This is a genomic window from Limnohabitans sp. Bal53 (assembly GCF_003063355.1).
Lineage (GTDB): Bacteria > Pseudomonadota > Gammaproteobacteria > Burkholderiales > Burkholderiaceae_C > Limnohabitans_A.
In genome coordinates this window covers 167,939-225,157 of the sequence record NZ_NESH01000004.1, presented here as the reverse complement: position 1 = coordinate 225,157, position 57,219 = coordinate 167,939, and the positions used below count along the sequence as shown (strand labels likewise).

The following is a 57,219-nucleotide window of genomic DNA, read 5'->3' as shown; positions in this document are numbered from 1 at the left end:
CTGTGGTGCTGATCGTGGCCCCCTTGTCCGGCCACTACGCCACCTTGCTGCGCGACACCGTCAAGACCATGTTGCAAGGCCACAAGGTCTACATCACCGACTGGAAGAACGCCCGTTTGGTGCCTTTGTCGGACGGCGAGTTCCACCTGGACGACTACATCAACTACGTGCAGGAATTCATCCGCCACCTGCAGTCCATCTATGGCCACTGCCATGTGGTGAGCGTTTGCCAGCCCACCGTGCCTGTGCTTGCCGCCGTGTCCTTGATGGCCAGCCGTGGCGAGAAGACGCCGCTGACCATGACCATGATGGGCGGCCCCATCGATGCGCGCAAGTCGCCCACCTCGGTGAACAACCTGGCCACCAACAAGAGCTTTGAGTGGTTCGAGAACAACGTGATCTACCGCGTGCCGCCCAGCTTCCCAGGCGCAGGCCGCCGCGTGTACCCGGGCTTTTTGCAGTACACCGGCTTTGTGGCCATGAACCCCGACCGCCACGCGACCAGCCACTACGACTACTTCAAAGACCTGATCAAGGGTGACGACGCCAGCGCCGAAGCTCACCGCAAGTTTTATGACGAGTACAACGCGGTGCTCGACATGGACGCCGATTACTACCTGGAGACCATCGCCACCGTCTTCCAGGACTTCAAGCTGGTCAACGGCACCTGGGACGTCAAGGGTGTGGACGGCAAGATCGAGCGCGTGCGCCCGCAAGACATCAAGGGCACGGCCCTGATGACCGTGGAAGGTGAGCTGGACGACATCTCTGGCGCCGGCCAGACCCGTGCGGCGCAAGACCTGTGCAGCGGCGTGCCCGCCAGCGAGCGTCAGCATCTGGAAGTGCCAGGCGCGGGCCACTACGGCATCTTCAGCGGCCGCCGCTGGCGCGACATCGTCTACCCGCAACTGGTCAAGTTCATTTTGAACCACGCCCCCCAAGCCAAGGCCCCAGCGGCAGTGGCAGTGGCCAAGCCCAGCGTTTCGGCGGCAACTCAGCCAGTGGCTCAGGCCCCAAGCAGCTCCGTGCCAGTTCCAGCCGCTGCGCCTGTTGCAGTGAAGCCAGCCCCCAAAGCCACTGTGAAAACCGCGGCGAAGGTCATTGCGAAGACTGAAGTGAAGGCCAGCGCCCAACCTGCGGCAAAAGCCTCGGCAGCCAAAACCACCGCCCAAACGGCAGCCACCGCCACTGACAAAGGGGCCAGCAAACCAGCTGTTCCATCGGCGGCCAAAGCCAGCGTCAAAACCAGCTCACCCACCCCCGCCAAAGCGGTCACCAAGAGCGCGGCCAAGGCCTTGCCCAAAACGGCCGTTAAAACCACTTGGGTGGATTCCAACAAAAAAGCCTGAGGTTCATGACCGCCTTGAGCCACCAAGCGCCTGAGACCCAGGCGCTTTTTCTTGCCCTCAACAACGCCCTGCCCCAAACGCAGTGCACGCGTTGCGGCTACCCGGACTGCGCCAGCTACGCCCAGGCCATGGCCGAGGGGCAAGCCCCAATCAACCAATGTCCACCGGGTGGGCAAGCGGGCATTGAACGCCTGGCCGCCATCTCCGGCCAGCCCGTTCTGCCCCTCAACCCGGAACACGGCACAGAAGGCCCACGCCATGTGGCCATCATCGACGAGGCTTGGTGCATCGGCTGCACGCTGTGCATCAAGGCTTGCCCGACCGATGCGATTTTGGGGGCCAACAAATTGATGCACACCGTGATCGAACCTTGGTGCACGGGCTGCGAGCTGTGCATTCCGGTGTGCCCGGTCGATTGCATTGCGCTGGAAAACGTGACCGACACGCGCACAGGCTGGGCCGCTTGGTCCGCGCAAGAGGCTCAGACGGCCCTTGCACGTTACGCGTCACGTCACAAACGCTTGGCGCAAGAAAAGGCCGCCCACCAAGCCAGGCTGATCAATGAGGCAGAGCACACCTTGGCCGACTTGCCTGCCCACACCAAGGGCACAGACAAGGCCCCCGAAATGGACCGCAAACGCGCGATCATCGAAGCGGCCCTGACCAAAGCCCGAGCCAAACAAAATCAAGGCTGACTACATCAGCCTTGATCGCGGTCAGAGACCGCTCCTACAGGGGGCACGACTCTGCGCAGTGGGCAGAATTTTTGTGGAAGCACTCTACGACCGCGATGAACCATGAGGCGAATTTCGCGGTCGGAGACCGCTCCTACTGGGGGGCACGACTCTGGGCAGTGGGCAGAATTTTTGTGGGAGCGGTCTCTGACCGCGATACACCCTGAGGCCCAATATCGCGGTCGGAGACCGCTCCTACAGGGGGGCACGACTCTGGGCAGTGGGCAGAATTTTTGTGGGAGCGGTCTCTGACCGCGATGCACCATGAGGCCCAATATCGCGGTCGGAGACCGCTCCTACAGGGGGACACGGCTGTGCGCAGTGGTCGGAATTTTTGTGGGAGCGGTCTCCGACCGCGATGAACCATGAGGCGAATTTCGCGGTCGGAGACCGCTCCTACTGGGGGGCACGACTCTGGGCAGTGGGCAGAATTTTTGTGGGAGCGGTCTCTGACCGCGATACACCCTGAGGCCCAATATCGCGGTCGGAGACCGCTCCTACAGGGGGCAGGACTCTGCGCAGTGGTCGGAATTTATGTGGGAGCTGCTTTAGACGGCTGAGGCCAGTTTTTCAAACGCACTGACCACTTCGGGCGGCGCCTGCACCAACTCAATCAACACGCCCTCCCCGCCAATCGGGAACTCCTCGCTCGCCTTGGGGTGCAAAAACGTGATGTCAAAACCGGCCGCGCCCTTGCGGATGCCGCCGGGTGCAAAGCGCACGCCTTGGGCGGTGAGCCATTCCACCGCCACGGGCAGATCATCGATCCACAGACCGATGTGATTCAGTGGCGTGGTGTGTACAGCGGGCTTTTTCTCGGGGTCCAGCGGTTGCATCAGATCAACCTCGACCTTGAAGGGGCCAGAGCCGATGGCGCAGATGTCTTCGTCCACGTTCTCGCGTTCGCTTTTGAAGGTGCCGGTCACCTCCAGGCCCAACATGTCGACCCAGAGCTTTTGCAGGCGCAGTTTGTCGGGCCCGCCAATGGCGATTTGCTGCACACCCAGCACTTTGAAAGGACGTGTCATTTATTCGAACTCCACAATCATCTGGTCCACTGTGAGAGATTCGCCCTTGGCAGCCACCACCTTCTTCACGACGCCGTCTTGCGAAGCAAACAGCACGTTTTCCATCTTCATGGCTTCGATGACGGCCACGCGCTCGCCCGCCTGCACCTTCTGACCCGGCTGCACCGACACATCCACCAGCAAACCGGGCATAGGCGAGAGCACAAAGCGGCTCAGATCCGGCGGGGCCTTGTAGGGCATAAGCTTGTGCAGCTCGGCCATGCGCGGTGACATGACCAGTGCCTCGATGCGCGTGCCGTTGTGCTGAACTTGCAAAGCCAACGGGTTCTTCAAGGTGCCGCGTTCAATTTGTGCGGTAAAGGGTTTGCCGTTGCAAGTGCCTTCGATGCGAATGTCGTTTAGGCGGGAGTTGCTCTCAATAGCGTAGGCCTTGCCATCCACGGTGATCTGCGCCACGCCGGGCTTGCCCACAAACTCGTCTACATGCACGGGCACATAACGGTTTTTGCCAGCCTGGCCCAACTCGACCACAGCGTAGTCTTGGCCCACCTTGACGTCGTAACCGGGCAACTGGCCGCTCAGGCTGGCGGCACGTTGGCGTGACTTACGACGCACAAAGGCGGCCAGTGCGGCCAAGAAATCGTGATCGTCATGCGGCACGTCTTCAGCGCGGAAGCCTTGGCTGTATTGCTCGGCGATGAAGCCCGTGTTGAAGTCGCCCGACACAAAACGCGGGTGTGCCAACAAAGCAGCTTGAAAGGGGATGTTGGAGCTGATGCCTCGAATGACGAAGCCATTCAAGGCTTCGCGCATTTTGGCGATCGCATCGTTGCGGTCTTTGCCGTGCACGATCAGCTTGGCGATCATCGAGTCGTAAAACATCGGGATCTCGCCGCCGTCCTGCACGCCTGTGTCCACGCGCACGCCATACAGGTCTGTGGTGTTGGCCTGGAACATGGTTTGGTGTGGCGTCTGGAAACGCACCAAACGGCCGGTGGAGGGCAGGAAGTTGCGGAATGGGTCTTCGGCGTTGATGCGGCACTCGATGGACCAGCCGTTGCGCTGCACGTCTTTTTGTTCGATCGGCAATTTCTCGCCAGCAGCCACGCGGATCATCATTTCGACCAAATCGAGCCCAGTGATGGCTTCGGTCACGGGATGCTCCACCTGCAAGCGGGTGTTCATCTCCAGAAAGTAAAAGCTCTGGTCTTTGCCGACCACAAACTCTACCGTTCCGGCCGACTGGTATTTCACCGCCTTGGCCAGTTGCACGGCTTGCTCGCCCATGGCTTTGCGGGTGGCTTCAGAGATGAAAGGCGAAGGTGCCTCTTCAATGACTTTTTGGTGGCGACGCTGGATGGAGCATTCGCGCTCGTTCAAATAAATCACGTTGCCATGGCTGTCGCCCAGCACTTGGATTTCGATGTGGCGGGGCTCTTCGACAAACTTCTCGATGAACACACGGTCATCACCAAAGCTGTTGCGCGCTTCGTTGCGGCAGGAAGTGAAGCCTTCAAAAGCTTCTTTGTCGTTGAAAGCCACACGCAAGCCCTTGCCGCCGCCGCCGGCTGACGCCTTGATCATGACCGGGTAGCCAATGCCCTTGGCAATTTCGACCGCTTTTTCGGCGCTGTCGATGGCGTCGTTCACGCCCGGAATGCAGTTCACGCCTGCGGCACCTGCCAACTTTTTGGATTCGATCTTGTCGCCCATGGCGGCAATCGAGAAGTGGCGAGGGCCGATGAAGGCAATGCCTTCGTCTTCGCAGCGCTTGGAGAACTCGGCGTTTTCGCTCAGGAAACCATAACCGGGGTGGATCGCTTGTGCGCCTGTGGCCTTGGCGGCGGCGATGATTTTGTCGGCCACGAGGTACGACTCACGTGATGCGGCTGGGCCAATCAACACAGCCTCATCGGCCAGTTGCACATGGCGGGCTTCTTTGTCGGCTTCGGAATAAACGGCCACGGTTTGAATGCCCATTTTGTGGGCGGTGGCGATGACGCGGCAAGCGATTTCGCCACGGTTGGCAATCAAAATTTTGGTAAACATCTTGTTCTTCTCCTGAGGCTTAAAGCGGAATGTTCCCGTGCTTACGCCAGGGGTTCTCGATCTTCTTGTCTTTCAACATAACCAACGAACGGCAGATGCGCTTGCGCGTCTCGTGCGGCTGGATCACGTCGTCGATGAAGCCGCGTGCGCCCGCCACAAAGGGGTTGGCAAAGCGGGCTTTGTATTCGGCTTCTTTGCCGGCCAGCTTTTCGGGGTCACCTTTGTCTTCGCGGAAGATGATTTCCACCGCGCCCTTGGCACCCATCACCGCGATTTCGGCGTTGGGCCAAGCAAAGTTCACGTCGCCGCGCAGGTGCTTGGAGGCCATCACGTCGTACGCGCCGCCATAGGCTTTGCGGGTGATGACGGTGATTTTCGGCACCGTGCACTCGGCGTACGCATACAGCAACTTGGCGCCATGCTTGATGATGCCGCCGAACTCTTGGCTGGTGCCGGGCATGAAACCGGGCACATCGACAAAAGTGATGACGGGGATGTTGAACGCATCGCAAAAACGCACAAATCGCGCCGCTTTGATGGAGCTCTTGATGTCCAAACAACCGGCCAGCACCAAAGGCTGATTGGCCACGATGCCCACGGTCTGGCCTTCCATGCGGGCAAAGCCGATCAGGATGTTCTTGGCGTAATCGGGTTGCAGCTCAAAGAAGTCACCATCGTCCACGGTCTTGACGATGAGTTCCTTCATGTCATAGGCCTTGTTGGGGTTCTCGGGCACCAGCGTGTCCAGGCTCATGTCCAAGCGTCCAGACGGGTCTCCGCTTGGGCGCACAGGCGCTTTCTCGCGGTTGTTGAGCGGCAGGTAGTTGTACAGGCGCCGCAGCATCAAGAGCGCCTCCACGTCATTTTCAAACGCCATGTCGGCCACGCCACTCTTGGTGGTGTGTGTCAGCGCGCCGCCCAACTCTTCGGCGGTCACTTCTTCGTGCGTCACAGTCTTGACCACTTCTGGGCCCGTGACGAACATGTAAGACGTGTCTTTGACCATGAAGATGAAATCGGTCAGAGCTGGCGAGTAAACCGCACCACCTGCTGAGGGGCCCATGATCATGCTGATCTGGGGCACCACGCCGCTGGCCATCACGTTGCGCTGGAACACGTCGGCATAACCACCCAAGGAAGCCACGCCTTCCTGAATTCGGGCACCGCCCGAATCGTTCAGGCCAATCACAGGTGCACCGACCTTCATGGCCTGGTCCATGATCTTGCAGATCTTTTCGGCGTGGGTCTCTGACAAAGCGCCACCATAGACCGTGAAGTCCTGGCTGAACACAAAGACCAAACGGCCGTTGATCATGCCGTAGCCGGTGACTACGCCGTCGCCAGGGATCTTGTTGTCTTGCATGCCAAAGTCGGTGCAGCGGTGCTCCACGAACATGTCCCACTCTTCAAAGGTGCCTTCGTCGAGCAGCACCTCGATGCGCTCACGCGCGGTGAGTTTGCCCTTGGCATGCTGCGCATCGATGCGCTTTTGACCGCCGCCCAAGCGGGCCGCTGCGCGCTTTTTTTCCAGTTGTTCAAGGATGTCTTGCATGGTGGTTCTCGCTTTTCTTCAGGAAGATTCAGGTTAACTCTGCGCTTGGTAAGCACTGAGCAGTTGACGGGCAGCCGTTGAAGCGGCCAATTGGCCGGCCGCGACTTGTTGGCGGAGTTGGGGCAGCAGCGTTTGCACACGCGGCTGCGCCCGAAAGTTTTGTTTGAGTCCGGCGTCGATGCGCTCCCACATCCACGACAGGGCTTGTTGCTGGCGACGCAAAGCCAATCGGCCGTTGGCCTTTTGCAAGCTTCGGAACTCGCTGACCGCACCCCAAAAGCTGTCCACGCCCTGGCCCAGCAAGGCGCTCAGCTGCACCACCTTAGGGTGCCACTGCGTGGTGTCGGCGTGCGCATGGCCCGAGCCACCGTGCATGCCCAAGAGCTGCAAAGCGCTGGTAATTTGCAGCTCGGCGCGGGTGGCCGCAATCGCATCGATGTCGGCCTTGTTGATGACCACCAAATCGGCGATCTCCATCACGCCCTTTTTGATGGCCTGCAAATCGTCGCCCGCATTGGGCAGTTGCATCAACACGAACATGTCTGTCATGTTGGCAACGGCGGTTTCGCTTTGGCCCACGCCCACCGTCTCGACGATCACCACGTCATAGCCGGACGCTTCGCACACCAACATGGACTCGCGGGTTTTTTCGGCCACGCCGCCCAAAGTGCCGCTGCTGGGGCTGGGGCGAATGTACGCACGCTCGTGCACGCTGAGCAATTCCATGCGGGTCTTGTCGCCCAAGATGGAGCCGCCCGAGACCGTGCTGGACGGGTCCACCGCCAGCACCGCCACACGATGCCCCTGGCCAATCAGGTACAGGCCCAGCGCCTCAATGAAAGTGGACTTGCCCACACCCGGCACGCCACTGATCCCCAAACGAAACGACTGACCCGTGTGCGGCAACATGGCCGTGAGCAACTCGTCAGCTTGGGCGCGATGGTCATCGCGTGTTGATTCGAGCAGCGTGATGGCTTTGGCCATGGCGCGGCGTTGCCCGGCAGCGTTGCCGTGCAACAAGCCGTCAAGCAACTGCGTGGGGTTCACCCGATCGCCTTTTTGATCTGCTCCAGCACATCTTTGGCGCTGACCGGGATCGGGGTACCAGGGCCGTAAATGCCTTTGACACCGGCTTCGTAGAGCATGTCGTAGTCCTGACGCGGAATCACGCCCCCCACGAACACGATGATGTCGTCTGCGCCTTGCTTCTTGAGCTCGGCAATGATGGCGGGCACCAAGGTTTTGTGGCCTGCGGCGAGCGTACTCACGCCCACGGCGTGCACGTCGTTTTCAATCGCTTGGCGGGCGCATTCTTCAGGGGTTTGGAACAGCGGGCCCATGTCCACGTCGTAACCCAGGTCGGCAAAAGCGGTGGCCACCACTTTGGCGCCTCGGTCGTGACCGTCTTGACCGAGCTTGGAGATCATCACGCGGGGACGGCGGCCTTGCGCGTCGGCAAAGGCGGCGATGTCGGCCTTGAGCTGGTTCCAGTATTCCATGGTGTCTCCCACGTTGTCGCCGTCGTCATAGGCGGCGGCGTACACGCCCGTCACTTTTTGTGTGTCGGCGCGGTGGCGGCCAAAGGCTTTTTCCAGCGCATCGGAAATCTCACCCACCGTGGCGCGCAGGCGCACAGCCTGGATCGACAGGTCGAGCAGGTTGCCTTGGCCCGATTCGGCCGAAGCGGTCAAGGCCTCCAAAGCAGCTTGCACCTTGGCGCTGTCGCGGCTGGCGCGGATTTTGGCCAAGCGCTCGATCTGGCCGTCGCGCACTTTGACGTTGTCGATCGACAGCGTCTCGATCGGGTCTTCTTTGGCCAGCTTGTATTTGTTCACGCCCACGATGACGTCTTTGCCCGAATCGATGCGCGCCTGCTTTTCAGCGGCCGCTGCTTCGATCTTGAGCTTGGCCCAACCGCTGCCCACGGCCTTGGTCATGCCGCCCATGGCCTCGACTTCTTCGATGATCGCCCAGGCCTTGTCGGCCATTTCTTGGGTGAGCGACTCCATCATGTAAGAGCCCGCCCAAGGGTCAATCACGTTGGTGATGTGGGTTTCTTCCTGAATGATGAGCTGCGTGTTGCGCGCGATGCGCGAGCTGAATTCTGTGGGCAGCGCAATCGCTTCGTCAAACGAGTTGGTGTGCAGCGACTGGGTGCCGCCGAACACGGCCGCCATGGCTTCGATGGTGGTGCGCACCACGTTGTTGTAGGGGTCTTGCTCGGTGAGCGACCAGCCCGACGTCTGGCTGTGCGTGCGCAGCATCAGGCTCTTGGGGTTCTTGGCGTCAAAGCCCTTCATGATGCGGCACCACAGCAGGCGGGCCGCACGCATCTTGGCAATCTCCAGGTAGAAGTTCATGCCTACCGCCCAGAAGAAAGACAGGCGGCCGGCGAAATCGTCCACATCCATGCCCTTGGCAATCGCGGTCTTCACATACTCCTTGCCGTCGGCCAAGGTAAAGGCCATCTCGAGCGCCTGGTTGGCCCCGGCTTCTTGCATGTGGTAACCCGAGATCGAGATTGAGTTGAACTTGGGCATGTTCTTGCTCGTGTACTCGATGATGTCGCCAATGATCTTCATCGACGGCTCGGGCGGGTAGATGTAGGTGTTGCGCACCATGAACTCTTTCAGAATGTCGTTCTGAATCGTTCCAGACAGCTTGTCTTGCGAGACACCCTGCTCTTCTGCCGCCACCACATAACCGGCCAGCACCGGCAGCACAGCACCGTTCATGGTCATGGACACGCTGACCTTGTCGAGCGGGATCTGGTCAAACAGGATCTTCATGTCTTCGACCGAATCAATCGCCACACCGGCTTTGCCCACGTCGCCTGTCACGCGCGGATGATCGGAGTCGTAGCCGCGGTGGGTGGCCAAGTCAAACGCGACCGACACGCCCTGCCCGCCTGCAGCCAGGGCCTTGCGGTAAAACGCATTGGATTCTTCAGCGGTCGAGAAACCCGCGTACTGACGGATCGTCCAAGGGCGCACGGCGTACATGGTGGCCTGCGGGCCGCGCAAGAAAGGCTCAAAGCCGGGCAGCGTGTTGGCGTAAGGCAGGTTGGCCGTGTCTTCGGCGGTGTAGAGGGGCTTGACGACGATGCCGTCGGGCGTCTTCCAGTTCAGGGCGCTCACATCGCCACCGGGGGCTGATTTGACCGCAGCTTTTTGCCAGGCTTCCAAATTGGAAGCGTTGAATTCAAAGGATTTGGACGTCATGGCGCTGTGCTTTCGAGACAAAAATGGCTGAGCCGGATTGTGGCAGCCCGGGGCTGCCTACCGGCTTACAAGTACCGTGATTCATAATTATTGATGCAGAATATTTTAACCGGCTTACAATTCAGCATCTGAAACGCCTGAAATTCCGTTCGGCCACATCTGTACTGCACCTTCTGAAACTGCCCATGTCTGCCCTGTCTCTTGCCCCCCGCGCCCTGTACGAAGAAGTGGCCGAGTTGTTGCGCCAACGCATCTTTGCACGCGAGCTGGAGCCAGGCAGCTGGATCGACGAGCTGCGCATTGCAGAGGCGCTGGGCATCAGCCGCACGCCTTTGCGCGAAGCGCTCAAGGTGCTGGCGGCCGAAGGCCTGGTGACCATGAAGGTGCGCCGGGGCGCTTATGTGACCGAAGTCAGCGAGAAAGACCTGCGCGACGTCTACCACCTGCTGGCCTTGATGGAATCGGACGCCGCCCGCGTGGTGGCACAAAACGCCAGCGCCGAGCAGATGGCGCAGATCAGCGCCTTACACCAAGACCTGGAAGAAGCCGTGGGCAACCGCGACCGCTTTTTCGAGATCAACGAAGCCTTTCACATGTTGCTGCTGGAATTGGCCAACAACCGCTGGCGCGACCAAATGGTGGCCGACCTGCGCAAGGTCATGAAGCTCAACCGCCACAGCTCCTTGTTCAAGGAAGGCCGCATTGAGCAGTCCTTGGCCGAACACCGTGCCATCGTGCAGGCCCTGACCGAACGCCAGCCCGAGCAGGCGGCAGCGCGGATGTCGGCTCACTTCATGAACGGCTTACAAGCGGCGCAATAAAAACGCCGGCAAGCGTCAATCGGTGACCACGGCCCCCCGCGCCAGCGCCGCACGGGCCAATACCCAGACATCACGCGGCGGCAAAGGCTTGAGCTTGTGGTCGCTCCAGACCTGACGCCACAAACGCCCTCCGCGTTGCCCGTGGTACAGGCCCAGCATGTGCCGGGCAATGGCATACCAAGGGCAGCCGTCTTCGGCAAAAGCCCGCTCCATGTAGGCCACCATGGCCTCTTCCACAGCCTCGCGGCTGGGCACTTCGTGGGTATCGCCGTAAAACGCGGCGTCCCAGCTGCCCAACAGCCAGGGGTTGTAGTACGCCTCGCGCCCGATCATCACGCCGTCGGCGTGCTGCAAATGCAGGGCAATTTCTTCGTTGGTCTTGATGCCGCCGTTCACGGCGATCAGCAGCCCCGGGAAGTCCTTTTTGAGCTGGTAGGCCAGCTCATAACGCAGAGGCGGAATCTCGCGGTTTTCCTTTGGAGAGAGGCCGTCGAGCCACGCATTGCGGGCGTGCACGATGAAGACTTTGCAACCGGCTTCGCTCACGGTGCCCACAAAGTCGCGCACAAAGTCGTAGCTCTCGATGCGGTCAATGCCAATGCGGTGCTTCACCGTGACCGGCACATCCACCACATCGAGCATGGCTTTCACGCCATCGGCCACGGTGTGCGGCTCGTTCATCAGGCAAGCGCCAAATGCGCCGCGCTGCACACGGTCTGACGGGCAGCCGCAGTTGAGGTTGATCTCGTCGTAGCCCCACTCTTGCCCCAGCTTGGCGGCGTGGGCCAAATCGGCGGCGTCGCTGCCGCCCAGTTGCAGGGCCACGGGGTGCTCTTCGGCGTTGAAGCGCAGGTGCCGCTGCACACTGCCGTGGCGCAAAGCACCGGTGGTCACCATCTCGGTGTAGAGCAAGGTGTGGCGAGTCAGCAGGCGGTGGAAAAATCGGCAATGACGGTCAGTCCAGTCCATCATGGGGGCCACAGACAAGCGCCAGCGTTGGGGTTCGGGGAAATGCATGGGGGCTGATTATCCTTGGCTTGTGGCGGACTTGATCCCGGTGCTGCGTGGTTGGCGTATAAAGACAGAAGTTCAAGCCCGACAATACGCGGATCAAGCTGAAGGAGGCGAAATGAGCAATGCAACGATGTGGTGGGTGCTGACCGGCGTGCTGGTGGCGCTGGAGTTGGTCACGGGCACTTTTTACCTGCTGATGCTGGGCCTCGGGTCTGTTGCGGCAGCCCTGGCTGCGCTGGCAGGCTATGGGCTGAACACCCAACTGGTGGCTGCGGCCATCGTGGGCGGCCTGGGAGCCGTGCTGCTGGGCCAATGGCGCAAGCGCCAAAGCACCACGCCACAAGAAGCACAAGACCAACACCTGGACTTGGGCGCCACGGTGCAGGTCGATGCCTGGAACGCACAGGGCACGGCGCAAGTCAAACACCGGGGCGCTGCCTGGACCGCTGTGCTGGCCACAGGCCAGACCGCCGCGCCGGGCGTTTACCGCATTCAGGCCATGGCGGGCAACCGCCTGGTCCTCGAGAAAATCTGAGCACACCGCTCGCAACACTGAAAAGGGAGAAAAACCATGGAAATCGCCGTCGTCCTCGTGGTCATCGCGGTCCTGTTCGTCATCAAGACCGTCAAGGTGGTTCCGCAACAAGAGGCCTGGGTGGTCGAAAGACTGGGCAAATTCCACGCCAGTCTCGCCCCGGGCCTGAACTTTGTGGTGCCCTTTGTGGACAACGTGATCCAAAAGCACAGCCTGAAAGAAATCCCTCTGGATGTGCCCAGCCAGATTTGCATCACGCGTGACAACACGCAGCTGCAGGTCGACGGCATTTTGTACTTTCAAGTCACCGACCCCAAGCTGGCCAGCTACGGCTCGTCCAACTACATCGTGGCCGTCACCCAGCTGGCGCAAACCAGCCTGCGCAGCGTGATCGGCAAGTTGGAACTGGACAAGACCTTTGAAGAGCGCGACATCATCAATGCCCAGGTGGTGGCCGCCATCGACGAAGCGGCGCTCAACTGGGGCGTGAAGGTGCTGCGCTACGAGATCAAGGACCTGACGCCGCCCAAAGAAATTTTGCTGGCCATGCAGTCGCAAATCACGGCCGAACGCGAAAAGCGCGCGCTGATCGCCGCCTCCGAAGGCCGACGTCAAGAGCAGATCAACATCGCCACAGGCGAGCGCGAGGCCTTCATTGCTCGATCAGAAGGCGAAAAGCAAGCCGCCATCAACAAAGCCCAAGGTGATGCCGCCGCCATCACCGAAATGGCCAACGCCACGGCGCAAGCCATTGAGCGGATTGCTACCGCCATCCGCCAGCCCGGGGGTGAACAAGCGGTCCAGCTCAAGGTGGCCGAGCAAGCGGTGCAGGCCTACGCCAAGGTGGCGCAAGACGCCAAGACCACGCTGATCGTGCCCGGCAACATGACGGAGGTCTCGGGTCTGATCGCATCGGCCATGCAGATGGTGAGCACCAGCAAACAAGCCAGTTAAAGCGGCTTGGCAGACGCAAAAAACCCGCCGAGGCGGGTTTTTTAAATGGGCGAATCATGCGCACCAAAAAGCCATTTTCAACAAAGCACTTTCATTCAGGATGGCGGGGAAGCGTCAAAGTAAAACAGGTTCCTCCCGATGGGCTGCTGCTCACTTGCAGCTGGCCGCCATGGCGAGTCACTAAGGAATGGCTCAACCACAAGCCCAAACCCATGCCTTCATTTTTGGTGGAATAAAAAATCTCAAACACGCGTGCCCGTTCAGACTCGGTCATGCCTGGGCCATTGTCAGAGACGGTCAGTACGTTGGCCTGTTCTGTTTGCCTCAGTTGCAACTCGATTTCCCGGGGCGAAGGCACAGACCGCAAAGCATCCAGAGCATTTTTAAGTAAGTTCAGCACCACCATTTGTAATTGGGCTTCGTTGGCCCAAACAGCCACCGCGCTGTCAACTTGTTGGGACAGCGTGATGTCGTGACGTGTCAATTCCGCTTGAATCATGGCCAAAGACTCGGCCACCACCTGGTTCAGCTGCACGGTATTGAAATCCGACGACCCGCTGCGCAAGAATTTTCGCAACTGAACAATGATTTCGCCCGCACGGTTGTTATCCTGAATCAGGCCATTGATGAACTTTTGCCGATCGCTGTGTTGCAGTTCAGGCATGCAGGCTAACAGCTCTGTCTTGGTGCGTATCATCTGCAAGGGCTGGCTCAGTTCATGCGCCAACGAAGCCATCAAAACACCCATGTTGTTTGACTTGACCGACATCGTCAGTGCCGTGAGCATCTGGGTGTTTTCAGCCAGGGCTGCATCCAAAGCCACATTGGCTGCACGAACTCTTTGACTCTATTCTTGGATCAGCCTATTTTTTTGAGCCAATTCATGGATGCTGTAGCCCAACAGAGAGCTCAAAATCAACACATCCATCGACAGTGAAACGAGCCGCAATATCGCAGGCAACATACCTTCTTGAAAGAGCGATTCGGGTGGCACCTCCAGCATCAGTACCACCGTCATTCGCGCCATGCGCAATGAAAGGCTGATCAACATCACAAAGGCTAAAAACTTCAGCTGGAATGTATTGCCCTTTTGGCGCTGCGCCTGCCAGACTTCATAGAGCAACCAGGACAACAACATGGTGCTGAAGACACAATAAATGACGACCCGCTGGACATAATTGCCGTTCAGGCGAAACACCTCAAAGGTCACCATCACGCACAACATGAATGCTGTGCTGCGGCGAACCATCTCAGGCGTCAAGGGCACACGCCATGAGCGCGCAGTCAGGGCGGCACAGCAACCCGAAGCCAACATCAGCGTATTGGTCAGCGTCAGGAAAAAAGACCCCGCCCAAACAAACAAGACGCCCGTGACCGCCGAGAGATTGGCCGCGAGAAACGTCATCATCAGTGCACGGCTGGGCCTGAAGTCTCGCTGACCTTCGTACAAAGACTTGGCCTGAACCGTCATTCCCAAAATGATCACATTGAGGATCAGGTAAATGATGTCATGGCCAAAAGTCATGGTGTTGAAAAACTACACGTTTTATCTTTGAATTGAAACAATGGCCCGCCCCAGTCGGAGCCAAAAATCCGACTGGGGTGTATGGGCTGGTACCAACTTACAGGTTGCTGCGGGTCAAGTCATCGTCGAGGAACAGGGTGACCCCGTTGTTGCTCATCTGGGTGTAGCGGTCTGTGGACGTGAACTTGTAATCCGCGCCATAGGTGCTGTTGAGCAATTCGCCGGTCAAACCGGTGGCCACGTTGGTCCAGTTGGCTCCGCCCACCAATTGCACCTTGTCACCCGCTTTGCCGTTGACCACCAACATCTGGCTTTCATCCACACCGCTGGTGGCGGTGTTGTCCAGGAGGTCTGACAGATTGATGATGGCATTGCGATCGAGTTTGAGCGTCCCAGTGCCACCGGCACCGTTTTGAGTCATATCGATGGTCTCAAAGTTGTGCAAGTGGTTTGCGACGTTCACGTTGGTCAAGTCCAGCGTGATGTTGGCCGCGACGGTACCGCCGTTGTAAAAGCCCAGTCGGTCGATGCCGTCGCCGCCATCAAACTCGGCAAAGCCAGCGGCCAAGGCCAGCTTGGTCAGGTTGTTGCCCATGATCTGGATCGTGTCGGACCCCGCACCCGTGTTGATGTACTCAACGCCCGTGTTTTTGGTGCCCACAGCCGTCACCCAATCGTCACCCGCACCGGTATACAAGGGGTCGATCGCGGCGCTGCCTGTGTTGGAGCCCTTGTAGCCATCAAAACTGTAAGGCGTCAAGGCGGCATCAAAAGCGTGCGAATCAGAAGCGCCCAGGCCTGCTGCGCCGCCGTTTGTGGCGTTGTAGCTGCCATCGGCCACCGACACCGTGGTGGTGCCCGCACCCGTGCTGGGGGCGTTGACCGACATGACCCAGGTTTGGTCGTCAAGCTTGATCAAACCGCTCACTGTGCCGCCATTGGTCACGGTCACATCGCTGGCGTCAAAGCCCGTTACGGCCTGGTCAAAGCGGAAGGTGTAGTTGACCGTCTTGCCTGCAGACACTGGCTCAGAGGCGTCGTTGGTGATGGTCAAGCGTGGCACAGCGCCACCGGCTTGGTTGATCGCGTAGTTCATCGACGAGGCCACTTCGGCCGCGCTGCTGCTCATGATCTTGGCGGTGTAGTTTTCGCCACCCGCGGCAATCGTGTCGGCAATCGACCAGGTGGTGCCGTTGACAGCGGCTTGACCCAAGCTCACGCCGTTGCTGAACACCTCGATGTACTCACCAGCTGACAGGGCCTTGGCCAAAGTGCCGGAGACCACGCCTGTGGTGTGGCGTGTGCCACTGCCGTTGGCCAGGTCTACAGTTTCAGCAACACCGGTCATCGTCAACTTCAGGTCGTCGATGGCGTATTGGTCCTTGGGCATGTTCTGGAAGCTGATTTCGTCAAACGCTCCTGACTGGTTGAAAGTCGCTGGATCGCTTGGCAAAGCGTTGTTTGCCAAGTTCAATGGTCCAGCGGCCAGCGCAGAGTTGTTGTACAGGCGCACCACCGCGGTTCCGCTGGCCGTGGAGTTGTTGATGCCGTTGTAGTCAAACGTTGCGTTTTCAATAGTGCCATTCCAAGGCATGATCGCCCACTGGCTAGTGTTGGTTGATGGCAAGGTGGCGTTGTTGATGACCAGTCGATCATTCACTTGTGTGAAGGTGGGCAAGATCGAACCACCAAATTGCGACTGGAACTGGATGCCGTTGGCGGTTGTGAAGTCCCACATCGACTCAGTGCTTTTATAAGGCAAGTTGTCAAAAGTCTCCATCAGCACCTTGGTGGTTTCACCCGAGGCCTGCACATTGGTGATGGCTACAGCGTTGCCGCTGGTGCTGGAGCCGACATCGCTGTCCACCAACAATTGTGCCGATGTGGTGCTGTGGTTGTATACACGGTAGGTGGTGGTCACACCGCCCACGGTGATGTCGGTGGTGCCTTTGTAGTCCCACTGACCGGCCAAGCCTGAGTTGCCCACGGTGCCGTTGGTCGTCACGCCGTCCAGGTTCAGGCCGTCCAAAGCCACCACATCGGTGTTGGTGCCGTTGATGACCAACTGCACCTTGCCCGTGCTGCTGGTCGTGCCCGTCGCAGACACGGTGCCAAATGCGGTTTGCGTGGTCGACGTGAAGTTATAGGCCGCCATCGTGCCCGTGCCGTTGCCGGTGTTGTTGCCACCCAAGCTCAACACGTCGTTGGCGCTCAGCGTCAAGGTGCTGCCACCTTGCATCTGGAAGACTTCCACTTCCTGGATGGGCTTGACGGTTTGGTTGGTCGCCAAGGTTTCCAAGTTCAAGTTGGTGCCAGCGGCAAGCATGAGCGTGTCCACCCCCGCGCCGCCGTTGATGAAGCCGCCTGCGGCCAACGTAGCTTGCAAGTCGTTGTCTTGAACTGTGATGGTGTCATTGCCATCGATGGAAGCCATGCTGCCACCTGTATAGACCAAGGCTGTGTTGTCGCCGGTGGTGCCGGGCATGAAGGTGTCTGCAACCAGTGAGCCGTCTGGCGCTGAGGTCACATCGACAAACTTCATGTTGGCAAGTCTGGTGTCGTTTGACCCACCTGACACTGTCGATTGGTGTGTCAACACAATCGGAATAGACCCCGTGCTTGTGGCTGTGTAGGTGATGTTGACCGTGGCAGTGACAATTTTGGCGGTATTGCCTGGATCCCAAGCCACTGGCGTTGAGCCGGCAATGCTGAAGTAGTTGGTGCCGCCGCCATTGCTTCCTTCAGTAAAGGTGAAATTGTAGGTGTGCCCTGCAATCACATTGACATTTTGTGCCCATGTGGTCACGGTACCTACCGCGTCCGCAGAACTCACATAGACCTTATAAGCGTCACCGGTTCCATTTGATCCGTGATAGTTTAAGTATTGAGACTGTGAAGTGGTGTACACGCCCCCTGATTTCGGACTTGTAAAGCCAGTGGTTATGAAGCTCCCATTTGCAAAGGTTCCGCTGCTCAATGTTGTTGCACCAGCCGGTGCGGTGGTCACTCCTGTGCTTGCATAGTTGGACAAGCCGTAGGTGTTCCCAGCGCCGTTGTAATTGGCCTGATACGTCAATCCGGAGGTGGTGAAACCCGTTGCTCCGTCGGCAAAGTCACCATTCACCAGCTGGTTGGCGCCCGATGAATTGACCGTGTAGGTGTTGGACAGTTTGCTCAAGTTGCCAAGAGCGTCCTGCTGTTTGGCAGCATATTGGTTGGCGCCACCGCCGTCTGTGCCCAGCACACTCACCGTCCTGTTGTTTTATTTTGAAAACTGAGCCACTCTGATAAACATTCACGAGCAAGTTTGAGCCACGTTCCACATATCCTGCTAATTATTTGGGCAGGGTGTTGGATCGTTTGACGCATCATTGCCACATTGTTGAAACAGGCAATCAAAGTTGGCGATTCAGGAGCTCTACCGCTAAGGTTAAAGGAGCTAAGACAAGTAGAACAAAGCAATCGAAAGGAGACGAGGAAACAGCTTTATCACCAGACTTATCCACAATCTTGAAATAAAACATCAATAACCAAGTGGCTCATATTTGAACGTGAAGTCTGGCTCTGTTTGGTAAGTGAATCAACACCCAGGGTGCCGCCGGTGACGTCGATGTCGCTGGCGGTCAAGCTGGTGCTGGCCTCGCTCAGGATGAAGCTGATGGTGTCGGTGTTGCCGCTGGCCAGGGTGGCGCTACCTGCGCGCGAAACGATGATGCTGGGGGCGGTGGTGTCTGGCAGCGGGTTGGCGCTGGTGTTGTAGGCGATGCTGACTTGGTTGTTGGTCTCGTAGTTGGCCGAGGTGCTTTGGTAGGTGTCAACGTTGTTGTTGCCCAGTGTGTCTGTGAATTTGGTGGCCAATACGCCGATGGTGGCGGTGCCGGTAGCGCCTGCGGTGGGGGTGAAGGTGGCGGTGTATTGGGTGTAGCCGGCGCCGGCGGTGCCACTGCTGGGCACGGGGGTGAAGTTGGAGAGAGTGCCGCCTGTGACGTCCACATCGCTGAGGGCGAAGTTGGTGCTGGCACGGCTTAAGGTAAAGACAATGGTTTCACTGGTGGTCAGTGCAGCGCCGGTGGTGGCTGCGGCACTGGTGCGCGCGATGGCAATGGCGGGTGCGGCATCACCGCCGATGGTGAAATTGGAGGTGCCATCGCCCACACTGGAGTTACCAACCTTGTCGGTGAAGCCGACATTAAACAGGTGATCGCCAGTGATCAAGGGCTTGGTTGGGAGCACGGACCAGGTGCCGTCGGCGGCCACGATGGCTTTGCCGATTTCTTGCGTGATGCTTTGGCCGTTGAGGATGTAGGTGTCAAACACTGTGACCACATCGCCGGGGTTGGCGCCGCGTCCAGTGATGGCGGGAAGTGTGTCATCGATCGTACTGTTGTTGGCCACTTGCCCGTTGACGGGGCCCACGTTGTCAAAGACAGCGAAGTTGGCTGCAGGAGCACTGGGCGCCATGAAGTCAGAAAAGTTCATGAACTTGGAGGCCGGCGAGATGTCGGTGTCGCTGGCGTAGTCCTGCAGGGCACTGGCGGCGCTTTTGCCCAGGGGGCTGGTGGCGGCGATGCTCGCTTGTACGGTGCTGTCGGGGTCGGCCAGCAAGTCGGCGCCAGGCACATTGATGCTGTAGGCGCCCGACGCGTTGACGGTGCCGGTGAAGGTCTTGCCGTTGACGCTGAGGGTGACAACATCACCGGTTGTGAAATTGCCTATGGCTTTGCCAGTCATGGCGACGGCCGAGGCCTTGGATTCGTCGATGTTGATGATGTTGTCGTCTGTGACGGTATCAAGCACCAGGGCCACGGCGGGTTGACCGGTGGTGCTGGCCAGGGTGTAGTCCTGGCTGGCGGTGGGTTTGCCTGTGGCGCCGGTGGCGGCGATGGAGGCCTCGACCTTGGTGTCCGGGTCGGTCAGCAGCTGTGCCGTGGGCACGGAGACGCTGTAGGCACCTAAGGCGTCCACGGCGGCGGTGTAATTTTGGCCATTGACCACCAAGGTGACGACATCGCCTTTGACGTAGGTGCCGTTGACTTGTCCGCTCAAGAGCGTGGTGGTGCTGCTGCGCTCGGCGCTGGTGATGAAGTTGTCGGTGGCAATCGGGTCCAGGATCAGCGTGGTGGTTTTGGATGGCACCTGCGTGGGCGTGCTGGATCCGTCCGAGGAAGACTCGATGGCAACCCAGTTGTTGTTGGCTTGGGCGCCGTCTTGGTTTTGGTTGCCCGCAGCGTCGGCAAACTTGTTGCTGGCGATGCTCACGCGAAAGCCGCTGGTCGGGCTCAAAAGGTCAACATTGGGGCTGGCCGTGAAGGTGGCGGTGTAGACCAGGGGGTTGGTGGCGCTTTGCTGCAGGGGGCCCAAGGAACCACCGCTGATGACCAAGTCGGCATCCGTGAAGTCGGTGCTGACCTCGGACAAGGTGAAGGTCAAGGTGGTGCTTTGGCCTTGGCTGAGGGTGCTGGGGCCGCTGATGGCCACGGTGGGGGAAGTGGTGTCGATCGTGAAGGGCGTGATCGGGGTGGTGACGGTTTGACCATTGGTGGTCACGTTCAGTTGGGGTGTGTAAGTGCCGTCTGGCAAGTTGGTGGGCTGTGTAAAGCGCCAAGTGCCGTCAGGGTTGACGGTGACGGGGTAGGTCTGACCGTTGAGGCTGATGGTGGCACTGGAGCCTGGGGGGATACGCCCGTTGAGCTCAGGCGTGACGTCGTTGGTTTTGCTGTCGTTGGGGGTGCCGGTGTTGTTGTCGCTGATGGGGTTGAGTTGGCCACTGGAGGCGGCGTTGGTGATCAGGCTGACGGTGTTGTTGGCCTCTGCCCCATCGGCGTTGAGGTTGGCTGCGGCGTCCGAGAACTTGCCGCTGGCCACGCTGATGGAGGCGCTGGTGCCCGTCGCAGAGGGCGTGAAGGTGGCGGTGTAAACCTTGGGGTCGGTGGCACTCTTTTGGAAGTTGCTCAGGTTGCCGCCGGTGACGGCGATGTCGTTCGCGTCGAAGTCGCTGACCGGCTCGCTCAGGGTGAAGGTGACGGTGGTGGACTGACCTGTGGTCAAGACACTGGCGGAGCTGCCCACCACGATGGTGGGGGGCGTGGTGTCGATCGTGAAGGGGGTCAGTGGGAGGCTGTTGGTTTGGCCGTTGGTTATCACGTCCAGAACCGGGGTGTAGGTGCCGTCGGGCAAGTTGGTGGGGTTGGTGAAGGACCAAGAGCCATCGGGGTTGACCGTCACGGGGTACTTTTGGCCATTGATGGTGACGCTGGCGGTGGAGCCGGCGGGCACTTTGCCTGTGATGGTGGGGGTGGTGTCGTTGGTTTGGTTGTCCCCGAGCACGCCACTGTCGTTGGAGGCGGCTTGTTCCAAAGCGCCATAGGTGGCGGCGTTGGTGGAGAGGGTGACGGTGTTGTTGGCATCCGCCCCATCGGCGTTGCGGTTGGCGGCAGCGTCGGAAAATTTATCGTTAGCGATGCTGATGGTGGCGCTGTTGCCGGTGGTATTGGGCGTGAAGGTGGCGGTGTAGACCTTGGGGTCGGTGGTGCTTTGGGTCAAAGTGCCCAGGCTGCCGCCGGTGACGGTGATGTCGCCCCGCGCGAGGTCGTTGCTGGCCTCCGAGAGGGTGAAGGTGATGGTGGCACTTTGGCCCGAGCCCAAGATGTTGGCGTTGCTGGTGATGACCACCGTCGGGGCTGTGGTGTCGATGGTGAAAGGTGTGATGTTGATGTCGGAGGTCACGCCGTTTTGCGTGACGTGCAAGACGGGGTAGTAAGTGCCGTCGGGCAAGTTGGTGGGGTTGGTGAAGGTCCAAGAGCCATCGGGGTTGACGGTCACGGGGTACTTTTGGCCATTGATGGTGACGCTGGCGGTGGAGCCGACGGGCACTTTGCCGCTAAGGGTGGGGGTGGCGTCATTGGTTTTGTGATCACCCGCTACGCCGCTGTCAGATCCACTGTCCAGCTGACCGGTGAAAGCGTCAGTATTGGGTGTTTTGTCTCCTTGTCCATCCGCCGCAGCGGCAATGGCCCCAAGCGCCCCCAGTCCCAAAATTCCCATCAAGGGGCTGAAAGCCAATACGCCCAAAGCGGCCCCGACTGGCGTGACTTCTGCTCCGCCCAACGCGGCATTGACCGTCTGCCCACCCTCGGCCAGCTCGGAGATCAGACCCGACACCTTGGGGTCTTCGGGGATGTATTCGTAGAAGCTGCCGTTCTCGGCCTGTCCAATCACGCCGTTGTAGCCCTCGGGCAACACCTCGTAATAGTCCTCGATGACCAGGCTGGCCTGGCGCTCGTCCTCAAACAAGATGTGCAGGTCTTTGCCCACGCGCTTGGCTTTGATGTAGTCCGGCCCCACGGGCTTTTTGCGGCCCACCTCTTGCAGCTCGTACTTGGCACCGGCCTGCGCCTTGATGCGAACCGCCTGGCCGCGATCGCCCCCGCCTTGTTGGATATCGAGGACTTTGTTGTTGTCTGCTTTGCCGGTGTTGACGAGGACTTTGTATTGCTTGGCCATGGTGGTCTACCTGGGTGTGACTGGAGAGGGGTTCAGATGAAGAATGGATTGCTGCGCTTGACTTGCAATGACAAGTTGACGGTCATCGCCAGGAGTGCAATGCGACGCAGCGGTCTATCAGCGGCGCACGCCGCTCAGTTCGATGGCGACTCGGCGATTGGGTTGGTTGCAGGCAATGGCCTGGGCAGTGGCCACGCTGCCGCAATGGCGAACCACGGGCTCACGGCTGCCACGCCCTTCGCTTTCGATGCGGGACACTTGCAAACCATTGACAAGCAAGTAGTCGCGCACGGTTTTGGCGCGGTCGGTGGACAAGCGATCGTTGATGACCTCGCTGCCCAAGGGGTCTGCGTGGCCCACGATGTGGACACGCTCAATGCTCAGGTACGGGGTCTTAATTTGGCTAATCAAGTTGTCCAATGAAGTGCGTCCTGCAGTGCTCATGCTCTTGAGGTCGGATTTGCCAAATGCAAACAAGGAATCCGCCGCCAAATTGATTTGCTGCAATGCCACCGAGGCAGCGGCCTGATGGATGGGCTGCGATGCCACCGAGGCAGCGGCCTGATGGATGGGCTGCGATGCCACCTGGGGTGCGGCCGGACCGGCGTCGATGCACTTTTCTGCGTTAGGCACCCGCGAAATGGTGTGCGCTTGTTGGCGGGTGCCTTGCAACTCCTGCATCGCCTGTGCAGCAGGCACGGGCTGCAACACGGCCAACATGCCCGCTTGCTCGCGCACACTCAGGAATGACGTCTCACCGCCCTTGGGGTTGATGGCGGTGGTGGAGTCCAGATTGTCTTTAGGATTGCGTCCCACAGCGACCATGCGCACACCCAACTCGGCCCCACCCGGCGGCAGGCAAACCTGGGCGTAACCGCCAGGAATGAGCGAGGCGTGGTAACGGTCGTTTACATAGACCGTGGCCGCACCGGGTTGGTTGGTTCCGGTGGCGCGGTAGATGATGATGCGCGACTGATGCTGCGCCACGCGCTCAAACATCGCAAAACGCTGACCCAATGGCTGTTGTACTGAATGGCCCTGCCCCCCATTGCTTTCGGGTGTTGACCAAGCCGTTGAATGCCATGCCAAGCCTGCAGCTAGAAAAACCCAAAAAATTAGAAGATACAGCTGCGGTTTTGCATTTCTTTGATAACAGCTCTTCAGATTGGACCTCATTCATTACCCCTCGTTTTTGACGATCTTTTGATAGATCTGACGAAAGTAACAAAATAATTACTTACCCAAAATACCTAATTGGGTAACCAAATGAAATCTTGCCCCTGAAAGTTAACCCATCCTGCTAGGGCATCGCAGCGAAGAAAAGATGGAAAGTGACAGAGCCCGCAATGTCCTAATGGGGTCGGCCTCTAGGGTCGATTCGCTTGAAAAATAACAAATTCATCAAAAAAGCGAGAACGTTAAAAAACCCCGACACCATGTTGCCATGGGCGGGGTTGGTCGGGGTTTGGCGGGTTTGTCAGGCGCAGAGGCCGGATCAGCCCATGTGCAAACCGCCGTTGACGGCGAAGTCAGCGCCGGTGGTGTAGCCACCATCTTCGCTGGCCATCCAGGCGATGATGGAGGCGATCTCGCTGGGCTTGCCCAAGCGCTTGACGGGCACAGTGGCCACGATCTTTTCCAGCACGTCAGGACGGATGGCGTTGACCATGTCGGTGCCGATGTAGCCAGGGCTCACGGTGTTCACGGTCACGCCTTTGGTGGCCAGCTCTTGTGCCAGAGCCATCGAGAAACCGTGCATACCGGCTTTGGCGGCCGAGTAGTTGGTCTGGCCAGCCTGGCCTTTTTCGCCGTTGACCGAGCTGATGTTGATGATGCGGCCCCAGCCTTTTTCGACCATGTCAGCAACCACTTGCTTGGTCACGTTGAACATGGAGTCCAGGTTGGTGTTCATCACAGCTTGCCAGTCTTCGCGGGTCATCTTGAGGAACATGCGGTCCTTGGTGATGCCTGCGTTGTTGACCAAAACGTCGATGGGGCCGTGCTCGGCCTTGGCCTTGGTGAAGGCTTCCACGGTGGAGTCCCAGTCGCCCACGTTGCCCACTGAAGCGTAGAAAGTGAAGCCCAGCGCTTTTTGCTCGTCCAGCCATTTGGTGTAGTCACGCGTGGGGCCGCAACCGGCGATGACCTTGAAGCCTTCTTGGTGAAGGCGTTGGCAGATCGCGGTCCCGATGCCGCCCATGCCGCCTGTGACGTACGCTACTTTTTGACTCATGATTGTCTCCTGGTGATGAGTGTGTTGAGATCGTGGGAAACCACCCAAACCCGCATGATCGGCTGCCCTTATACAACTGGACAGTGCGCCGACCCACGCAGCTTGAGCGGTGGGTTTTGTTTAAACGCGCTCGATGGCCAGGGACACGCCCATGCCGCCGCCAATGCACAAAGCGGCCAGGCCTTTTTGGGCCTGGGTGCGCTGCATTTCATGCAGCAAGGTCACCAAAATGCGGCAACCGGACGCGCCGATGGGGTGACCAATCGCGATCGCACCGCCGTTGACGTTGACTTTGGCCGGGTCGATGTCGAGCGCCTGGTTCACCGCGCAGGCTTGCGCAGCAAAGGCTTCGTTGAGTTCGAACAGGTCCACGTCTTGGGCTTTCCAGCCAGCGCGTGCCAGCGCCTTTTGCGACGCAGGCACGGGGCCCATGCCCATGGTGGCCGGGTCCAGACCGCTGGTGCCAAAAGCGGCAATGCGGGCCAGGGGCTTGAGGCCCAAAGCCGCCGCCTTCTTGGCTGACATGACCATCACGGCGGCCGCGCCGTCGTTGATGCCCGAGGCGTTGCCCGCGGTCACGCTGCCAGCCTTGTCGAACGCAGGGCGCAGACCGGCCAGCACTTCTTCGCTGGTTTTCTTGTTGATGAACTCATCGGTGTTGAACACCAGGGCGTCGCCCTTGCGCTGAGGGATCAGCACGTCAACGATTTCGTCCTTAAATTTGCCCGCTTCTTGCGCGGCAGCGGCTTTGCGCTGGCTGCCTGCGGCCAGGGCGTCTTGCATGTCACGGGTGATGCCGTGGGCCTTGGCTACGTTTTCAGCGGTGATGCCCATGTGGTACTGGTTGTACACGTCCCACAGACCGTCCACGATCATGGTGTCGGTCATTTTCCAGTCGCCCATGCGTTGGCCGTCGCGGCTGCCGTTCAAAACGTGCGGGCTGGCGCTCATGTTTTCCTGACCACCGGCGATCACAATTTCGCTGTCGCCCCAGGCCACGGCTTGCGCTGCCAGCATGACGGCCTTGAGGCCCGAGCCGCAAACGGCGTTGATGGTGAGGGCCGGTGTTTCTTTGGCCACACCGGCTTTCATCATGGCTTGGCGAGCGGGGTTTTGACCCACGCCTGCGGCCAGCACCTGGCCCATGATGACTTCACCGATGGCGTCAACAGGCAAACCGCTGCGCTCGAGTAAGCCCTTGATGACGATGCTGCCCAGTTCTGTGGCAGGTGTTTTGGCGAGCGAGCCGCCAAATTTACCCACGGCGGTGCGGGCTGCTGCAACGATGACGATGTCTTCCATTTTTGTCTCCAATAAAAAAACGAATCAGGCCTTGGCCTTGACGTAGCGGCCCGGGGCCGCTTCGATGGCTTTGAATTTGGTGGCTTTGCCGTAGGTCTTGGGCGCAGCAATTTGCTTTCCGGCATGGCCCTTGAGCCAGTCTGACCAATCGGTCCACCAGCTGCCGGGCACCTCTTGGGCGCCTGCAATCCAGTTGTTCACATCGGCTGGAAATTGGGTGCCCTCGCTCAGCCAATGGCTGCGCTTTTTGGCTGCAGGCGGGTTAATCACGCCCGCGATGTGGCCCGAGGCACCCATCACAAAACGCTTTTTGCCCGGCAGCACTTGTGTGCTGGCATAAGCCCCACCAATCGGCACGATGTGGTCTTCGCGCGAGCCATAGATGTAGACAGGTATATCAACCTTGCCCAAATCAATCGACTCACCACAAACCTTGACCTTGCCGGGCTTGACCAGGTTGTTTTCGAGGTAGGTGTTGCGAAGGTACCAAGCGTAAAAAGGTCCTGGCAAGTTCGTCGAGTCGCTGTTCCAGTACAACAAGTCAAACGGCGGCGGCGTCTCACCCTTGAGGTAGTTGCCCACCACGTAATTCCAGACCAGGTCGTTGGGGCGCAAAAAGCTGAAGGTGGAGGCCAGGTCCTGACCTTTGAGCAAGCCGCCTTGGCCCATTTGCTGCTCACGGAACTTGACGAAGTTCTCGTCAATGAACACGTCCAGAATGCCAGTGTCGGTGAAGTTGATCAGTGTGGTCAGGAAGGTGGCGCTGGCCACAGGCTTGTCACCTCGTGCAGCCAGAACGGCCAAGGCGTTTGACAAGATGGTGCCGCCCACACAAAAGCCCAGGGCATTGATCTTGGGCGCACCGGTGATGGCCTGCACGGTGTGGATGGCCTCGATGGCGGCGTGCTCGATGTAATCGTCCCAGGTCTTTTGGGCCATGGACTCGTCTGGGTTGCGCCAGCTCACCACAAAAGTGCGATGGCCTTGGCTCACGGCGTAGCGGATGAGCGAGTTTTCGGGCTGCAGGTCGAGGATGTAGAACTTGTTGATGCAAGGGGGCACCAGCAAAAACGGCTTTTCGTAGACCTTGGCAGTGAGCGGCTTGTACTCGATGAGCTGGAAAAACTCGTTCTCAAAAACCACCGCACCTTCGGTGGTGGCCACGTTTTTGCCGACTTCAAACAGGCTCTCGTCGGTCATCGAGACGTGGCCTTGTTGCATGTCGTGCATCAGGTTCTGGATGCCCTTGGCCAGACTTTCGCCTTTTGTTTCTATGGCTTTCTTTTGGGCCTCGGCGTTGAAGGCCAAAAAATTACTCGGCGCTGATGCGGCCACCCACTGCTCAATGGCAAAGCGGATGCGGGTGCGGGTTTTTTCATCGGCATCGACCGCATCGGCCAAGCCCATGAGGGTGCGGGCATTGAGCAAATAGGTCGCGGCATTGAAAGCAGCGATCGGGTTAGAGGCCCATGCGTCACCCGAAAAACGCCGATCTTTGACTTGCAAGCTGTTGTGCAGGCCCTGATTCCACAATTCAGAGGCGTCTTTGAAGTACTGGCCTTGCAGGCTTTGCAGCTTTTCAGGCGAGAATTTGAGTTGTGGCACGGTCGCATCGGCAGAAGGTTTCAAGCCACCCAGATCAATAGTCTGAAAATGCTGCATGGCTTGGCCCCAGCTCTTACTCAGGTTTTGCTGAAAACCCTCGCCCATTTTGGCCCAAAAATCCGGTGCGGAAGCGCTCATCGTTTGTCTCCTGAATTCATCGTTTTTCTCAAATCCCTTTGGACGAGTATCTTTCAGTTTATTGTCACCTAAATTACAAGGGCCAAATATTTATGTATCTGATCGTGATTGCTTGGCTTTATGTCACCTTGCTCATGGCTCTGGCTGAGGCTTTTAGTACCCAAGGCACTGTACTGGGAGCGATCATCACCTTTGTGCTTTATGGCTTGTTGCCCATGGCCTTGGTGGTTTACCTGATGGGCACACCCCTGCGCCGCAAGGCCATTCGCAAGCAGGAAGAACAAGCCAGGCACGAGGCTGCTGCAAGTCAGACCGACTCAGCTCTCCAGCCAGATGCAAGCCGCCATGCGGCCACTTTGCCCGAGGCGGCGGCTGTCCCTGCGGTGGGAAAAGAAGAGCGCTGAGTTTGACACCGTGCACCAGGGCAGGCTGCTGTCGTTGCCAAACACGCTTGTGACGCCCAAGGCCTGTAATCGCACACGGGCCAAACCAGCCAGATCGGCCATGAATTTGCCGTTGGCAACTGGCTGGAACTGGGCCTGCACTTGGGGAGAGCCATCGTCAAAAGCCGCCAACACTTCTGGCCCCACTTCAAAAGCTTGCGGCCCAATGCAGGGCCCGAGCCACGCCATCACGTCCGACACATCGGCCCCCGCACGCTGGATGTCAGACCACAGGCTCTCCAGCACGCCCTGCCCTTTTGACTGAGTGGACACAGCCGGCCCAGCAAGCCCACGCCAGCCCGCATGTGCCGCTGCCACCCACCGACCGGCGGCATCGGCCAGCAAAACCGGCAAGCAGTCGGCCACCATGATGGTGCAGGCCACACCGGTCTCGCCGCTCCAGCAGGCATCTGCCACCAAGCCATTGGGCGTGGCCGCACCCAATTGCACACTGGCCACCCCATGCACTTGCTGCAAAAAAACGGGCCGCTGGCCGATGCGAGATGCCAGGCGCTCCCGGTTGGTTTGCACATCGGCAGCCCGGTCGCCCACATGGTCACCCAGGTTCATGCTGTCCCAAGGAGCAGACGACACCCCGCCCTGACGACTGGTCATGAGCGCACGCACGCGGTCGTTGATCGGCCAATCGGGTTGTATCCAGTGCTTGGGCAGGTTTTGCATCTGCAAAATCATATCGCCGCACCCAGCCCCTGCTTTTATTGTGTAATTCACCCATGACCAGCGAAGCCGAAGTGCATTCTCCGACCCCCGAACTGCCCTGGATTGTGGAGGGCCAGCCCCTCCCCCCGGTCAGCGAGGCATGGGGTGCCAGATCGCCTGCGCCGGGTCTGCTGGCCGCCAGCAGCGATTTGTCAGCCCAACGTTTGATGGACGCTTATGCCAAGGGCGTTTTCCCTTGGTTCAATGCAGGCCAGCCGGTGCTATGGTGGAGCCCAGACCCGCGCATGGTGCTGCGTACCCATGATTTTCGCTTTCACCGATCGTTGCAACAAAGCCTCAAACGCTGGAGCCTCACACCCGACTTTGAGCTGTGTTTTGACCGGGACTTTTCGCAGGTGATCCGCCGCTGTGCCACGTCGCCTCGCGCCGGTCAAAAGGGCACTTGGATCGTGCCCCAGATGGTCGCGGCTTACGAAGACCTGCATCGCATGGGCTTGGCCCACAGCTGTGAAATGCGCATTCGGGGTGAACTCGTGGCGGGTCTGTACTTTGTGGCCTTGGGCCGCGCCGTGTTTGGCGAGTCGATGTTCACCACCGTCACCGATGGCTCCAAGATGACGCTGGCTTGCTTGGTCAGCGTCTGCTTGCAGCATGGCGTTGCCGCCATTGACTGCCAACAAAACACCCGGCACTTGGCCTCGCTGGGCGCCTGCGAGATACCGCGCAGCGACTTTTTGCGCAGCATTGATGCAGGCCGCGAGCAGGCCCCCATCGACTGGGCCCAACAGTCCTTGAACTGGCAATTGCTGACTTCACTGATGGCCACCCCATGAGCCAACTCAAAGAACTCCCGCTACAGACCCTGCAGTTCTACGCGACCGCACCCTACGCATGCAGCTATCTGCCCGATCGCTCTGCCCGCTCCCAAGTGGCCACGCCCAGCCACCTGATCCACAACGAGGTGTATGCGGACCTGGTCGAGCAGGGATTTCGGCGCAGCGGCTTGTTCACCTACCGGCCCTACTGCGATGGCTGCCAAGCCTGCCAGCCATTGCGCGTGCGGGTTGACGCCTTCAAACCGGACCGCAGTCAGCGCCGAGCTTGGAGGACCCACTGCGATTTGAGCGTGCGTGTGCTCGATTTGCAGTACGACCCAGAGCATTACGCGCTGTATTTGCGCTACCAAAACACCCGACACCCTGGCGGCGGCATGGACCACGACAGCGTGGACCAGTACACGCAGTTCCTGCTGCAAAGCCGAGTCAACTCGCGCATTGTGGAGTTCAGAACCCCCGGCAAAGGCGAGGGGCTTGGTGATTTGAAGATGGTCAGCATTGTGGACGTGCTCAACCAGGGTTTATCGGCGGTTTACACCTTTTATGAACCCGATGACACCTCCAGCTTTGGCACCTTCGGGGTTCTTTGGCAAATCCAACAAGCGGCCCAATTGGGACTGCCTTATGTTTATTTGGGTTACTGGATCGATGGCAGCCCCAAGATGAACTACAAATCACGCTTCAAACCCTGCGAACTTCGTGTGCAGGGACAATGGCAGCCTTTTACGGAGTGACCATGGGTGCATCAGGATCACGGCTGAATGCTGTCACCTCAGCACACCAAGCCCTCCTTCATTTCACTGTGTAAAATGAAATGCCCAGGTAGCACACGATGAAAAAAGACCCCGCCCTCACTTCCGCGCCCACCATCCAAGTGATTGAACGCATGTTCACCCTGATCGATGTGCTGGCGTCCCGCGAAGAAGCAATCTCTCTCAAAGAAATCAGCCAAAAAACCGGGCTGCACCCCTCAACCGCACACCGTATCCTGAACGACTTGGCCACAGGCCGTTTTGTGGACCGTCCTGAGGCCGGCAGCTACCGCCTGGGCATGCGATTGCTGGAATTGGGGAATCTGGTCAAGGGCAGACTCAATGTGCGCGATGCAGCCTTGGCCCCCATGCGTGATTTGCACAAACTCATTCAGCAACCCGTCAATCTGAGCATGCGCCAGGGCGATGAAATCGTCTACATCGAACGCGCCTACAGCGAACGCTCGGGCATGCAAGTGGTTCGCGCCATTGGTGGGCGAGCACCTTTGCACTTGACCTCAGTGGGTAAGCTCTTTTTGGCTGCCGACGACCCTTTGCGGGTACGCTCCTATTCCACGCGCACGGGTTTGGCTGGCCAAACACGCAACAGCATCACTCAAATTCAGGTGCTGGAGAGGGAACTCTCCCGAGTCAAGCAATCGGGTTTTGCGCGTGACAACGAAGAGTTGGAACTGGGAGTGCGCTGCATCGCTGCGGGCATTTATGACGATCAAGGAAAGCTTCTGGCTGGCCTTTCCATTTCCGCCCCTGCAGATCGCCTGGATGAAAGCTGGCTGCCCAAACTTCAGGAAACCGCCAAAGCAATTTCAGAAACCTTGGGACACCAGGAGGAACGCTAGCGGTCTGTCACTGCGCTCCGAGCTCAGCTCGGCATTTGGGCAACGGTTTCCCACGAGCGTTTGTCCATGGACGACTTTTGCTCCAACCACTTGCGTACCCGCTCGGCATCTCCCAAGCGGCTGAACTTGCCCGCAGAGTCCAGAAACACCATGATCAGGTTGCGACCCGCTACTTGGGCCTGCATCACCAAGCAACGTCCCGCCTCCGAGATGTAACCGGTTTTTTGCAACCCAATGTCCCATTGAGGGCTTTTCACCAAGCGATTGGTATTGTTGTATTGCAATGTTCTGCGCCCCACCGACACCTCACGGCCGTGCGACGTGGACAACTCCCGCAACATGGGCTCATCGTAGGCTTTGGCAGCCAAGACAGCCAAATCATTGGCGCTCGACTGGTTCTGACTGGACAGGCCGGTTGGTTCCACATAGCGTGTGTCCTTCATGCCCAAAGCCTTGGCCCGCTGGTTCATGAGACTGACAAACAAATCCATACCCCCAGGGAAAGTTCGCCCTAAAGCATGGGCGGCGCGGTTTTCACTGGACATGAGAGACAAGTGCATCAACTCGCCGCGACTGAGTTCGGTGCCCACGGCCAAGCGAGACGAACTTCCTTTTTCCGTGTCCACGTCGGCTTGGGTGATGCGGATGCGCTCGTCCATGGGCAAGCGGGCCTCAGCAATGACCAAGCCAGTCATCAGCTTGGTCAAGGACGCAATGGGCAGGACCGCATGGTCATTTTTGCTGTAAAGGACTTCCTGGGTCTCTTGATCTACTACCAGAGCCACACTGGAGTGCAGGCCCAAAGCATCGGCTGTGGCGTGCAACCCTGCCATTTGGCCGAATGACGCACGAATTGGACGCGCATTTCGGCTCGCCCTGAGTTGCTTGGTGTTGCGGTCAGCTTTGACCACGCTTTGTTTTCGGGCCGCGGATTTTTTGGCTGTCTGCTTTTTGCGTGCCGCTGCGCTTTGGGCTTTGTGGCCTTTGCGGGGAGCCATGGTCTTATCGGCGCTTTTTTTGCTCTTTTGTGCTTTGGAAGGTGCCTGTTTGGCGTTTTGTGCGTAAACCAAGCTCAACTGACCAGACACGATCGTGATCAAACCCACGGACAAGGCCAAGGCTGCAGCGCGCAACCAAGTTTGGGTTCGCGGGACGAAGGATGCAAATCTCACACGCATTGACTGATCATAAGTTGGTATTATTCTTCTCAGTGTATCTAATTAGAAAAAGTCACGCAAGAACAATGACTTACGTGACTTTTATAAAGCAATTAATTGCTTATTTAGTATTCAATTTACCCCTGAGCAGCCACCCTGTCAGCCTTGCTCTGCAGTTTGTTCAAGGCACTCAGGTAGGCTTTCGCCGAGGCAACGACGATGTCGGGGTCTGAGCCTACCCCGTTGACCACACGGCCACTGTTTTGCAGTCGCACTGTCACTTCGCCCTGGCTTTCGGTCGAACCACTGATGGCGTTGACCGAATACAGAACCATCTCAGCGCCGCTCTTGATGTGCGACTCAATGGCTTTGAGCGAGGCATCCACCGGCCCATTGCCATCGGACTGGGTTTGCACCTCTTTGCCTGCCACCGTGAACACCACCGAAGCGTGGGGGCGTTCGCCAGTTTCGCTGTGCTGCGACATGGAAACGAAGCCGTATTGCTCTTTTTCAGTGGTCACACTCTCGTCGCTGACCAAGGCCAGGATGTCTTCATCAAAAATCTCGCTCTTGCGGTCGGCCAACTCTTTGAATTTAGCAAAGGCGTTGTTGATTTCAGTTTCACTGTCCAAAGTGACGCCCAGGTCCTGTAAGCGTTGTTTGAACGCGTTGCGGCCGCTGAGTTTGCCCAACACAATCTTGTTGGTGGACCAACCCACATCCTCGGCACGCATGATTTCGTAGGTGTCACGCGCTTTGAGCACACCGTCCTGGTGAATGCCCGAGGCATGGGCAAAGGCGTTGGCACCCACCACAGCCTTGTTGGGCTGAACCACAAAACCGGTGGTCTGACTGACCATGCGGCTGGCGGCCACGATGTGGCTGGTGTCAATGCCAAGGTCAAGACCAAAGTAGTCGCGGCGTGTTTTAACGGCCATGACCACTTCCTCGAGTGAGCAATTACCGGCACGCTCGCCCAAGCCGTTGATGGTGCACTCAACCTGACGTGCGCCACCGATCTTGACACCTGCCAAGGAGTTGGCCACCGCCATTCCCAGGTCGTTGTGGCAATGCACGGACCAAATCGCTTTGTCAGAGTTGGGGATGCGCTCGCGCAGGGTGCGGATGAATTCGCCGTAAAGCTCAGGCACGGCATAGCCCACGGTGTCGGGCACGTTGATGGTGGAGGCACCTTCGGCAATCACGGCTTCGAGCACACGGCACAAAAAGTCCATGTCGCTGCGGTAGCCGTCTTCCGGACTGAATTCGACATCACCCACCAAATTTCGGGCAAAACGCACCGACTGCTTGGCCTGCTCAAACACCTGGTCAGGCGTCATGCGCAGCTTTTTTTCCATGTGCAGAGGGGACGTCGCAATGAAGGTGTGGATGCGCCCACTGTTAGCGCCTTTGAGGGCCTCGGCCGCACGAGAAATATCGCGGTCATTGGCGCGCGACAAAGAGCAAATGGTCGAGTCCTTGATCGCGTCGGCAATGCATTTCACGGCCTCGAAGTCACCATTGGAACTGGCGGCAAAACCAGCTTCGATCACGTCCACTCGCAGACGCTCCAGCTGACGGGCAATGCGCAGCTTTTCGTCGCGGGTCATGGAGGCGCCGGGCGATTGCTCGCCGTCGCGCAAGGTGGTGTCGAAAATAATCAGTTTGTCAGCCATGTTCACTCCTGGTTAATCACCCGCAAGTCCAAGCAAAAATGCAAAAAGCCCGTTGCGGATGGCATACGGGCCTTTTGGGAAAATGTTTGCGTGCGCTACACATCCCGCCCGTGGGGCGCTAGCAGTAGAGCAAACAAAGTAAAGTTCATAGGGTAACTCTAGCACAACTCAAAACAAGCCTTGTCCTGCACCGGACATCACTGGTGCAAGCCGCGCTCATCGGGGTCGTCGGTCGAGGTGCTGATCATGCTGGTGGGCTGTCCCTTGGCCTTGCGCCAGACGTAAATCACATAACCACTCAGACCATAGCCCACAAACAGCGAAAACAACACAATGGGCGGGTCGATGTTGACCACCGCAATGCCCAACGCCACCAGCACCAGCGTGGCAAAGGGCACGCTCTTTTTCATGTGCATGTCCTTGAAGCTATAGAACGGCACATTGGTCACCATGGTCAAACCTGCGAACAGGCACACAGCAAACATGCCCCAAGACACGGCTTTGGCAGGCACAGCGTTGTCAAACATGATCCACACAAAGCCCATCACCAAAGCAGCAGCAGCCGGAGATGGCAAGCCCTGAAAATAGCGCTTATCGACGACGCCCGTATTGACGTTAAAACGTGCCAGGCGCAGGGCCGCACAGGCGCAATAAACAAAAGCCGCAATCCAACCCCAGCGGCCCAACTCCTGCAAGGTCCAAACGTAAGCAATCAAGGCAGGCGCAGCGCCGAAAGACACCATGTCTGACAGCGAATCCATTTGCTCGCCAAAAGCACTTTGGGTGTTGGTCATTCGGGCCACGCGTCCGTCCAAGCTGTCGAGCACCATGGCGCTGAAGATGCCCACGGTGGCCAAATCAAAACGGCCATTGATGGCCATAACAACGGCATAAAAACCCGCAAACAAGGCCGCCAAAGTGATCATATTGGGCAGCATGTAAATGCCCTTGGAGGGTTTACGCACTGGCGCTGAGCCTTCTGCGTCTTCAGCGGTGTTGTTGGTTTTGTTCATCGTCCATTCCTGTTGCGGTTTTTTTTGGATCCATCCCGTGTCAGCTGAGTTTAAGGCACACCCAGCGCCCAAGAAAAAGGCCACTCAAGTGGCCTTTTCTCAGTTTGCCCAAGGGCCCGATCAGTTACGGGTCTTGTCAACCAGCTTGTTCTTGGCGATCCAAGGCATCATGGCGCGCAATTGTGCGCCAACGACTTCGATGGAGTGCTCGGAAGTCAAGCGACGGCGTGCCGTCATGCTGGGGTAGTTGGTGCGACCTTCCAAGATGAACATCTTGGCGTATTCGCCGGTCTGGATGCGCTTCAAGGCGTTGCGCATGGCTTCGCGAGACTGCTCGTTGATGACCTCAGGGCCCGTCACATACTCGCCGTATTCGGCGTTGTTCGAGATCGAGTAGTTCATGTTGCCGATGCCGCCTTCGTAGATCAGGTCCACGATCAGCTTCAACTCGTGCAAGCACTCGAAGTACGCCATTTCAGGGGCGTAACCGGCTTCCACCAGTGTCTCGTAACCCATCTTGATCAGCTCAACCGCGCCACCGCACAGAACGGCCTGCTCGCCGAACAAGTCGGTTTCGGTCTCTTCTTTGAAGTTGGTTTCAATGATGCCGGCCTTGCCGCCACCGTTGGCCATGGCGTAGCTCAGGGCCAAAGCACGTGCTTTGCCGCTCTTGTCCTGGTGAATCGCCACCAAGTGCGGCACGCCGCCGCCTTGGGTGTAGGTGTTGCGCACGGTGTGGCCGGGGGCCTTAGGCGCCACCATCCACACGTCCAGGTCTTCGCGGGGAACCACCTGGTTGTAGTGCACGTTGAAGCCGTGAGCAAAAGCCAACGAAGCGCCTTGCTTGATGTTGGGCGCGACGTTGTTGTTGTACACGTCGGCGATTTGCTCGTCTGGCAACAAAATCATGACCACGTCAGCGGCCTTGACCGCATCGTTCACTTCCATCACGGTCAAGCCGGCTTTGCCGACTTTGTCCCACGAAGCGCCACCTTTGCGCAAACCGACCACCACTTTGACGCCGCTGTCGTTCAGGTTCTGGGCGTGTGCGTGGCCTTGCGAGCCGTAACCAATGATGGCAACAGTCTTGCCCTTGATGACGCTCAGATCACAATCTTTGTCGTAAAAAACTTTCACAGGGTTCTCCTTAGGAATAAAACAGTTCAAGGGTTGAGTTTAGACGCGCAGGATGCGCTCGCCGCGCCCGATACCGCATGCACCGGTGCGCACGGTCTCCAAGATGGCACTGCGGTCGATCGCCTCCAAAAAGGCGTCGTTCTTCGATTGGTCACCGGTGAGCTCAATGGTGTAGCTTTTGTCCGTGACATCAATCACACGGCCACGGAAGATGTCGGCCATGCGTTTCATTTCTTCGCGTTCTTTGCCCACGGCCCGCACTTTCACGAGCATCAACTCGCGCTCGGTGTAAGCGCCTTCGGTCAGGTCCACCACCTTCACCACCTCAATCAAGCGATTCAGGTGCTTGGTGATTTGCTCGATGACATCGTCAGAGCCTGTGGTCTGGATGGTCATGCGAGACAAACTGGGGTCTTCGGTCGGGGCCACGGTCAAGGACTCGATGTTGTAGCCACGGGCCGAAAACAGGCCCACCACGCGGGACAAAGCGCCCGCTTCGTTTTCGATCAATACAGCGATGATGTGTTTCATGTGTGATTCCTCTTTTTGCGACGGCATGCAACCAAGAAAGTTTGGCGCAGTGAACTGCCGTTTTTCGCCGCCCTCCCCTGCACACGGTAATGCGCAGGCTTGGCGGGCAATAGATTCGTCCAGTGTGATGAATTAAAGATCTTCAGCGCCCATCAGCATCTCGGTGATGCCTTTGCCAGCCTGAACCATGGGGAACACGTTCTCCGTGGGGTCGGTTCGGATGTCCAAGAAAACCGTGCGATCCTTGAGCCTGCGTGCTTCGCGCAAAGCAGGCTCCACGTCCTCAGGCTTTTCCACCAAGATGCCGACGTGGCCATAGGCCTCTGCCAACTTCACGAAATTGGGCAAAGCATCCATGTAGCTGTGGCTGTAGCGACCCGAGTAATCAATTTCCTGCCACTGTCGCACCATGCCCAAGTAACCGTTATTCAGGGCCACAATTTTGATCGGTGTGTTGTACTGCAGACAAGTTGAGAGTTCCTGAATGCACATCTGCACCGAGCCTTCTCCCGTCACACAAAACACTTCGCTGTCTGGCTTGGCCAATTTGATGCCCATGGCATAAGGAATACCCACACCCATGGTGCCCAAACCGCCCGAGTTGATCCAGCGGCGTGGCTCGTTGAACTTGTAGTACTGGGCAGCCCACATCTGATGCTGACCCACATCGGAGGTGATGTACGCGTCGGCGTCTTTGGTCATGTCCCACAGGGTCTCGATGACTTTCTGTGGCTTGATGACCAAGCTGTTTTGGCTGTCGTACTTCATGCACTCGCGGCTGCGCCAACCTTCAACGGTCTCCCACCATTGGGCAAGCGCCTGGCTATCAGGCTTGAGACCGGACTCGCGGATCATGCCCATCAGCTCTGTCAAAACGTCTTTCACATCGCCCACGATCGGCACGTCGACCTTGACGCGCTTGGAGATGCTGGAGGGGTCAATGTCGATGTGGATGATCTTGCGTTCGTTTTGCGCGAAATGCTTGGGGTTGCCAATCACGCGGTCATCAAAACGGGCCCCCACGGCCAGCAAGACGTCGCAGTTTTGCATGGCGTTGTTGGCTTCCAGCGTGCCGTGCATGCCCAGCATGCCAAGGAAACGCCGGTCTGTGGCCGGGAACGCGCCCAAGCCCATCAAAGTGTTGGTGACCGGGAAGTTCAGCATGTCCACCAAAGCGCGCAACTCTGGGCTGGCATTGCTCAGCAGCACACCACCACCCGTGTAGATGTAGGGGCGTTTGGCCGACATCAACAACTGCATGGCTTTGCGAATCTGACCACCGTGGCCTTTGCGCACCGGGTTGTACGAACGCATCTCGACTTTGTCGGGATAGCCGGTGTAGAGGGTTTTGTTGAAAGACACGTCCTTGGGCACATCCACCACCACAGGGCCAGGGCGGCCAGTGCGGGCAATGTGGAAGGCCTTTTTCATGACCTCGGCCATGTCCTTGGCATCTTTGACCAGGAAGTTGTGCTTGACGATGGGGCGGGTGATGCCCACGGTGTCGCACTCCTGAAACGCATCAAGGCCAATGGCCGCAGTGGGCACTTGCCCGCTGATGATGACCATCGGGATGCTGTCCATGTAGGCCGTCGCGATGCCGGTCACGGCGTTGGTCAGGCCGGGGCCAGAGGTCACCAAAGCCACACCGACTTCGCCAGTGGCGCGGGCATAGCCATCGGCAGCGTGCACTGCGGCTTGCTCGTGTCGCACCAACACGTGCTGGATGGTTTCCTGTTTGTAGAAAGCGTCGTAGATGTGGAGCACAGCCCCACCGGGGTAGCCCCAGACAAATTCGACGTTTTCGGCTTGCAGCGCTTTGACCAGAATTTCGGCTCCGCGCAACTCTTGACCTGATGAAGCGACAGACGCAGCGGATGCCATTTCGGCTTTATTGATTTCCATATATTCAACCTTTGTGAATTTCTCTAACGAAAAACCTTGGGTGCCCCTGGGCGCGACTCTTGTGAAGTGGCTTTGGGACTTGAGACCACAGACATGGGCACCAAACTGTAAAAGTGCCGGACGGTGATCCGTTTGCTTTTTTTCAATTGCAACCCGCTATTATTGCACCGTTGCGGTGGGGCCATTGAAAATCAATGCCCCAAGAGCGGCCCAGTGACATCATGGCCCGTGCAACAGCCGCCCGTTTTGCCCGGTACCCCACTCTCGCAATCACAGGACACAGCCCGCCGCTGCAAGCACCTTGGCCTCAGACACCGACATTTCTGATTTCCTCAAAAGCGTGGAGAAAAAAGCCTTCAAGCGGGCTTACTACCATGTGGGCGACGAGGAAGGGGCACTGGACATCGTGCAAGACAGCATGATCAAGCTGTGCAGCCACTACGCCGACAAACCGGCGCACGAGCTGCCTTTGCTGTTTCAGCGGATTTTGTCCAACACGGTGCTCGACTGGTTTCGCCGCCGAAAGACGCGTAACGCCCTTTTTTCCAACCTGAATGATTTTGACCACCGCGATGACCTGGGCGATTTTGACCTGCTCGAAGTCACCACAGGGGATGCCGATGGCCCCGCCAGCCAAAGCGCCGAACAATGGCTCGGTCGTGTGCAAACCTTGGAACACATTGAAAAAGCCATCATGAGCCTGCCCGCACGTCAACGAGAAGCCTTCCTCCTGCGTTATTGGGAAGAGTTGGACGTGGCTGAAACAGCCGCCGTGATGGGCTGCTCTGAAGGCAGCGTCAAAACCCATTGCTCCCGCGCCATCCACTCCTTGAGTAAAACCTTGGCCCACCAAGGCATGAAACCATGAAAAATTCCCCAAACATATCCCCTACCACCGACATGGACCTTTGGGGTCGGAACTTGGCTGCGCAACTGAACGTAGGCTCGCAGGATTTGGGGCATGACATTGGCGAGCGCTTGCGCGTGGCTCGCCAAATGGCCTTGAAGTGCCGCCCCATGCCACAACATCTGATGCGCCACAGCCTGGCCGTACAAGCCAACGGCTCGCTCAGCGGGCCACCCGACGAAGGCCTTAACCTTTGGCGCATCCTGGCCTCTGCCCTGCCTTTGTTGGCGCTGGTGTCGGGCCTGATGTTTCTCCAGACCGTGCAAGACGAAATGGCCGAGTCCGACATCGCCTCGCTCGACTCGGCCCTGCTGCTTGACGAGCTGCCACCGCGCGCCTATACCGATCCGGGTTTCGTGCAATTCATCAAACTCCAGCAAGACGCACGGCATGATTGACAAGCATCTCCAGCCCGATCAGCGCCCTGTAACTGCCGACCTCAACCCGGGGGCATGGCTGCCGAAGCCGCCCTTTGCCCACTCATGGCGCAAGAGGGCACTGGCGGCTTTGTCGCTGTGCATGGGCTTGGCTTTGGCAGCACAGCCCACTGCCGATCCAGCGCTGAACACGGACCCAGCGACAGCACCAGCAGGCCCTGCCACTGCTTCAGTTCCCGCCAACGCCGCAGCGGCCAGCGGCGCAAACCCACACACGCCCGTCGTTGCGGTGATGGAGAGCAGCTTGCAAGCCCCCACGGCCTCAGGGACTTCGCCCCCAGCCAACCCAACACCCGCATCGGCCGCTTGGCAATCCTTGAGCAGACGTCAAAAGTTGGCACTGGCTCCTTTGGCAGAGGAGTGGCATGAACTGTCGGCTCAGCAACGGCAAAAATGGCTGGCCCTGTCCAAAAACTTTTCACAAATCAGCGACGAAGAGCAACTGACCCTGCACAGCCGCATGCGGGAATGGGCTGCCCTCAGTCCTCGGCAGCGCAGCCAAGCACGCTTTCACTTCAACACCACACAAGCCATTTCTGCGCAAGACAAGCGCGCGCAGTGGGAGGCCTATCAGGCTCTGACCGAGCAAGAAAAGCGCAAGCTGTCCTCGGGTCCCAAGCCCCCCGTCAAAAGTGGTGCCCGCAGCTTTGCGCCGCCCAGCGCCCGCTTGGTCAGCCCGCCTCTGCTGCCCGTCAACGCCACTCGGGCGGTGCAGCGTGTAGCGCCATCCAAGCCGATCCACCCCAAAACCTTGTTGCCACAACCCTCTTGAGTTGGATGGGCCTGGATCAGGTGCGCATTTGCGCCACAATCGCGCCCTAGAACTGAGCGCTCGCCACCTTGGCTGAAAAGTACAAAACTGGACGATTGAGACGCTCAAGCCCAACGCCCACTCTTTTCAAAATCCCATTGCTCACATGACCCAGCGCGTGCCCGCCTCACCTACGCCCCCCGCCCCCGTGCCCACCGCAACCGACGCACTGGTCGCCCCATCGCTCAAACGCCGGATGGCCTGCTGGCTGTACGAAGGCATGTTGCTCTTCGGTGTTGTGTTCATTGCGGGCTATCTGTTCAGCAGCCTGAGTCAGACACGCCATGCCCTGGACAACCGACCTGGCTTGCAAGCTTTCTTGTTCTTGATTCTGGGCATTTACTTCACTTGGTTCTGGCACCGAGGCCAAACCCTGGCCATGAAAACCTGGCACATCCGGGTGGTCTCAGCCTCGGGGCAGCCCCTGAGCCAGCGCCGCGCCTTGTGGCGTTATGTGCTGAGCTGGGTGTGGTTTTTGCCCCCCCTTTTGCTGACCTTGCCCTTCGGCCTGCAACCGGGCCAAGTCGGATTGCTGCTGATGGTCTGGATCATCGTCTGGGCCTTACTCAGCCGTTTTCAGTCCCAAAAACAATTCTGGCATGACGTCTGGGCGGGCACCCGCCTCATCAACTACCGCTGAAACCCTTTGTTTGCCCCCATGACAACCTCAAACAATGCCAGCAGCAAGCCTGCACCTGCTTTTTCCCTCTGCGTCTATTGCGGCTCCAAACCCGGTCACTCCCCTGAATTTGCCCAAATTGCCGTCGAAGTGGGCACTTGGATCGGTGTGCATGGCGGTCAATTGGTCTATGGCGGTGGGCGCAACGGCCTGATGGGCTTGGTGGCCGAAGCCACGCTGGCCGCAGGCGGCACCGTGGTGGGCATCATCCCTACGGCATTGGTCGAAAAGGAATGGGCACACCACGGCTGCACCGAGCTGCATGTGGTGGACACCATGCACGAGCGCAAACGCCTGATGGCCGAGAAAGCCGACGCGTTTTTGGCCTTGCCCGGCGGCATCGGCACCTTCGAAGAATTGTTTGAAGTCTGGACCTGGCGTCAGCTGGGCTACCACGACAAACCCGTGGGCATCCTCAACAGCAACGGTTACTACGACGGCCTGATGAGCTTCATTGGCCAGGTCGTCAAAAAAGGCTTCATGGCCGATTGGCAAACCAGCTTGGTGACTGTCGGGACCGCGCCCGAGGTCTTGCTGCAAGAGCTGGTGGAAGCAGCGGGCTTTTCACCCCCCGCCAAAATCGAACTGCTTTGATTGGGAATATAGGACGGACCTGACTTCCAAGGCCCGTGCCGGATCAAATCGCGGTTTCGTCCTGCTCACCCGTGCGGATGCGCACCACACGCTCGACCGAAGTCACAAAGATTTTGCCGTCACCGATCTTGCCCGTGCGGGCTGCTTTGACGATGGCGTCGACACAGCCGTCCACATCTTCGTCCTTGACGACCACTTCGACCTTGACCTTGGGCAAAAAATCGACCACATATTCCGCGCCCCGGTAGAGCTCAGTGTGTCCTTTTTGGCGACCAAAACCTTTGACTTCGGTCACCGTCAGGCCCGTCACACCGCACTCGGCCAAGGCTTCACGCACCTCTTCCAGTTTAAAAGGCTTGATGACGGCGGTAATCTGTTTCATGGGAAAAATCCTCAATAAAGGGGTGATGGCCCGAAGTCAGGCGCGAAATTTGTTGGTCATAGGATAACGCCAATCCTTGCCAAAACTGCGGTGCGTCACACGAATGCCCACGGGCGACTGGCGGCGTTTGTACTCGTTGAGCTTGATCAGGCGTGTGACTTTTTCCACATCGTCGCGCTCAAAGCCGTCGGCAATCAGCGCTTCCACGCCCTCGTCGTTTTCCATGTAGCGCTGGATGATCGCGTCCAGCACCTCATAGGCCGGCAGGCTGTCCTGGTCTTTTTGATCGGGGCGCAGCTCAGCGCTGGGCGGGCGGGTGATGATGCGCTCAGGGATCGGCTGGCTGCCCGTGCCATACGGATCATGAAGGTTGCGCCAGCGGGCCAAGTCAAATACGCGGGTTTTGACCACGTCCTTGATGACCGCAAAACCGCCCGCCATGTCGCCATACAGCGTGCAGTAACCGGTGGCCATTTCGCTCTTGTTGCCGGTGGTCAACACAATCGCACCGGTCTTGTTGGACAAGGCCATGAGCAGCGTGCCGCGAATGCGGGCCTGGATGTTTTCCTCGGTCGTGTCTTCTTTCAAACCCTCAAACTGGGCCGACAGCGCCAGCTTGAACCCGTCAAACAGTGGCGCGATCGAGATTTCGTCATAGCGCACATTCAGGCGTTTGACCATGTCACGAGAATCGATCCAGCTGATGTCGGCCGTATAGGGGGAAGGCATCATGACCGCATGGATCTTGTCGGCGCCGATGGCGTCCACCGCAATCGCCAAGACCAGCGCCGAATCGATGCCGCCCGACAGACCCAAAATCGCGCCCTTGAAACCGTTTTTGCCCAGGTAGTCGCGCACGCCCAACACCAGCGCGTCCCACAACTCCGCGTCCGCGCTGGCCATGGGCACCAAGGCATCGGGTGCAGCACTCAGGTCCACACCCTGCTGGCCAACCGATGCCTGTACCGACAAGTCAGCCTCGCGAAAGCCCTCGGCCCGCGCCACGGTTTCGCCTTGGGCGTTGAGCGCAAACGAGCGCCCCTCAAAAATCACCTCATCCTGGCCGCCGACCAGGTGCGCGTAAACCAAGGGCAAGCCACTGTCGGCCACGCGCTCGCGCATGCGCTGCTCGCGCTCCGGACCTTTGCCTGCATGAAAAGGTGAGGCATTGAGCACGGCCAGCACCTGCGCCCCCGCATCACGCGCCAAGCGGGCCGGCTCGTCAAACCAGGCGTCTTCGCAAATGAGCAAACCCACCCGAACACCCTCAACCTCGAACACCCCCACCCCGTTGCCGGGTGTGAAGTAGCGGCGCTCGTCAAACACCTGGTAGTTGGGCAGCTCGCGCTTGTCGTAAGCACACACCACCTTTCCCTCACACAACACACTGGCGCGGTTGTGGCGGCGCGTCACGGCCACGCTGCGGGTGCGCACGCCGCCGCCTTCGGGGTGGCCCACCACCACATGCAGGCCCTTTAACCCAGCCAGTTCGCGGGCCACCGTTTTCAGGGCATCATCACAGGCGTCAATGAAGGCTGGGCGCAGCAGCAGGTCTTCGGCTGCATAGCCGCAAATCGACAATTCGGGCGTGATCAACAGCCTGGCCCCTTGCGCATAAGCCAAGGTGGCGGCGTCGATGATTTTGCGGGCATTGCCCGGCATGTCACCGACGACAAAGTTGAGCTGGGCCACACGAATTTGGAGAGTCATACAGGTGCTGGAAAATTTGAGCTTGAATTATGTCACCCGGGTAGAGGATGACCTGAGCGGCATCATGCCCAAGGCTTGGGACAGCTTGCTCGCCCAGCAGGAGGCGCCATCGCCCTTCATGCGGCATGCCTATTTGTCGGCCATGCTCGACAGCGGCTCGGCCGTGCCCGAGACGGGCTGGACGCTGCAAGTGATCAGTTTGTGGCGCGAGGCCCCCAACGGCCCCACACTGGCCGCCGCCTGCCCGCTCTACCTCAAAACCCATTCACGTGGCGAGTACGTGTTTGACCACGCCTGGGCCGACGCCTACGAGCGCCACGGCCTGAACTATTACCCCAAAGCCTTGGTGGCATCGCCTTTCACGCCCGTGCCCGGCAGCCGTTTGCTGGCCGAATCCGATGACGCCCGCCAAGCCCTGCTGGCCGCTTTGGTGGACCTGTGCCAAACCAACAACATTCCCTCGCTGCACATCCTGTTTGGCAGTCAGCAAGACATGCACGCGTGCGATGCGGCAGGATTGCTGCAACGCAGCCAGGTGCAATTCCATTGGCAAAACCAAGGCTGGCGCGACTTTGATGACTTTTTGAGCAGCCTGAACCAGGAAAAGCGCAAAAAAATCCGGCAAGAGCGCCGCAAAGTGGCTGAAGCTGGCGTCAGCTTTCGTGCCGTGCGCGGCCCCGACATGACCGACGACGATTGGGCGCTGCTTGTGCGCTGCTACCAGCAAACCTATTGGGAGCACGGCAACGCGCCTTATTTGAAGCCCGAATTTTTCGAGGCCATGCGCCGTGACATGGGCGCCAATTGGCTGCTCTTTGTGGCCGAGCACGAGGGGCAACCCATCGGCATCAGCCTGATCGGCCTGCACCTGAACGCCGCTGACCAGCCCGAAGTGGCTTATGGGCGTTATTGGGGAGCCCTGGCTCGGGTGGACTGCCTGCACTTTGAGGCCTGTTATTACCAGCCCATTGAATGGTGCATCGCCAACGGAGTGAAGCGTTTTGAGGGCGGCGCGCAGGGCGAGCACAAAATGGCCCGCGCCCTGCTGCCCACGCCCACACACAGCGCCCACTGGCTGGCGCATCCGGCGTTTTCAGAAGCGGTGGCGCGGTATTTGGAGCGGGAAAAATCGGGCATTGACAACTACATGGAGGCGCTGCAACAGCACTCGCCTTTGAAGAAGCCACAGTAACGGCCCAAGAAAAACGCCTGCGCGGCGCAAACCGGGCAGGCGTTCAGCGGATTCGGTGGCTTCCGACAGAAGCCACTGGCTCAGGCCGATCAGGCCTTGTTGTAGTTGGCAATGCCGTCCATCAGTTCCTTGGCGGCGGACTCCACACCTTCCCAGCCCTTGACCTTGACCCATTTGCCTTTTTCCAGGTCTTTGTAGTGCTCAAAGAAGTGGGCGATTTGTTTGAGTTGCAACTCGTGCACATCGGACAAGGCCTTGATGTTGGCGTAGACGGGCAGGATTTTTTCGGTGGGCACGGCCAAAATCTTGCCGTCCATGCCGCCTTCGTCTTCCATCAACAAAATGCCAATGGCGCGGCAAGACACCACCACGCCCGGGGGCAGCGGGAAGGGGGTCATCACCAACACGTCGACCGGGTCACCGTCACCGGCAATGGTCTGAGGCACATAGCCGTAGTTGGTGGGGTAGTGCATGGCAGTGCCCATGAAACGGTCCACAAACAAAGCGCCGGACTCTTTGTCCACTTCGTACTTCACAGGGTCGGAGTTCATCGGGATTTCGATGATCACATTGAATGCGTCGGGCACTTTGCTGCCGGGGGTGACTTTGTTCAGGGACATGGTGTCTGCTTTTGAAAGTTAAGAAGAAACGAAAAATTCTAGGGATTAACCCCGATTTTACTTTCACAAGGCTTGCGAAAGCCTGAGCACGGGTGAACCCGACTTTTCATCCCTGACCCCCACCGCCGCCTTGGGCATGATGTCTCGTGCGTGATTTCCAAGCCAGCGCCACCACCGACAATGACGGCATGCAACACAACTTCATCGCCAACCAATCCACCCCAGCTCTGGCCGGCCAAAGCATCGACGTGCTGGACCCTTCTGACGGGCAGGTGTTCGAACAGATTCCCCGCAGCCAGGCGGCCGATATCGACCAGGCCGTGCAAGCGGCGCGGGCCGCTTTTCAGGGTCCTTGGGGAAAATTGACCGGGGTTGAGCGCGGGCGCTTGCTGATGGCTCTGTCACACAAAGTGGCCGAGCACGCGGGCGAATTGGCGGCACTGGAGCAGCGCGACTGCGGCAAACCTACCAAACAAGCCGCCGCCGACGCGGTGGCCTTGGCGCGTTACTTTGAGTTTTACGCCGGGTCTTGCGACAAATTGCACGGCGACACCCTGCCCTACCAAAACGGCTACAGCGTGCTGACCTGGCGCGAGCCGCACGGTGTGACGGGCCATGTGATCCCCTGGAATTACCCCATGCAGATTTTTGGCCGCAGCGTGGGCGGCGCATTGGCAGCGGGCAACGCCTGCGTGGTCAAGCCCGCCGAAGACGCTTGCCTGAGCCTGATCCGCGTGGCGCAGTTGGCGGCCGAGGTCGGCTTCCCGGCCGGGGCCTTGAACATCGTCACCGGTTACGGCCACGAGGTCGGTGACGCGCTGGCTCGCCACCCCGGCATCGACCACATCAGCTTCACCGGCAGCCCCCGCGTGGGCACGCTGATCCAGCAAGTGGCCGCCGAGCGGCATTGCCCGGTCACCCTGGAGCTGGGCGGCAAAAGTCCACAAATCATTTTTGACGACGCCGACCTGGACGCGGCCATTCCGGTCGTGGTCAATGCCATCGTGCAGAACTCGGGCCAGACCTGCAGCGCGGGCTCGCGCGTGCTGATCCAGCAAGGCATTTACGAGCCACTGCTCCAACGCCTGGGCGAGGCCTTTGGCCGCCTGCAAGTGGGTTCGGCCGCCATGAACCTGGACTTGGGGCCCCTGATCCGCGCCAGCCAATTGGAGCGTGTGACCGGTTTTCTGGACCAGGCCCGCGCCGACGGCATCGCCACCGTGGCGCACGGCCAGATCGCGCCCGGCGTGCCAGCGGGCGGTTTTTACCAAGCCCCAGTGCTCTTGCGCGACGTGCCGGTGATGCACCGCCTGGCGCAAGAAGAAGTCTTCGGCCCGGTGCTCTCGGCCATGGCCTTCCAAGACGAAGACCATGCGGTGGCATTGGCCAATGCCACCGAATTTGGCCTCGTCGCGGGCATCTGGACACGCGACGGTGGACGCCAGTTCCGCATGGCCAAACGCGTGCGCAGCGGTCAGGTGTTCATCAACAACTACGGCGCCGCTGGCGGGGTGGAGTTGCCTTTTGGCGGCGTCAAGTCATCGGGTTATGGCCGCGAAAAAGGTCTGGAAGCGCTGCTGGGCTTCACCACCCTCAAAACCGTGGCGATCGCGCACGGCTGAGGCGAACCATCGCGCTTGACCATGCCACCCCAAAGGGGGTGGCGGCTCGGGCACAATCGCCAACTATGTCTGAACGCGTCATTCCGCTGGTTGACCAGCGCCATCCCAGCCTGCCTTTGCCTGCCATTGAGCACAGTCACGATCTGAGCCCATTGCCCTTGGACGGCCTGCGTCGCCCCTTGACCGATTTGCGCATCAGCGTGACCGACCGGTGCAACTTTCGGTGCAGTTACTGCATGCCCAAGGAAATCTTTGACAAAGACTACGCCTACCTGCCGCACAGCCATTTGCTGAGCTTTGAAGAAATCACCCGCATCGCCACCGTATTTGTGGGCCGGGGTGTGCGCAAAATCCGCCTGACGGGTGGCGAGCCTTTGCTGCGCAAAAACATCGAGATCCTGATCGAACAACTGGCCGCGTTGCGCACGCCCGACGGCCAGCCGCTCGATTTGACGCTGACCACCAACGGCTCCCTGCTGGCGCGCAAAGCCCAAAGCCTGAAGGACGCGGGCTTGCAACGCGTCACCGTCAGCCTCGATGGTCTCGACGATGCGGTGTTCCGGCAAATGAACGACGTGGACTTTCCGGTGGCCGATGTGCTGGCCGGGATCGAAGCGGCACGGGCGGCGGGCCTGGGGCCCATCAAGGTCAACATGGTGGTCAAGCGCGGCACCAACGAGCACGAAATTTTGCCGATGGCGCGGCACTTCAGGGGCACAGGCATCGTGCTGCGCTTCATCGAGTACATGGACGTGGGCGCGACGAATGGCTGGTGCATGGACGAGGTGCTGCCCAGCGCCGAAGTGATCCGCCTGCTGCAAACCGAGCTACCTTTGGTGCAACTCGACCCCTCAGTGCCGGGCGAAACCGCCGAGCGTTGGGGTTACGCCAACGCCCAAGGCGAGCACGACCCGACTTTGGGCGAGGTGGGGGTGATCAGCAGCGTGACGCAGGCCTTTTGCGGCGACTGCAACCGCGCCCGCTTGTCCACCGAAGGCCGCTTGTACCTGTGCCTGTTTGCCAGCCAAGGCTATGACCTGCGCCAGCTCTTGCGAGACCCCACACAAAGCGACACCACACTGGCCGCCACGGTGGACGCGATTTGGCGCGGACGCACCGACCAGTACTCGCGTCTGCGCAGCCTGCGCGGGCCCGACACCGCCAGCGGCCACGGCCGCCGGGTGGAAATGAGCTACATCGGGGGCTGAAGGCCATGAACCCCAATGTACCGGGCATCACCGGGCTCATCCTCGCAGGCGGGCGCGGCTCGCGCATGGGCGGCATCGACAAAGGCCTGCAAAACTTTCGTGGCCTGCCCCTGACCCAGCAAACCATGATGCGCCTGCAGCTGCAAAGTCTGCCCCTGCAAGAAGTGCTGATCAACGCCAACCGAAACCTCTCGGCCTACGAATCCTTGGGCGTGCCGGTCTGGCCCGACAGCATTGATGGCTTTGCTGGGCCACTGGCTGGCTTCCTGACGGGAATGGCGCACTGCGCAACCCCGCTTTTGCTCACGGTGCCCTGCGACACACCCTTGTTTCCACTCGATCTGGTGGCCCGCCTCTATGAAGCCATGAACACGCAAGACGCCGACCTGGCCATGGCCGCTGCGCCCGAAGAAGATGGTGCGGTGCGCCCACAGCCCGTGTTTTGCCTGCTCAAAATCGAGCTGCTTGAAAGCCTGGTCAAGTTCACCCAAGGCGGTGGCCGCAAGATCGACGCCTGGACAAGCCAACACCGCTGCGCCATCGTCCCGTTTGACCTGATTGGCGACAGCCCACAGGCCTTTGCCAACGCCAACACGCTGGCCGAGCTGCAGCAACTCGAAGCCCTCTGAACTTCTTGGCCACACCCCGGCCGCTCAGACCATGACCACGCCCCTCCACTCCGCCTTGTCTGCCGCAACGTCACTGCATGAGATTGCCGAACGCCTGCAAGGCTATGACCCGCAGGCCCTGTCGGCCCGCCATGTGAACGACTTTTTGGCGCAGTTGGTACAACCTGTGCGCGAACAAGAAACCGTGCCCCTGATGCAGGCGCACGGCCGCATCTTGGCGCAAGACGTGGTCTCGCCCATCAGTGTGCCGCCGCACGACAACTCGGCCATGGACGGCTACGCCTTGCGTGGTGCAGAACTTTTGAGCGACCGCCCCACCCCCTTCACGGTGGTGGGCACCGCGTTTGCCGGTGCCGCTTGGCAAGGCACGGTGAACGCGGGCGAGTGCGTGCGCATCATGACCGGGGCCATCATGCCCGCAGGGCTTGACACCGTGGCACCACAAGAGCTGTTGAAGGTGAACGGCGACACTGTCCACGTCCCCCACGGTCTGCTGCAAGCGGGCGACAACCGCCGCCTCTTGGGCGAAGACCTGATGGCCGGGCAACCCGCCCTGCGAGCAGGTACGCGCCTGACCCCCGCCGCGTGCGGCCTGCTGGCCAGCTTGGGCTTGCCCAGCGTGGGCGTTTGGCGCAAGCCCAAAGTGGCTTATTTTTCAACCGGTGACGAAATCCTGAGCCTGGGCGAAGCCCCCCGTGAAGGCGCGGTGTACGACAGCAACCGCTACACCGTGGCCGGCATGGTGCAGGCGCTGGGCTGCGAGCTGATCGACATGGGCGTGGTGCGTGACGAGCCGGCTGCGCTGGAGCAAGCTTTTGTGAACGCAGCTGCGCAGGCCGACGCCATCATCACCAGCGGAGGCGTGAGTGTGGGCGAAGCCGATCACACCAAGGCCATGATGAAAAAATTGGGTGATGTGGCCTTTTGGCGCATTGCCATGCGGCCAGGCCGCCCCATGGCGGTCGGGCGCATTGAGCGCGGCGAGCGCTCTGCCGTGCTGTTTGGGCTGCCCGGCAACCCCGTGGCCGTCATGGTCACCTTTGCCGCCTTTGTACGCCCTGCCCTGCAGCAGCTCATGGGCTGGCAAGCACCTGCATTGCCCCTGCTCAAAGCCAAAAGCCAAGAGGCCCTGCGCAAAAAACCCGGCCGCACCGAATACCAGCGCGGCATTGTCAGCACCAATGCGGCGGGCCAATTGCAGGTCAGCATCACCGGCAACCAAGGCTCGGGCGTGCTCAGCTCCATGGTGCAAGCCAATGGCCTGATCGTACTGGGCCACAGCCAAGGCCACGTGGCCGTCGGCGACGAGGTGGATGTGATGATGTTTGAGGGGCACCTTTGAGCACGGCCACCGGGTTAACCCATGAAAAAAACGGCCGAGGCCGCTTTTTCCATGGCTTGCGCTGGTCGGCCCTTCCAAAGGCCGTCAGCCTCAGTGCGATGCCACTTCGTGTGGGGCGTCGTGCGCCACTGCCTTGTTGGGACCCGGCACCGCCTTGCGGGCCAGCAGCGAGTACATGGTGGGCACCACAAAGACGGCCAGCACAGTGCCCAGGCTCATGCCGCCCACGATCACCCAGCCGATTTGCGTGCGGCTCTCAGCGCCAGCACCCGTGGCCAGCGCCAGGGGCACAGCCCCCAACACCATGGCACCGGTGGTCATCAAGATGGGGCGCAGGCGCTGGGCCGAAGCCTTGATCAAGGCCTCTTGCATCGCCATGCCTTGCTCACGCAACTGGTTGGTGAACTCCACAATCAAAATGCCATGCTTGGTGATCAGGCCCACCAGCGTGATCAGGCCAATTTGTGAATACACGTTGAGCGATCCACCCGTGAACTTGAGCGCCAAAAGCGCCCCGATCATGGACAGCGGCACCGACAACATGATCACGAACGGGTCCACAAAGCTCTCGAACTGAGCCGCCAACACCAAAAAGATGAACAGCAGCGCCAGCACAAAGACGATGACCAAGGCGCCTTGTGATTTTTTGAACTCACGCGAGGTGCCGTTGAGCTCGGTGGTGTAGCCTGGTTTGAGCACCTTGGCGGCCGTGGCGTCCATGAACTTCAAGGCTTCACCCAGAGAATAGTCAGGGGCCAAACCAGCCGTGATCGACACCGATCTGCGCTGACCAAAATGGTTCAACTCACGAGGTGAAACACTTTCGCGCACTTTCACCAAACTCGACAAAGGAATCATGGTGTCGTTGCGGCCACGCACCTGAATCACATCAATGTCATCGGGCGTGTTACGGGCCGAGGTCTGGGTTTGCACGATCACGTCGTACTGCTCGGCGTCGCGTTTGTAACGTGTTACCACACGGCCGCCCAACATGGTCTCGATGGTGCGGGCCACGACGTCGATGCTCACACCCAGCTCTGCGGCCTTAACCCGGTCCACCTCCACACGCAGCTCGGGTTTGTTCAGTCGCAGATCAACGTTGGGTTGCAAGATACCGGGATTTTTGGCCACCTCATCCATGAACTGTCGCGTGATCAGATTCAGGTTCTGATAGCTGTCCGAGGTCTGAATCACAAAATTCACAGGCCGCTCACGAAAACCTTGCCCTAAAGATGGCGGGGTGATCGGGAACGCATTGATGCCTGACAAAGATCCGAATTTTGGCCCCATATCCCGGGCAATTTCCAGCGTGGTCCGCTGGCGCTCGTCCCAGTCCTTGGCACGGTAAATCACCGTACCCTGGCCCACCGTGGGGTTGCCCATGCTGGCAAAAATGCGGTCAAACTCAGGATATGACTGGCCAATTTTCTCCAGCACACGGGCATAGCGGTCGGTGAATTCCAAGGTGGAGCCATCGGGCGCGTTGATGGTGGCCAAGATCGTGCCCCGGTCCTCCAGCGGCGCGAGTTCTTGCTTCATGGTGGGGTAGATGTAGGCAATGCCCACCCCGGACGCCAGCATCACCAAGACCACCACCCAGCGGGCACGGGTCAAGACCAAGCGCAACAGGTTTTCGTAGCCGGTCGACAAAGCCGTCAGCCAGCGCTCCATGCTGCGGTCAAACCAACTGGGGTTCGGGTTGTGGCGCAGCAGTTTGCTGCTGAGCATTGGGGCCAATGTCAAGGCCACAAAACCAGAGACGATCACCGCCCCGGCCAGCGCCAGCGCAAACTCGCCAAACAACTTGCCCGTTCGCCCTGGCGTGAAAGCCAGGGGCGCAAACACGGCAGCCAGCGTCATGGTCATGGCCACCACGGCAAAACTGATCTCGCGCACGCCCTTGATAGCCGCAGAAAACGGGTCCAGTCCCTCTTCGATGTGCCGGTAAATGTTCTCCAGCACCACGATCGCATCGTCCACCACCAAACCAATGGCCAGCACCAGCGCCAGCAAGGTCAAGGTGTTGATGGTGAAACCCGCCAAGGCCATCATGGCAAATGCGCCAATCAAGCTGACGGGAATGGTGATGATCGGGATGATGGACGCACGCACGGTGCGCAAAAAGACAAAAATCACCAGCGCCACCAGCACCACGGCTTCGACGATGGTGGTGAACACGCTTTTGATGGAGCGGTCAATGAAGACCGAATTGTCGTTGGCAATGTCGATGCTCATGTCCACCGGTAAATCGGCCTTGAGGCGGGGGATCATCTCGCGCACCCCGGCTGACAAGTCCAGCGGGTTGGCCGTGGCCTGGCGGATCACCCCAGCTGAGATGGCCGACTGTCCGTTCAGGCGCACCAGGCTGCGGTCGTTGGCCGCGCCTTCACGGATTTGGGCCACATCGCGCAGCTTGACCGGAAAACCATTGACGCTGCGGATCACGATATCGCCAAACTGACCGGGGCGATTCAGGTCGGTTTGAGAGGACACGCTGAATTCGCGGTTGGTCGACTCGATGCGCCCGGCCGGCAACTCCAAGTTATTGCGGCGGATGGCGTCTTCCACGTCTTGCGGCGTGAGCTTGTAAGACGACAGGCGGGCATGGTCCAGCGACACCAGCATGGCGTATTTACGCTCGCCAAAAATGCGCACATCGGCCACACCCGTGACGGTTTGCAGGCGCGGCTTGACCACGCGGTTGACCAGGTCGTTGATTTGCAGGGCGTTGAGCGTGTCGCTGGAAAAAGCCAGCCAGATCACCGGAAAGGCATCGGCTTCGACCTTGGCAATGACCGGCTCGTCGATCGCTTGCGGCAAGCGGTTGCGCACGCGAGAGGTGCGGTCACGCACCTCCGCTGCAGCCGTGTCGGCGTCTTTTTCAAGGCGAAAGCGCACCGTGATTTGCGACTGCTCGGCACGGCTGATGGAGGTGATGACGTCCACCGCATCGATGCCCGCGATCGAGTCCTCCAGCGGTTTGGTGACCTGAGACTCGATCACCTCGGCCGATGCACCCGCATAGCGGGTGGTCACGGTGACGGTGGGTTCGTCGATTTTGGGGTATTCGCGCAGGGACAGGCTCTTGAAGCTGACCGCACCAATGAGCACGATCAGCAAGGACATGACCACGGCCAGCACGGGCCGCCGGATGGAGGTTTCAGCGAGCTGCATCGTTGCCCCTCAGGCAAGGGTTGGGGCCGGACAAAGCCACCGGACGCGCCGATGGCTGGCCTGGCCGGGCAGCGCCCCCAGCGCGGGGACCCTGCGCAGCAGGCCCGGCAGAAGATGAGCCTGCGGGTGCAGATGCAGCTGCAGATGCGGGTGCGCCATGCTGCCCCGGTGCACCTGCTGGTTTGCCACCGCCGGGCTGGGACAAGTCCACCACACGCACGGCCATGCCGTCTTTTTGCAAACGCTGGTGGCCCGCCGTGACCACGGTGTCGCCGGCGGACAAGCCCTCCACGATCTCAACCTTGCCAGGTTGGCGCAAGCCCACTTTCACCGCCACCCGCTCAGAGACCAGGGCACCGGGCTTGTCACCTGCGACGACCTTGACCACAAAGGTGCGCCCGCCTTGCGGAATGATGGCCTCTTCCGGAATGACCAAGGCGTTATCACGCGAGCCAAAAACCGCGTTCACGCGGGCAAACATGCCCGGGCGCAGTTGTTGCTGGCGGTTGTCAATGCAGCCGCGCACCCCGACCGAGCGGCCGTTGGCCTCGATCAGGGGATCGACCGCCTGCACGATGGCCATGAAAGGACGACCCGGCAATGCATCCACCGTCAGCTGGGCTTTTTGACCCGCCCGGATCTTCGCCTGGAAACGCTCGGGCAAACGGAAGTCGAGCAACACGGCATCGATGTCCTCCACGTTGACCATGTCCGCACCATCTTTGAGGTAATCGCCCACGTTGATTTGCTTGAGGCCCGTGATGCCATCAAACGGCGCCAGCACCTGCAAACGCGCCAGCGTGGCCTGGGCTAGCGACAGCTTGGCCCGGGAGACCTCCAGAGCCGCAGCACTCTCGTCCAGCGAGCGCTGGCTGATGAAGTTTTGCGCCACCAACTCTTGGTTGCGCTTGTGGTTGGCCTCGGCAATCGACAACTCGGCACGCGCCTGCGCCACCTGAGCCTGCTGCAGTTGGTCTTCGAACTGCACCATCAACTGGCCTTTGCGTACACGCTGGCCATCGCTGAAAAGAATCTGTTTGACACGACCACCGACTTCGGGGCGCAGCATCACCCCTTGGCGTGAGCGCAAACTGCCCACGGCCTGGGTTTCGTCCACCAAAGTCATGCTCTCGACCTTCGCGACTTCCACCGCAGGCATCCGGCCGGCTCCACCTGCTGGCCCGGCCCCGGGTGCCCCACTGGCGGCACCAGGGGCGCCAGCTGGGGCGCCTTTGGCGGAAGAAGTGGCCTCAGTCGGCGACGCATCACCTGCGGGGGACTTGTTTTGCCACCACCAAGCGGCCCCAGAGGCCACGGAAATGCCCAACAGGGCCAGCACTGCGTATTTATTCTTGTAAGCCATTCAGATTTCTCTCAGGTTGCATTCGCCAAGACTTCCGCAATGTAACAGCGCACAAGCCTTTTCCCCACAGCCAGCAGGCCCATCCATCTGATCTAACCGTTGGCGCGCGGCAAGAACCGGGTCGTGCGCGCAAGGTTTGGACAGGTCAATTAGCGGCCCAAGGCTTTGTCTACACCTTGATTGGCAAGTGCATCGGCCCGTTCGTTACCCGGATCGCCGTTGTGGCCCTTGACCCAACGCCAGTCGATTTGATGTCCCGCAGCGGACACCACACTGTCCAATTTTTGCCACAGGTCGGCATTTTTGACAGGTTGTTTGGCCGCTGTGCGCCAGCCTCGGGCTTTCCAGCCATGGATCCACTCGGTGATGCCTTTGCGCACATATTCGCTGTCCAGGTACAGCGTGACTTGGCAAGGGCGCTTGAGCGCGAGCAGGCCCTCGATGACGGCCATCATCTCCATGCGGTTGTTGGTGGTGTTCAGCTCACCGCCAAACAGTTCCTGAACATGCTGGCCCGACTGCAGGCGAACGCCCCAGCCGCCGGGGCCGGGATTGCCCTTGCAGGCACCATCGGTGTGAATTTCAACGTGGGTCAAAAGCTTCTTTCTCGGCCGTAGGATGGCCCATGAGGGTATCGGAGCGGGCCACGGGTGCGGCCGCTGCAGCGGGCGATCGTAACGTGCGCCATTGACGCGCTGGCAACCAGCGCCCCCCGGGTACACGTTTGGTGGCCATCAACAAATAAACGCCCCCCAAAATCGGCCACCAACGCTCACCCGCACGCTCCATCCAGCCCATGCGCTGCATCCAGCGCTCACTGGTCAAGGCCGGAGACCAGCCCCCAAAGCGGCTGACCTGCACCTCAAAACCCAGCAAGCGCAACCAATCGCGCAATCGCCGGTAAGCGATCAGGTGCTGCACCGAAGCCCCTGCGAGCTTGCGCTGGCCCCCGCGTTGTGGGGGCCAGCCCCACAGGCTCATGGGATTGAGACCCGTGATCAGCACTTGCCCTTCGGGAATCAGCACCCGCTCGACCTCTCGCAAACAGGCATGAGGATCGGCCGAGCGCTCCAATGTGTGCGGCAAGACCACCAAGTCCAGGCTGTCGGCTTGCCAAGGCCAAGCCCGGCTGTCGAGCCAGACATCGGGGCCCGTTGGGACACAAAGGTCAGGCTCGCAGGGCTGTGCCTGCGGCACAACTTGCACGACAGGCGCCGTTATGGCCTTTTGCTCTTGAGGCCATTCGAACTCGGCGCCCGCATGCCAGCGGTGGGGCATACGGTTGTGGCGCAAGGCCTGCAACTCGGGCCAGCCCAGCTGCACCGCGTGGTAGCCAAAGACGTCGGCCAGCAACGCATCGGCCTGGGCTTGCTCCCAGGCCAGCAAACGCGAGGCCACCGGCTGACCCAAATGGGCCAACCAGGCGGGCGCGGGGTGTTGGCTTTCTATAATCGAACGCTCCATGAAACTCATTGCCCTGCCCGCTTTCGCAGACAACTACATTTGGTTGTTGCACACCGACCGCCACGCCCTGGTGGTAGACCCCGGCGACAGTGCGCCCGTGCTGGCCTGGCTGCAAGCGCATCCGGGTTTGCAATTGGACACGATTCTAGTCACGCACCACCACGCCGATCACACGGGCGGCTTGGTTGAGCTGGTTGCCAACACCGGCGCGCGCGTGCTGGGCCCCGCCCTCGAGCAAATGCCCGTGCCCACCCAAGGCCTTCAGCAAGGTGACCAATTTGACTGGCATGGCCTGGCATTGCAGGTGCATGAAGTGCCTGGCCACACCCTGGGCCACATTGCCTTTTGGGCGCAGCCCATGGGCCAGGAGCCACTGCTTTTTTGCGGGGACACCCTGTTTTCTGGCGGGTGTGGGCGTTTGTTTGAAGGCACGCCTGCCCAAATGCTGGACTCGCTGGACCGCTTGGCCGCCTTGCCTGGTGCCACGCGGGTGTGCTGCGCCCACGAGTACACCTTGTCGAACCTGAAATT

Annotated in this window: 49 protein-coding genes and 1 pseudogene (2 of these 50 only partly in view); 22 read left to right on the top strand and 28 right to left on the bottom strand. The window is 59.5% G+C overall.

Going from position 1 to position 57,219, the window contains the following annotated elements; genetic code table 11:
* Together B9Z50_RS12345 and rsxB are read left to right on the top strand one after the other, a co-directional pair.
* Positions 1-1,349, top strand: the 3' portion of a protein-coding gene (locus B9Z50_RS12345) for a polyhydroxyalkanoate depolymerase (protein WP_108364775.1). 325 nt of this gene lie to the left of the window's left edge; the window shows 1,349 of its 1,674 coding nt (coding positions 326-1,674); the start codon falls outside the window, past its left edge; it ends in the stop codon at positions 1,347-1,349.
* Between the two features lie 5 nt (positions 1,350-1,354).
* Positions 1,355-2,044, top strand: coding sequence for an electron transport complex subunit RsxB (rsxB, locus tag B9Z50_RS12340; RefSeq protein WP_108364773.1), 690 nt, complete (start codon positions 1,355-1,357; stop codon positions 2,042-2,044).
* 587 nt (positions 2,045-2,631) lie between these two features.
* On the opposite strand, the gene B9Z50_RS12335 is transcribed toward rsxB, so the two are convergent.
* From B9Z50_RS12335 to scpA, 5 genes are read right to left on the bottom strand one after another with little or no spacing between them, the layout of a single operon-like run.
* The gene (locus B9Z50_RS12335) at positions 2,632-3,111 is read right to left on the bottom strand and encodes a VOC family protein (protein ID WP_108364771.1); all 480 of its coding nucleotides are present in this window, start codon (positions 3,109-3,111) and stop codon (positions 2,632-2,634) included.
* Entirely contained in the window at positions 3,112-5,160 is a 2,049-nt protein-coding gene (locus B9Z50_RS12330) for an acetyl/propionyl/methylcrotonyl-CoA carboxylase subunit alpha (RefSeq protein WP_108364769.1), read from the bottom strand.
* 19 nt (positions 5,161-5,179) lie between these two features.
* Positions 5,180-6,712 carry an acyl-CoA carboxylase subunit beta gene (locus B9Z50_RS12325; RefSeq protein ID WP_108364767.1) on the bottom strand — a complete coding sequence of 511 codons (1,533 nt, stop codon included), beginning with the start codon at positions 6,710-6,712 and terminating at the stop codon, positions 5,180-5,182.
* A gap of 33 nt (positions 6,713-6,745) precedes the next feature.
* Entirely contained in the window at positions 6,746-7,759 is a 1,014-nt protein-coding gene (meaB, locus tag B9Z50_RS12320; protein ID WP_108364765.1) for a methylmalonyl Co-A mutase-associated GTPase MeaB, read from the bottom strand.
* A complete protein-coding gene (gene scpA / locus B9Z50_RS12315) occupies positions 7,756-9,933 on the bottom strand; it encodes a methylmalonyl-CoA mutase (protein ID WP_199221733.1) in 2,178 nt (725 codons plus the stop codon). The genes meaB and scpA overlap by 4 nt, the downstream gene beginning before the upstream one ends.
* Positions 9,934-10,118: 185 nt before the next feature.
* Here scpA and B9Z50_RS12310 point away from each other — a divergent pair, with 185 nt between their 5' ends.
* A complete protein-coding gene (locus B9Z50_RS12310) occupies positions 10,119-10,754 on the top strand; it encodes a GntR family transcriptional regulator (protein ID WP_108364761.1) in 636 nt (211 codons plus the stop codon).
* A gap of 15 nt (positions 10,755-10,769) precedes the next feature.
* Here B9Z50_RS12310 and dusA read toward each other — a convergent pair whose 3' ends face one another.
* Positions 10,770-11,771, bottom strand: a complete 1,002-nt coding sequence (dusA, locus tag B9Z50_RS12305) for a tRNA dihydrouridine(20/20a) synthase DusA (protein ID WP_108364759.1) — start codon at positions 11,769-11,771, stop codon at positions 10,770-10,772.
* A 112-nt stretch (positions 11,772-11,883) separates the two neighbouring features.
* Between dusA and B9Z50_RS12300 the strand changes: the two genes are divergently transcribed.
* Both B9Z50_RS12300 and B9Z50_RS12295 read left to right on the top strand, forming a co-directional pair.
* Positions 11,884-12,303, top strand: a complete 420-nt coding sequence (locus tag B9Z50_RS12300) for an NfeD family protein (RefSeq protein WP_108364970.1) — start codon at positions 11,884-11,886, stop codon at positions 12,301-12,303.
* Between the two features lie 36 nt (positions 12,304-12,339).
* Complete coding sequence (locus B9Z50_RS12295) at positions 12,340-13,257, top strand: SPFH domain-containing protein (RefSeq protein ID WP_108364757.1); 918 nt, start codon at positions 12,340-12,342, stop codon at positions 13,255-13,257.
* Between the two features lie 91 nt (positions 13,258-13,348).
* Here B9Z50_RS12295 and B9Z50_RS12290 read toward each other — a convergent pair whose 3' ends face one another.
* The 3 genes from B9Z50_RS12290 to B9Z50_RS12280 all read right to left on the bottom strand — a co-directional run bounded on the left by B9Z50_RS12290 (position 13,349) and on the right by B9Z50_RS12280 (position 17,324).
* Positions 13,349-13,954 carry a sensor histidine kinase gene (locus tag B9Z50_RS12290; protein WP_233249863.1) on the bottom strand — a complete coding sequence of 202 codons (606 nt, stop codon included), beginning with the start codon at positions 13,952-13,954 and terminating at the stop codon, positions 13,349-13,351.
* Positions 13,955-14,104: 150 nt separating this feature from the next.
* Positions 14,105-14,782, bottom strand: a complete 678-nt coding sequence (locus B9Z50_RS12285) for a hypothetical protein (protein WP_108364753.1) — start codon at positions 14,780-14,782, stop codon at positions 14,105-14,107.
* A 97-nt stretch (positions 14,783-14,879) separates the two neighbouring features.
* Positions 14,880-17,324 carry an Ig-like domain-containing protein gene (locus B9Z50_RS12280; RefSeq protein WP_146183204.1) on the bottom strand — a complete coding sequence of 815 codons (2,445 nt, stop codon included), beginning with the start codon at positions 17,322-17,324 and terminating at the stop codon, positions 14,880-14,882.
* Positions 17,325-18,130: 806 nt separating this feature from the next.
* On the opposite strand from B9Z50_RS12280, the pseudogene B9Z50_RS18000 reads away from it, so the two are divergent.
* Positions 18,131-18,301: pseudogene (locus B9Z50_RS18000) on the top strand (ATP-binding protein); the annotation flags it as partial.
* Here the strand turns inward: B9Z50_RS18000 and B9Z50_RS12270 are convergent.
* Positions 18,281-22,285 (bottom strand): Ig-like domain-containing protein, encoded by a 4,005-nt coding sequence (locus B9Z50_RS12270; protein ID WP_108364749.1) that lies wholly within the window; start codon positions 22,283-22,285, stop codon positions 18,281-18,283. The pseudogene B9Z50_RS18000 and the gene B9Z50_RS12270 sit on opposite strands and share 21 nt — an antisense overlap.
* A 117-nt stretch (positions 22,286-22,402) precedes the next feature.
* Positions 22,403-23,284 carry an OmpA family protein gene (locus B9Z50_RS12265; RefSeq protein WP_158270675.1) on the bottom strand — a complete coding sequence of 294 codons (882 nt, stop codon included), beginning with the start codon at positions 23,282-23,284 and terminating at the stop codon, positions 22,403-22,405.
* A gap of 17 nt (positions 23,285-23,301) precedes the next feature.
* On the opposite strand from B9Z50_RS12265, the gene B9Z50_RS17620 reads away from it, so the two are divergent.
* Positions 23,302-23,481 carry a hypothetical protein gene (locus B9Z50_RS17620; protein ID WP_158270674.1) on the top strand — a complete coding sequence of 60 codons (180 nt, stop codon included), beginning with the start codon at positions 23,302-23,304 and terminating at the stop codon, positions 23,479-23,481.
* A gap of 299 nt (positions 23,482-23,780) precedes the next feature.
* Here the strand turns inward: B9Z50_RS17620 and phbB are convergent, their stop codons facing one another.
* The 3 genes from phbB to phaC form a co-directional block, all read right to left on the bottom strand.
* Positions 23,781-24,518, bottom strand: a complete 738-nt coding sequence (gene phbB, locus B9Z50_RS12260; protein ID WP_062405737.1) for an acetoacetyl-CoA reductase — start codon at positions 24,516-24,518, stop codon at positions 23,781-23,783.
* Between the two features lie 120 nt (positions 24,519-24,638).
* Positions 24,639-25,820 (bottom strand): acetyl-CoA C-acetyltransferase, encoded by a 1,182-nt coding sequence (locus B9Z50_RS12255; protein WP_108364745.1) that lies wholly within the window; start codon positions 25,818-25,820, stop codon positions 24,639-24,641.
* Positions 25,821-25,844: 24 nt separating this feature from the next.
* Positions 25,845-27,563, bottom strand: coding sequence for a class I poly(R)-hydroxyalkanoic acid synthase (gene phaC / locus B9Z50_RS12250; RefSeq protein WP_108364743.1), 1,719 nt, complete (start codon positions 27,561-27,563; stop codon positions 25,845-25,847).
* A 92-nt stretch (positions 27,564-27,655) separates the two neighbouring features.
* Between phaC and B9Z50_RS12245 the strand changes: the two genes are divergently transcribed.
* Positions 27,656-27,967, top strand: coding sequence for a hypothetical protein (locus B9Z50_RS12245; protein WP_108364741.1), 312 nt, complete (start codon positions 27,656-27,658; stop codon positions 27,965-27,967).
* Here the strand turns inward: B9Z50_RS12245 and pgeF are convergent.
* Positions 27,881-28,687, bottom strand: a complete 807-nt coding sequence (gene pgeF, locus B9Z50_RS12240) for a peptidoglycan editing factor PgeF (protein WP_233249850.1) — start codon at positions 28,685-28,687, stop codon at positions 27,881-27,883. The two genes, B9Z50_RS12245 and pgeF, sit on opposite strands and share 87 nt — an antisense overlap.
* Before the next feature lie 53 nt (positions 28,688-28,740).
* Here pgeF and aat point away from each other — a divergent pair, with 53 nt between their 5' ends.
* From aat to B9Z50_RS12225, 3 genes are all read left to right on the top strand, one after another.
* Positions 28,741-29,520 (top strand): leucyl/phenylalanyl-tRNA--protein transferase, encoded by a 780-nt coding sequence (gene aat, locus B9Z50_RS12235; protein ID WP_108364737.1) that lies wholly within the window; start codon positions 28,741-28,743, stop codon positions 29,518-29,520.
* Positions 29,517-30,257, top strand: coding sequence for an arginyltransferase (locus B9Z50_RS12230; protein WP_108364735.1), 741 nt, complete (start codon positions 29,517-29,519; stop codon positions 30,255-30,257). The genes aat and B9Z50_RS12230 overlap by 4 nt, the downstream gene beginning before the upstream one ends.
* Before the next feature lie 98 nt (positions 30,258-30,355).
* A complete protein-coding gene (locus tag B9Z50_RS12225; protein ID WP_108364733.1) occupies positions 30,356-31,135 on the top strand; it encodes an IclR family transcriptional regulator in 780 nt (259 codons plus the stop codon).
* A gap of 23 nt (positions 31,136-31,158) precedes the next feature.
* On the opposite strand, the gene B9Z50_RS12220 is transcribed toward B9Z50_RS12225, so the two are convergent.
* From B9Z50_RS12220 to B9Z50_RS12195, 6 genes are all read right to left on the bottom strand, one after another.
* Positions 31,159-32,313, bottom strand: a complete 1,155-nt coding sequence (locus B9Z50_RS12220; protein ID WP_370463079.1) for a serine hydrolase — start codon at positions 32,311-32,313, stop codon at positions 31,159-31,161.
* Positions 32,314-32,429: 116 nt separating this feature from the next.
* Positions 32,430-33,968: a 2-isopropylmalate synthase gene (locus tag B9Z50_RS12215; protein ID WP_108364731.1), complete on the bottom strand. Its 1,539-nt coding sequence runs from the start codon at positions 33,966-33,968 to the stop codon at positions 32,430-32,432.
* A 197-nt stretch (positions 33,969-34,165) separates the two neighbouring features.
* Positions 34,166-34,981 (bottom strand): CDP-diacylglycerol--serine O-phosphatidyltransferase, encoded by an 816-nt coding sequence (pssA, locus tag B9Z50_RS12210; protein WP_108364729.1) that lies wholly within the window; start codon positions 34,979-34,981, stop codon positions 34,166-34,168.
* 120 nt (positions 34,982-35,101) lie between these two features.
* Positions 35,102-36,118: a ketol-acid reductoisomerase gene (gene ilvC / locus B9Z50_RS12205; protein ID WP_053175397.1), complete on the bottom strand. Its 1,017-nt coding sequence runs from the start codon at positions 36,116-36,118 to the stop codon at positions 35,102-35,104.
* Between the two features lie 39 nt (positions 36,119-36,157).
* The gene (ilvN, locus tag B9Z50_RS12200; protein ID WP_089953931.1) at positions 36,158-36,649 is read right to left on the bottom strand and encodes an acetolactate synthase small subunit; all 492 of its coding nucleotides are present in this window, start codon (positions 36,647-36,649) and stop codon (positions 36,158-36,160) included.
* A gap of 132 nt (positions 36,650-36,781) precedes the next feature.
* Positions 36,782-38,554, bottom strand: coding sequence for an acetolactate synthase 3 catalytic subunit (locus tag B9Z50_RS12195; protein ID WP_108364727.1), 1,773 nt, complete (start codon positions 38,552-38,554; stop codon positions 36,782-36,784).
* Positions 38,555-38,855: 301 nt separating this feature from the next.
* Here B9Z50_RS12195 and B9Z50_RS12190 point away from each other — a divergent pair, with 301 nt between their 5' ends.
* The 5 genes from B9Z50_RS12190 (at position 38,856) to B9Z50_RS12170 (ending at position 41,982) form a co-directional block, all read left to right on the top strand.
* A complete protein-coding gene (locus tag B9Z50_RS12190; RefSeq protein WP_108364725.1) occupies positions 38,856-39,422 on the top strand; it encodes an RNA polymerase sigma factor in 567 nt (188 codons plus the stop codon).
* Positions 39,419-39,859 carry a DUF3619 family protein gene (locus B9Z50_RS12185; RefSeq protein WP_108364723.1) on the top strand — a complete coding sequence of 147 codons (441 nt, stop codon included), beginning with the start codon at positions 39,419-39,421 and terminating at the stop codon, positions 39,857-39,859. The genes B9Z50_RS12190 and B9Z50_RS12185 overlap by 4 nt, the downstream gene beginning before the upstream one ends.
* The gene (locus tag B9Z50_RS12180) at positions 39,852-40,670 is read left to right on the top strand and encodes a DUF3106 domain-containing protein (RefSeq protein WP_108364721.1); all 819 of its coding nucleotides are present in this window, start codon (positions 39,852-39,854) and stop codon (positions 40,668-40,670) included. The genes B9Z50_RS12185 and B9Z50_RS12180 overlap by 8 nt, the downstream gene beginning before the upstream one ends.
* Before the next feature lie 145 nt (positions 40,671-40,815).
* Positions 40,816-41,349, top strand: a complete 534-nt coding sequence (locus tag B9Z50_RS12175; RefSeq protein ID WP_108364719.1) for an RDD family protein — start codon at positions 40,816-40,818, stop codon at positions 41,347-41,349.
* A gap of 18 nt (positions 41,350-41,367) precedes the next feature.
* A complete protein-coding gene (locus B9Z50_RS12170; RefSeq protein ID WP_108364717.1) occupies positions 41,368-41,982 on the top strand; it encodes a TIGR00730 family Rossman fold protein in 615 nt (204 codons plus the stop codon).
* Positions 41,983-42,025: 43 nt separating this feature from the next.
* Here B9Z50_RS12170 and B9Z50_RS12165 read toward each other — a convergent pair whose 3' ends face one another.
* Both B9Z50_RS12165 and B9Z50_RS12160 read right to left on the bottom strand, forming a co-directional pair.
* Entirely contained in the window at positions 42,026-42,364 is a 339-nt protein-coding gene (locus tag B9Z50_RS12165) for a P-II family nitrogen regulator (RefSeq protein WP_108364715.1), read from the bottom strand.
* A gap of 36 nt (positions 42,365-42,400) precedes the next feature.
* The gene (locus tag B9Z50_RS12160) at positions 42,401-44,074 is read right to left on the bottom strand and encodes an NAD+ synthase (RefSeq protein WP_108364713.1); all 1,674 of its coding nucleotides are present in this window, start codon (positions 44,072-44,074) and stop codon (positions 42,401-42,403) included.
* 64 nt (positions 44,075-44,138) lie between these two features.
* Here B9Z50_RS12160 and B9Z50_RS12155 point away from each other — a divergent pair, with 64 nt between their 5' ends.
* Positions 44,139-45,266: a GNAT family N-acetyltransferase gene (locus B9Z50_RS12155; protein WP_233249860.1), complete on the top strand. Its 1,128-nt coding sequence runs from the start codon at positions 44,139-44,141 to the stop codon at positions 45,264-45,266.
* A gap of 89 nt (positions 45,267-45,355) precedes the next feature.
* Here the strand turns inward: B9Z50_RS12155 and ppa are convergent, their stop codons facing one another.
* A complete protein-coding gene (gene ppa, locus B9Z50_RS12150; RefSeq protein WP_108364711.1) occupies positions 45,356-45,886 on the bottom strand; it encodes an inorganic diphosphatase in 531 nt (176 codons plus the stop codon).
* Between the two features lie 188 nt (positions 45,887-46,074).
* On the opposite strand from ppa, the gene B9Z50_RS12145 reads away from it, so the two are divergent.
* From B9Z50_RS12145 to glp, 4 genes are all read left to right on the top strand, one after another.
* A complete protein-coding gene (locus B9Z50_RS12145; protein WP_108364964.1) occupies positions 46,075-47,508 on the top strand; it encodes an aldehyde dehydrogenase family protein in 1,434 nt (477 codons plus the stop codon).
* A 65-nt stretch (positions 47,509-47,573) separates the two neighbouring features.
* A complete protein-coding gene (moaA, locus tag B9Z50_RS12140; RefSeq protein WP_108364709.1) occupies positions 47,574-48,716 on the top strand; it encodes a GTP 3',8-cyclase MoaA in 1,143 nt (380 codons plus the stop codon).
* Positions 48,717-48,721: 5 nt separating this feature from the next.
* Positions 48,722-49,345 (top strand): molybdenum cofactor guanylyltransferase MobA, encoded by a 624-nt coding sequence (gene mobA, locus B9Z50_RS12135; protein ID WP_108364707.1) that lies wholly within the window; start codon positions 48,722-48,724, stop codon positions 49,343-49,345.
* 31 nt (positions 49,346-49,376) lie between these two features.
* On the top strand, positions 49,377-50,687 hold the full coding sequence (gene glp / locus B9Z50_RS12130) for a gephyrin-like molybdotransferase Glp (protein WP_108364705.1): 1,311 nt from the start codon (positions 49,377-49,379) through the stop codon (positions 50,685-50,687).
* A gap of 90 nt (positions 50,688-50,777) precedes the next feature.
* On the opposite strand, the gene B9Z50_RS12125 is transcribed toward glp, so the two are convergent.
* From B9Z50_RS12125 to B9Z50_RS12110, 4 genes are all read right to left on the bottom strand, one after another.
* The gene (locus tag B9Z50_RS12125) at positions 50,778-53,861 is read right to left on the bottom strand and encodes an efflux RND transporter permease subunit (protein WP_108364703.1); all 3,084 of its coding nucleotides are present in this window, start codon (positions 53,859-53,861) and stop codon (positions 50,778-50,780) included.
* Positions 53,848-55,224 (bottom strand): efflux RND transporter periplasmic adaptor subunit, encoded by a 1,377-nt coding sequence (locus B9Z50_RS12120; RefSeq protein WP_108364701.1) that lies wholly within the window; start codon positions 55,222-55,224, stop codon positions 53,848-53,850. Before B9Z50_RS12120 ends, B9Z50_RS12125 begins: the two co-directional genes overlap by 14 nt.
* Before the next feature lie 149 nt (positions 55,225-55,373).
* Positions 55,374-55,820, bottom strand: a complete 447-nt coding sequence (gene rnhA, locus B9Z50_RS12115; protein ID WP_108364699.1) for a ribonuclease HI — start codon at positions 55,818-55,820, stop codon at positions 55,374-55,376.
* Entirely contained in the window at positions 55,807-56,688 is an 882-nt protein-coding gene (locus B9Z50_RS12110; RefSeq protein ID WP_108364697.1) for a class I SAM-dependent methyltransferase, read from the bottom strand. The genes rnhA and B9Z50_RS12110 overlap by 14 nt, the downstream gene beginning before the upstream one ends.
* Between B9Z50_RS12110 and gloB the strand changes: the two genes are divergently transcribed.
* Positions 56,687-57,219: the 5' portion of a hydroxyacylglutathione hydrolase gene (gene gloB / locus B9Z50_RS12105; RefSeq protein WP_108364695.1), read on the top strand. It continues 241 nt past the right edge of the window; only the first 533 of its 774 coding nucleotides appear in the window; the start codon lies at positions 56,687-56,689; its stop codon lies off the right edge, out of view. The genes B9Z50_RS12110 and gloB overlap by 2 nt on opposite strands.

What these genes read in the sequence shown, in the direction of transcription:
- rsxB (WP_108364773.1), top strand. Translation starts at nt 1,355, where the DNA reads ATGACCGCCTTGAGCCACCAAGCGCCTGAGACCCAGGCGCTTTTTCTT.
- B9Z50_RS12335 (WP_108364771.1), bottom strand. Translation starts at nt 3,111, where the DNA reads ATGACACGTCCTTTCAAAGTGCTGGGTGTGCAGCAAATCGCCATTGGC.
- B9Z50_RS12330 (WP_108364769.1), bottom strand. Translation starts at nt 5,160, where the DNA reads ATGTTTACCAAAATTTTGATTGCCAACCGTGGCGAAATCGCTTGCCGC.
- B9Z50_RS12325 (WP_108364767.1), bottom strand. Translation starts at nt 6,712, where the DNA reads ATGCAAGACATCCTTGAACAACTGGAAAAAAAGCGCGCAGCGGCCCGC.
- scpA (WP_199221733.1), bottom strand. Translation starts at nt 9,933, where the DNA reads ATGACGTCCAAATCCTTTGAATTCAACGCTTCCAATTTGGAAGCCTGG.
- B9Z50_RS12310 (WP_108364761.1), top strand. Translation starts at nt 10,119, where the DNA reads ATGTCTGCCCTGTCTCTTGCCCCCCGCGCCCTGTACGAAGAAGTGGCC.
- dusA (WP_108364759.1), bottom strand. Translation starts at nt 11,771, where the DNA reads ATGCATTTCCCCGAACCCCAACGCTGGCGCTTGTCTGTGGCCCCCATG.
- B9Z50_RS12300 (WP_108364970.1), top strand. Translation starts at nt 11,884, where the DNA reads ATGAGCAATGCAACGATGTGGTGGGTGCTGACCGGCGTGCTGGTGGCG.
- B9Z50_RS12295 (WP_108364757.1), top strand. Translation starts at nt 12,340, where the DNA reads ATGGAAATCGCCGTCGTCCTCGTGGTCATCGCGGTCCTGTTCGTCATC.
- B9Z50_RS12290 (WP_233249863.1), bottom strand. Translation starts at nt 13,954, where the DNA reads ATGATACGCACCAAGACAGAGCTGTTAGCCTGCATGCCTGAACTGCAA.
- B9Z50_RS12285 (WP_108364753.1), bottom strand. Translation starts at nt 14,782, where the DNA reads ATGACTTTTGGCCATGACATCATTTACCTGATCCTCAATGTGATCATT.
- B9Z50_RS12280 (WP_146183204.1), bottom strand. Translation starts at nt 17,324, where the DNA reads ATGAAGTTTGTCGATGTGACCTCAGCGCCAGACGGCTCACTGGTTGCA.
- B9Z50_RS12270 (WP_108364749.1), bottom strand. Translation starts at nt 22,285, where the DNA reads ATGGCCAAGCAATACAAAGTCCTCGTCAACACCGGCAAAGCAGACAAC.
- B9Z50_RS12265 (WP_158270675.1), bottom strand. Translation starts at nt 23,284, where the DNA reads ATGTTTGAGCGCGTGGCGCAGCATCAGTCGCGCATCATCATCTACCGC.
- B9Z50_RS17620 (WP_158270674.1), top strand. Translation starts at nt 23,302, where the DNA reads ATGGCTGTTGTACTGAATGGCCCTGCCCCCCATTGCTTTCGGGTGTTG.
- phbB (WP_062405737.1), bottom strand. Translation starts at nt 24,518, where the DNA reads ATGAGTCAAAAAGTAGCGTACGTCACAGGCGGCATGGGCGGCATCGGG.
- B9Z50_RS12255 (WP_108364745.1), bottom strand. Translation starts at nt 25,820, where the DNA reads ATGGAAGACATCGTCATCGTTGCAGCAGCCCGCACCGCCGTGGGTAAA.
- phaC (WP_108364743.1), bottom strand. Translation starts at nt 27,563, where the DNA reads ATGAGCGCTTCCGCACCGGATTTTTGGGCCAAAATGGGCGAGGGTTTT.
- B9Z50_RS12245 (WP_108364741.1), top strand. Translation starts at nt 27,656, where the DNA reads ATGTATCTGATCGTGATTGCTTGGCTTTATGTCACCTTGCTCATGGCT.
- pgeF (WP_233249850.1), bottom strand. Translation starts at nt 28,687, where the DNA reads ATGCAAAACCTGCCCAAGCACTGGATACAACCCGATTGGCCGATCAAC.
- aat (WP_108364737.1), top strand. Translation starts at nt 28,741, where the DNA reads ATGACCAGCGAAGCCGAAGTGCATTCTCCGACCCCCGAACTGCCCTGG.
- B9Z50_RS12230 (WP_108364735.1), top strand. Translation starts at nt 29,517, where the DNA reads ATGAGCCAACTCAAAGAACTCCCGCTACAGACCCTGCAGTTCTACGCG.
- B9Z50_RS12225 (WP_108364733.1), top strand. Translation starts at nt 30,356, where the DNA reads ATGAAAAAAGACCCCGCCCTCACTTCCGCGCCCACCATCCAAGTGATT.
- B9Z50_RS12220 (WP_370463079.1), bottom strand. Translation starts at nt 32,313, where the DNA reads ATGCGTGTGAGATTTGCATCCTTCGTCCCGCGAACCCAAACTTGGTTG.
- B9Z50_RS12215 (WP_108364731.1), bottom strand. Translation starts at nt 33,968, where the DNA reads ATGGCTGACAAACTGATTATTTTCGACACCACCTTGCGCGACGGCGAG.
- pssA (WP_108364729.1), bottom strand. Translation starts at nt 34,981, where the DNA reads ATGAACAAAACCAACAACACCGCTGAAGACGCAGAAGGCTCAGCGCCA.
- ilvN (WP_089953931.1), bottom strand. Translation starts at nt 36,649, where the DNA reads ATGAAACACATCATCGCTGTATTGATCGAAAACGAAGCGGGCGCTTTG.
- B9Z50_RS12195 (WP_108364727.1), bottom strand. Translation starts at nt 38,554, where the DNA reads ATGGAAATCAATAAAGCCGAAATGGCATCCGCTGCGTCTGTCGCTTCA.
- B9Z50_RS12185 (WP_108364723.1), top strand. Translation starts at nt 39,419, where the DNA reads ATGAAAAATTCCCCAAACATATCCCCTACCACCGACATGGACCTTTGG.
- B9Z50_RS12180 (WP_108364721.1), top strand. Translation starts at nt 39,852, where the DNA reads ATGATTGACAAGCATCTCCAGCCCGATCAGCGCCCTGTAACTGCCGAC.
- B9Z50_RS12175 (WP_108364719.1), top strand. Translation starts at nt 40,816, where the DNA reads ATGACCCAGCGCGTGCCCGCCTCACCTACGCCCCCCGCCCCCGTGCCC.
- B9Z50_RS12170 (WP_108364717.1), top strand. Translation starts at nt 41,368, where the DNA reads ATGACAACCTCAAACAATGCCAGCAGCAAGCCTGCACCTGCTTTTTCC.
- B9Z50_RS12165 (WP_108364715.1), bottom strand. Translation starts at nt 42,364, where the DNA reads ATGAAACAGATTACCGCCGTCATCAAGCCTTTTAAACTGGAAGAGGTG.
- B9Z50_RS12160 (WP_108364713.1), bottom strand. Translation starts at nt 44,074, where the DNA reads ATGACTCTCCAAATTCGTGTGGCCCAGCTCAACTTTGTCGTCGGTGAC.
- B9Z50_RS12155 (WP_233249860.1), top strand. Translation starts at nt 44,139, where the DNA reads ATGCCCAAGGCTTGGGACAGCTTGCTCGCCCAGCAGGAGGCGCCATCG.
- ppa (WP_108364711.1), bottom strand. Translation starts at nt 45,886, where the DNA reads ATGTCCCTGAACAAAGTCACCCCCGGCAGCAAAGTGCCCGACGCATTC.
- B9Z50_RS12145 (WP_108364964.1), top strand. Translation starts at nt 46,075, where the DNA reads ATGCAACACAACTTCATCGCCAACCAATCCACCCCAGCTCTGGCCGGC.
- moaA (WP_108364709.1), top strand. Translation starts at nt 47,574, where the DNA reads ATGTCTGAACGCGTCATTCCGCTGGTTGACCAGCGCCATCCCAGCCTG.
- mobA (WP_108364707.1), top strand. Translation starts at nt 48,722, where the DNA reads ATGAACCCCAATGTACCGGGCATCACCGGGCTCATCCTCGCAGGCGGG.
- glp (WP_108364705.1), top strand. Translation starts at nt 49,377, where the DNA reads ATGACCACGCCCCTCCACTCCGCCTTGTCTGCCGCAACGTCACTGCAT.
- B9Z50_RS12125 (WP_108364703.1), bottom strand. Translation starts at nt 53,861, where the DNA reads ATGCAGCTCGCTGAAACCTCCATCCGGCGGCCCGTGCTGGCCGTGGTC.
- B9Z50_RS12120 (WP_108364701.1), bottom strand. Translation starts at nt 55,224, where the DNA reads ATGGCTTACAAGAATAAATACGCAGTGCTGGCCCTGTTGGGCATTTCC.
- B9Z50_RS12110 (WP_108364697.1), bottom strand. Translation starts at nt 56,688, where the DNA reads ATGGAGCGTTCGATTATAGAAAGCCAACACCCCGCGCCCGCCTGGTTG.